Consider the following 57671-nt stretch of genomic DNA (forward strand, 5'->3'; position numbering starts at 1 on the left):
CTTCTATAGACGATGGCAGAAAGCAAAAGCCCTCATTGGGAAAAATATCATCACGGTTTCAGAAGGGATTGCCGATGAGCTGAGTAATACAGGCTGGCTAAAAGCTAAAAGCATTCAAGCTATTTATAACCCTTTTAGAATTGAAGATATCAAGCAAAAAGCGTTACAGGAAAATGCTGAAATCCCCAATGAGCCCTTTATGATCCACATAGGCAGGGTGACAAGGCAGAAACGTTTAGACATTCTATTTCAATCGCTTGCATTGATGCCCTCAGCGCCCAAATTAGTTCTGCTAACCAATCGCCCCGAAAGAGCTCGTAAACTAGCGAAAAAGTATAATGTTGAAGATCGCATTATCACACCTGGCTTTCAATCCAACCCCTACGCTTGGATAGCACGAGCACAATTGATGCTGTTGAGCTCGGATTTTGAAGGCTTTGGATTGGTGCTAGCTGAATCTCTCATCTGTGGTACCCCAGTCGTGAGCACCGACTGTCCATACGGTCCCAATGAGATTTTAACTGGAGAGCTTGCTAAATACTTAGTTCCTCGTAGAAACCCAAAGGCATTAGCCGAGCGTGCGCTTGCATGCCTTGCACAACCTCCCCAATTAGAAAATATCGATATTCTAAATAAAGTGGACAGTCACTATATTGCACAAAAATACATTGAGTTATGTGATCGATAATATTGCACTATAGCCTCCAGTAGCCAAGCTTGCGTCGCATCTTTATGTGGCGCAATAGATTCATCGGCTTAGGTTTAAGGTCTGTAATACCATTTTCAATCAGCTCATCTGTTGCAACCAGCACTCGCTCACTGGACAAGCCATCACGAAATGGATGAATATCATCGCAATAGTCTGCAATTTTAGCCATTAACTCAGGTGGTCGATTTAAGGCCTTTGTTAATGCTGGCTCTATTTCATCAAGCTCCTCAACATTAACGAGGTGCGACCAACTTGTGTTATTTTTAAATGTCACCACAGGTTTGCCCTGTAGTAAAAACATAATCAACACTGAAGATGTATCGCACAACATCACATCAGCTGTTTTCAATAATGGCAGCACATTGTCTGTTTCAATAAATGTCAGATTATCGCTTTCAAGCGCCTTATATTTATCAACAATATCTTGGCTCATCTTTGGGTGAAACTGTACCAACCAACGCCAGTTACCTTTCTCTGATAAGGCTTTAATCTTATCGTAAACGATAGGTGCGCAAGATAAACGGTGAGAAAAAGTAGAGCAGAAAAGTACAACAGGCCTATCATCTCCCTCTATCTCATAGGTACTCTCTAACTCCCCTTTATACATAGGGTCCAGTGTCGGCCAACCCGTTTCAACCACTTTAAAAGTGCCTAATTTGTCAGCCAGCGCTTCAAAAGGTAATGTCGTTGCAGGCCCCTGGGTACAATAGAGATCAAAGCAGTTACGTATTTGAAAGTGGCCTCTTTGATTTCTTTTTCCAGAGTTAAAACCATGGAAAACACCAACTTTTACCCCTGGAATAAAATCAGGAACAACATTGCCAGGCACAAATACAGCGTCAGGTTTCCAAGCTCTTACCTCTTCGATAGTTAGGAGTCGTTTCTCTTCCATTTTTAAGAAATCAGGATTAACTTCATCACCCTCCAAGAACCAACAAGCCTCGTCTCCCCTCGCTTGTATTGCTTGCTGTAACGGCCGCAAAATAGCGTACGAATAGTTCTGTGCAATATAAAGTAGATAACGTTTGTTGTTTGTACTCACAACAATTCCCCTCACAAACTCTTCAATGTTTATTTAACCAATGCCAAATATTCTTGAGCAATCCGCGCTGCCTGTACTTTTGCCAAAATATCAACGTCCTCCATTAATGGAGGTGATTCAAGCATTTCATCTAGCTTACGCGCTAACGCAGCAGGATCACGGCGAGGCACCAAAAATCGAGCCAATTCACCGGTCATAATTTCACTCGGCCCATGGGGACAATCGGTACTCACCACTGGCGTTCCACAAGCTAAGGACTCAATCAAAACGGTCGGTAAGCCCTCAAAGTCAGAACTCAATACAAGCGCTTTAGCCCCTTTTATCCATGGAAATGGATTTGGCTGAAATCCTGGAATAATGACACGATGCTCTACCCCATACTTCTTCGCAGCCTTCTGAGCTTTTTTAGGATTATGGCAAAGAAGTACTACAGGGATCTGGCTTTCCATTTTTGCGATAGCTTGAAACAGAATGTCATGACGTTTCTGTTTTACGTAACGACCAATATGAATGAGATATTCTGTATCCGGAATTCCTTTAGCAGGCTGCTGAGACAAAGTATCAATGTCAACAAATTCAAATGGATTATAGATGCATCGCATTGACGCAGGCCTTATCCGCTTAGTTTGTCGAATCTCATCGGCAATCCCCTCAGAGACAGTCACAAGATGATGCCCATTTAGTGCTTTCTTTGCCTGTAGCTTCTTCAAATACGCAAAGGGTCCGAGTTTAGCGTGCCTTGTAAGCTCCTCTTCAACCGAAGCATGCACCACTACAAATAGCGGCGAGACCTTGGTTTTTACCATTAAGCGATTGGTTTTATCTAAATTGGATAAAAATAGATCAAACTTACCCACCTCTTGCTCGATACTATGGATCTTCTCAGTAAGCTTCTTTACCGCAGGAGTTAAGTTCCAGAAACGGTTAAAATCTCTATCTTTCTTAGCAAAACAGACATGCACGGGCAGGTTTTCAGGAATATCGAATGCGACATTATCTGTCATCACCAAGAAATGAGGTTCATGTCCCATCTCGGTAAACTCTTTGGCGAGTGTCAGCATTACTTTCTGCGCCCCGCCCCCACCTAAGCTATCTAAAGCAATTGCAATTCTCATTGCTGAACTCCAAATTTATTACGGTATAAATCATCAAGAATATTCATACCAATACCTAGCCCATTAACACACTCACACAGAGCTAAGGCTGCCTCTAATCTAGCTAGATTTTCAGCCTTCATTAATTCTATCAGCCGATCCGACATCTGCCTCGCGTCGCTGTTACTACCAACAGTTAACCCGCTCTCTTCACAAACCTTGAGGCGATAATTTTGATCTTTTGACACAGCTACCGACAGGGTTGGTTTCTTTAGTGCAATAGCCTGCAATAATGTATCACCACCACTCAATACGGCAATTTTGGCCGCATCGAGTAGGTCGATAAGCTCGCCATGCTCCAACTCTTTAATCGCTGTAACCCCTTCAGCAGAAAACATAGCGTTTGGATAATTGGGTCCATAAACGATAACACAGGGAATCTGAGTCGCTTGATAGATATTAGCTGCTGCCTGGGCAAACTCTTCTACAATATAGCCTCGACTATTCGTATGCCCACCCGAGCCCGCATTTAACAAAATAAACCCACCCACGCTTAAACCATACTTGCTTAAAAGAGTTACTTGGCTATCAAGGTTCGGGTTAACAAATATTGGACCTGTAATTGTAGGCTCGGGCTTATCGATTAATCGCAACTTAAATCTATCTAGCCAGCTAATTGGCCCAATGACAAACTCTGGCTGTACCACCCAGTGACTATCTGTCACTCTGGCACGCAATATCTTCATTCCACGCCTACGCTTACGCTTATGCTGACTCAGAAAAATGACTTTTGCACCTAACTTGTTAGCGTGAGTCAGTTGAGAGCGCCGTCCTGACGCATCGAAGATGACAAAATCAGGCAGAAAGAAAGAGATAAAGTCATTCACCGCCTTGATGTTCTTAGTTGGCGTATCATCCAAAAGTGCTGCAGGATAGGGGCAAGTCAAGGCGTAGGGAGCCTGACGACTTAAAATAAATTGAATCGTTGCATTAGGCCAGCGACGTTTAACCTCATCAGCAATAATCAGCGAGCGCATATACTCACCAACCCCTTCAGCAGAAGATACAGGTACAAACAGGAACTTAGGGGAGCCTAGGGTCATTAATTCAACTCATCAAAAACGAAAATACATCATGCTAATGGGCATACTAACAAACATTTATACTTGAGAGTGACATAACAAAGGATCTAACTTAGCAATGACCTTGTCTACATCAATCAATGCCATCAATTCTTCCCCCTTCGCACGTGTGCCCCAAGGGATATCACCTTGCTTCTGCTGCACAATCACTTCATTGTAAACACTCACAACCGAGTCTAAGCTAGTGTAAGGCCCTGTCCGTCCAGGGTTTGAGTGAGCATATAAGCCGATCACAGGCGTCCCTTGAGTCACCGCCATATGTGCAGGACCAGTATCAGGCGCCACGACTACAGCCGCCTGCTTAAGTATCGCCAACAGTTGTAGTAGTGAGGTTTTACCTACTTGGTTTTCTAATTCTGATTTAGCAGCAGCTTGTATATTCTCAGCAAGCTCTCGCTCAAGTGCTGTTGGGCCGCCACACAGGATGACGCGATAGCCTTTCTCAACCGCATAATCAGCAACGGCAGCATAGCGCTCTGGCAACCAGTTGCGCTCTGCTTTACTGGCAGCGGCGCAGATAACCATTACCGAGCTAACATCGGGAATAAGCGCCTTAGCAAACTCGGTATCGGCGGCGGGAACGGGAATGTTCCAGCTAGGAGTCAGATCCGTCACCCCTACGGCCTTGGCAAAGCCCATAAAGCCTTCTAACACGTGTGGCGTCGCTTGAGGTTCAATATGGTGATTTGTCACCAACCACTGACCCTCTTTTGCTCTAAAGCGATCGAAGCCGATACGCACCTTAGCTGAGATAGCTAACGAGGCAATAGTTGCACGCAGGGCTACCTGCATATGCAATAACACATCAAACTTGCGCCCCTTGAGTGCTCGCTTGAGATTAAAGTAACTGCGCCAACCTTGCGATTTATCGAAAATCACAAATTCAACACCCTCAAGGTGCTTTAATAATTGATACTCCACCTTCCCCAAAATCCAAGTGATCTTAAGCTGTGGATAGCGACGTTGAATAGCCTGAACCATGGCCACGGCATGGCAAACATCACCAATAGCAGACAGCCTTAATAGGCATAGCGACTCGGCGTTACTTAAGTCGATATGGTTTGATTTAACGTTCTGGGTGTCACTTGAAGTCGATAAGCTCATTAGTGCTCGAAGGTTATTTGGCGCAATCTGCCGATCTTAATGTAGAATGCCTATAGGTTCCACGCTTTAGCTTACAAATCTATCTATGAAGTTTAAAAAAACAGCCAAAGGCAGCATCGCTTATTGCCAGCATACACCGTCAAGCATCGAGCCTAGCTGGTTTGGAGCGGACTTTTGGCGTCAGCACTCTGCCATTACCGGTTCATCTAAAGGACGCTATACCACCTGGTTTGTCGATGCCAGCCGCATTGCTAGCGAGCAAAACCAATGGGTGCTTCGCCACTATTATCGTGGTGGTTTGATAGAAAAGATTAGCCGTGACCAATATCTGTTTACCGGTTTAGAAAAAACCCGTGCGGTAGCGGAATTAGCGTTGTTGGAAACCTTATTTGAGCAAGGGTTTGCCGTGCCTAAGCCGATTGCCGCCAATGTTGAACGCTCAGGTCTATTCTATCGAGCTGACTTAATCATAGAGCGGGTAGAAGGCGCCGAAGACTTAGTTGCCAGATTAAGCAAGTCAGCCATGTCTGATGAGCAGTGGCAAACACTGGGGGAAACCATCGCCCAGTTCCACAACCACGGCGTTTACCACGCGGATCTCAATGCGAAGAATATTCTTATCTGCGCAGACAAGTTTTATCTTATTGATTTTGATCGTGGCGAGCTAAGGCAAACCAACTCACAGTGGCAACAAGCCAATATGAGCCGTTTACTGCGCTCCTTCAGAAAGGAGCTCGGTAAGCTATCTACCTTGGCATTTGACGAAGGTAATTGGCAGCAATTGCATCAGGCATATCAAGCCAAGCTCAATCAGTAATTTTTGCCAGTTTCAAAAAACAATAAAAAGGTCTGCGCGAATGCAGACCTTTTTTACTCAATTAAAAATATACTCACACTAACCGTTAATAAACGATTCCACCACAGCCAACTGCTTAGTGAGCGAACCCCGATTTTGCTCAACCACACCTTTTGCCGCAACACTCGCTTGATTATAGGCGCGCTTGTCTTCAAATAATTGGATCAAGTTTTTCGCAAGTGCTTCACCTGAATCAACAACTTTCAGCCCCCCCGCCGATGCAAGCAGTTCGGTGATCTCATTAAAGTCACGGTAATGTGGTCCCATCATCACAGGCAGACCCATAGCAGCAGGTTCGAGCGGGTTATGTCCGCCATGTACAATGAGCGAACCGCCAACAAAAGCTTGATCGGCAGCGCCGTAAAAAGTCAACAACTCGCCCATGGTGTCACCCAGTACTACTTGGGTTTCAAGCTGCACTGGCTCACCTTTGCTACGTCTTACAATCGTTAACCCTGCCGACTTAATTGCTAATGCAGCCGCATCAAACTGCTCAGGATGTCTCGGCACCATGACCATCAAGGCATTAGGGTATTTCGCTAGCAGTTGTTTATGAGCCGCAATTAACGCATCAAACTCCCCTGGATGCACCGAACCTGCGACCCAAACTGGTTTATCCATTGCCAGCCACTGAAGCCTTAAGGTTTTCGCAATATCGATTCGCTGCTTATCGATATTGATGTCGAACTTTAAGCTACCACAAACCGTAACTCGTTCCGTCGCAACGCCCAAGGCGACAAAACGCTCTGCCGCCTGTTGTGACTGCGCAGCAATACCATCGAGCAGCTTAAGCATGGGCGCAGTTAGCTTGTGATGCTTTCGATAAGAATCCGCCGACTTTTGTGATAAACGCGCATTTACCAATAGCACCTGAGTACTAGCCTGTTTAAGGTAATGGATGAAATTTGGCCAAAGCTCAGTTTCCATGATGATGCAGCACTTAGGTGAGACTTGCTTAACGAATCGCTGAGCACACCAAGCCAGATCGAAGGGTAAATAGCAATGCTGCACACTCGAGCCAAAAGCCCGAACAACCTCGGCCGAGCCGGTCGGGCTGGTTGTGGTAATGGTAATGCTTAGTTCTGGATGCTGAAGCTGAATCTGCTTAATCAAGGGAATAGCCGCTAAGGTTTCCCCCATTGATACCGAATGTACCAAGAGATCGGTTTGTTTTAATGGTATAAGGCCGAATCGCTCGCTCCAACGACCACGGTAGTCTTTGCTTTTAAAGGCGCGCATCGCAAGGTACACCAGCAACAGGGGGCTAATTAAATATAAAGCGATTGAATAGAGGCTACGATTCATGAAATTTGCTACTTTCTTGCGTTTTACTTGAACAATTGCGCTAATGCTAACATGATAGTCAAACCTTAACGTAATTACACATGTGTGATTCAAACAGGATAGGCATAAAAGAGACGATTAACGGTCAATTGTATGCCGAGTTAATTATACCGGATATTAATCATTTAGGATGAATATGAAGACCCGTGACAAAATCGTACAAGCCAGTTTAAAGTTGTTTAATGAACATGGCGAAAGAGCAATCACAACCAATCATATCGCCGCCCACCTCAATATCAGCCCCGGTAATCTCTACTACCATTTTCGTAATAAAGAAGACATCATCCGCTCAATTTTTGGTCTCTATGAGCAACACCTCGAGTCAGGCTTTCAGCCATATGTCGATAAAGAAGTCGATGTTGACCTGTTGATAGGCTACTTTGATGCGATGTTTTATACCCTTTGGCAGTTCCGCTTTATGTATGCCAACCTTGCGGATATTCTCAGCCGCGATGAGACACTAAAAAACCGCTACCTGAAGGCTCAACAAGATGTATTGGCCCGTTCGAGTAGCGTACTAGAAAAACTGACTCAAGATGGATTTCTAGCCATTAATCCCGAAGACCTAAAGCCGCTAGCCGATACCATTAAAATGCTGGTCAGCTTTTGGATTAGCTATAAGCTCACTCAAACTCAGTCAAACATAGGCTCAATCACCAAAGAGTCGCTATACGAAGGCTTATTGCGGGTGATCATGCTGTTTAAGTCCTACGCGACACCGAGCTCACAGGCCACTTTTTTGCGACTAGAGGAGCACTACCGCTCGCAAATGCTCTAAAGTTTTGTTTAAGCGCATGAACACGCTTTCATGCGCTAACTTCAGCTCCTTGCTACAGCAATTCTTTAATCACACCCCAAATCCCCCGAAAGTTAAACATTAGTTTAACTAATGTAAACTTTAACTATTCCCTAATCTAAATAATCCCAATTTCAGTCCTAAAAAAAGGCTGTAGAGCCGCGTCAATTAGGGTTAAAATGCCAGCACTCCAATACTCAAAATAATGCTAATTAAGGAGAATAAAGGTGCCAAAGACCTCATTCTACGACCAAATAAATCAACAGCTTGCCGACGTTAAAGCCGAAGGCCTGTATAAAAGTGAGCGGGTAATTGTTTCTCCTCAGCAAACTGCAATTGAAGTTAATGGCGACCAAGTTATTAATTTTTGTGCCAACAACTACCTAGGCTTAGCCAACCATCCTGAACTGATCAAAGCCGCTCAAGCAGGTTTAGATGCACACGGTTTCGGCATGGCATCGGTACGCTTTATCTGTGGTACCCAAGATATCCATAAGCAGTTAGAGGCTAGCCTTAGCGAATTCTTAGGCATGGAAGACACCATTCTTTACTCTTCATGCTTCGATGCTAACGCAGGCCTATTTGAAACTTTATTGAGCGCCGAAGATGCGATCATCTCTGACGCACTAAACCATGCATCTATTATCGATGGCGTGCGTCTATGTAAGGCAAAACGCTTCCGTTACGCTAACAACGACATGGCCGATCTTGAAGCCCAGCTTATTGCCGCTAAAGAAGCTGGCGCACGCAATATCATGATCGCTACCGATGGCGTGTTCTCGATGGATGGTGTTATCGCTAACCTAAAGGGCGTATGTGATCTTGCAGACAAGTATGGCGCACTCGTGATGGTCGATGACTCTCACGCCGTGGGTTTTGTTGGCCAAGAAGGTCGCGGTACTCACGAGTATTGTGAAGTAATGGATCGCGTAGACATCATCACAGGCACCCTAGGCAAGGCGCTTGGTGGTGCATCGGGTGGCTTTACCTCTGGCAAGAAAGAGGTGATCGACTGGTTACGTCAGCGTTCTCGCCCTTACCTATTCTCAAACTCGTTGGCACCGTCAATCGTGACGGCATCAATCCATGTTCTTGAAATGCTAAAATCTGGCCAAGCGCTACGAGAAGCAGTTTGGGAGAACAGCCGCTACTTCCGTGAGAAGATGTCTGCAGCAGGCTTCACCCTTGGTGGCGCCGATCATGCAATCATTCCAGTGATGATTGGCGATGCAAAACTGGCTAGCGATTTTGCTAACCGTCTATTAGCCGAAAACATCTACGTCATCGGTTTCTCTTTCCCTGTGGTACCAAAAGGTCAAGCACGTATTCGTACGCAAATGTCTGCGGCTCACACTAAAGAGCAAATCGACAAAGCGATTGAAGCCTTTACCCGCATCGCGAAAGAGATGGGGATTATCGGCTAAGCTAAAGCAACAAGGGCTACATATGTAGCCCTTATTGAATGACATTCAGCAAGCAGCAAACATAAGCTTGTAATAGGTTATAAGATGAAAGCACTAAGCAAATTAAAGCCTGAAGAAGGCATCTGGATGGTCGATGCACCTAAGCCAGAGGTGGGCCATAACGATCTACTAATTAAAATCCGCAAGACCGCTATCTGTGGCACAGACGTTCATATCTACAACTGGGATGAATGGTCACAAAACACCATTCCCGTGCCTATGGTTGTCGGTCATGAGTATGTGGGTGAAGTCGTTGGCATGGGCCAAGAAGTACGTGGTTTCTCTGTGGGCGATCGCGTTTCGGGTGAAGGCCATATCACTTGCGGTCACTGCCGTAATTGCCGCGGCGGACGTACCCACCTGTGCCGTAATACCTCAGGTGTAGGTGTAAACCGCGAAGGTGCTTTTGCCGAATACCTCGTTATTCCAGCCTTCAACGCTTTTAAAATCCCAGATGATATCTCTGATGATTTAGCTTCTATCTTCGATCCATTCGGTAACGCCGTTCATACCGCTCTATCGTTTGACCTAGTGGGCGAAGACGTATTGATCACAGGCGCGGGTCCTATCGGTATCATGGCCGCTGCCGTATGCCGTCACGTTGGCGCACGCCACGTGGTGATCACCGACGTGAATGAATACCGTCTAGAGTTAGCACAGAAGATGGGCGCGACCCGTGCTGTTAACGTTGCCAAAGAGAAATTGGAAGATGTAATGCAGGAACTGGGCATGACAGAGGGCTTCGATGTTGGCCTAGAGATGTCTGGCGTGCCTTCAGCGTTCCACTCTATGCTTGATACTATGAATCACGGTGGCAAAATCGCCATGCTAGGTATTCCAGGTGGTGATATGGCTATCGACTGGAGCAAGGTGATCTTCAAAGGATTAATCATCAAAGGGATCTACGGTCGCGAGATGTTCGAAACTTGGTACAAGATGGCCAGCCTTATCCAATCAGGCCTAGATATCTCTCCAATCATCACTCATCACTACAGTATCGATGAGTTTCAGCAAGGCTTCGATGCAATGCGTTCAGGCCAGTCTGGTAAAGTTATCCTGAACTGGGACTAAACTTTAGCTGGCTAAAGCTTAACCTTTAATAGTGGCTGTAATACACTTTCGTATTGCAGCCCTTTTTATCACTACACAATTTGTCATTACATCATGAACTCGGGATTATTATGTCAGCGTTTCAACACCTAAGCGTAAGCCAACTCATGCAGATGCAGCAAACATCACCAGAGTTGCAGATTGTCGATATTAGAGATGCCGCTAGCTATGAATCGGGTCATATCGATGGCTCCTTTAACCTCAATAATGAAAACCTAGCGCACTATATTGCCGATGCCGATATGGATCTGCCGATTGTTGTAGTTTGCTATCATGGGATAAGTAGCCAAAGTGCGGCGACCTATCTTAATGAACAGGGCTTCGATGAAGTCTTCAGTTTAGATGGCGGTTACAGTGCTTGGCATTTAGCGCATCAATAAATGAGCATGAGGGTAACTGAATGATTGAGATTGGCAGGCTTCCTAATAGCCGAGCAGCACAGGCTCTCATTGACTACCTCAAGGGGCTTAATATCGACTGTGAGCTGGTGCCCACCGAACAAGGGGTGGCACTAATGATCCATGATCAAAGCCAATTCGACCGCGCCCATCGCGAATTCCAAGCCTTTATTCACAACCCTTACGATGAAAAGTATCTCGCTGCATCATGGGAAAATGGTGATACTCACACCAAATTAGATTACGGAAATCCGAGTTTACAACTCATCAGTCAATTTATAACGGGTGCAGGCCCATTGACCTTACTAGTATTTTTTACTTGTGTCGTCATCTACGCCGCGATGAATCTTGGCTTCGCCAACCCGATCTTCGAGCAACTGTCATTTTTTGGGGCGACACAATCTGCAACACTGAGTGAGTTCTGGCGGATCTTTACTCCCAGCCTACTGCACTTCTCAGCAATGCATATCATCTTCAACCTGCTTTGGTGGTGGTATTTGGGCGGCAAGATTGAGAATAAACTGGGTTTCACTCCATTATTCATTCTATTAATCGTTGGCGGCACGCTGCCCAATATCTTGCAGTACTATATGGCAGGCCCAGGCTTTGGTGGTCTGTCTGGCGTGGTTTATGCCGTCGTCGGCTATACATGGGTTATGGGGGTAAAACGTCCCGAGTCAGGAATCGGCCTACCGCCTGCTTATATCGGTTTCATGTTGTTATGGTTAGTCTTTGGTTTCACCGATATGTTTGGTCTATCTATCGCTAACGGTGCCCACTTAGGTGGCCTGCTGGTCGGCCTGATCCAAGGTTTCGTCGACAGTAAAACCCGCAAAATTTAAATCTCTTGAATCGATAGTGCTATTCAGCCCTGTATTCATCGCTTTGCTAGATAGCCCGCATACCGCGGGCTAAATCTTATAGGCTATTTAATGCTAAAAGTATTAAGCCATCTCTAGCACTTTCGCTACTAACTTGCTGATCCCTGAATGCGCTTCAAGGATATCCCCAGCCAACATATAAGCAGGAGTACTAACCACCTTATGCTCCTCATCGACAACAACCTCATCCACAAGCGCAGCCTTATGTTGGCCACCTTGCTGCTCAAAAGCGGCAGCGGTGCCCACATCACTGCCTATGGTTCCCTTAACGCCTAAAGGATAAAACTGAGGGATCATCACAGGAGAAATACAGATAAAACCGACAGGTTTAGCAGCCTCACTAAACTGCGATATAAACTGCTTAATACTCGGCTCGACGACATGCTCGGCACCGGCAATGGCAAAGTCACATAGATTCTTCGCCGCACCGAAACCGCCAGGGATCACCAAAGCGTCGAACTCGGCAATATCAAGTTCATCTACCGCCTTAATATCGCCACGGGCTATCCTTGCGGACTCAACCAAGACATTGCGCGTTTCGTTCTCCTGTACCTCACCTGTGAAGTGGTTAATCACATGGAACTGTGGAATATTCGGAGCAAAACATTGGTAACTTGCACCAGCCCTAGTGATCTCCAATAGGGCCAAAACAGACTCATGTAACTCCGTGCCATCGTAAACGCCACAGCCACTTAAAAGTACCGCGATTTTTTTCATTAAAAAGCCCCTTTATATATCATATTGTTTTAACAAAATTGCAATAAACAGCTTGATCAGATTATTTATCGTGCTAAGTTAGGTCAACACTTTAGCAGGCGAGCAATATTTAATCAGAAAATGGACTTTAAATATGCATAAAAATAAAAAGTCCACATATTTAGTTTAAATAGCTGAAATAAAACCCACTTCACACATTTAATTTAACTAGCCAATTATCAATAACTTAGGCTTACCCCACTTTATTGCATTTTTTAGTCAAGATCGAGTTCTCCTGTTTCATTCACAGAGTTATCCACAGGCTGTGATTTATTTTTACGTGGCCGAAATAGCCCTAATATGGCATGCTAGCGCCATCATCGAACTCCGATATATAAATACTTAACTATGCCTAAAATTGCCGATAACCCTTTAATTCTTGTGGATGGTTCTTCATACCTCTACCGCGCCTACTATGCTCCACCTCACCTAACGAATTCTAAGGGAGAAGCCACTGGCGCCGTATATGGCGTTATCAACATGCTTCGCAGCCTATTAAACCAATATAAGCCATCACAGATGGCGGTGGTTTTTGACGCAAAAGGTAAAACCTTCCGTAACGAGATGTATTCGGAATATAAGGCGCAGCGACCACCTATGCCTGACGATCTGCGCACACAAATTGAGCCTCTGCACAGAATCATCAAGGCACTCGGTCTTCCACTTGTCTGCATTCCAGGTGTCGAGGCCGATGACGTCATCGGTACCATTGCCACCCAAGCCAGTAAAGAGGGTCGCGCGGTATTGATCAGCACCGGCGATAAAGATATGGCTCAATTGGTAGATGACAATATTACCTTAATCAATACCATGACCAATACCATCATGGGACCTGCCGAGGTAAATGAAAAATTTGGTGTTGGCCCCGAGCTAATTATCGATCTACTGGCCTTACAAGGCGATAAAGCCGATAACATTCCTGGTTTACCCGGCGTAGGTGAAAAAACCGCGCTAGCCATGCTCATTGGTGTGGGCGGTGTAGAGCAGATCCTTGCTGCACCAGAAAAGATGCCTGAGCTTGGCTTCCGTGGCTCTAAAACCATGCCGGCTAAAATTATTGAGCATGCCGATATGCTTAAGCTCAGTTATGAGCTGGCAACAATCAAGTTAGATGTAGATCTTGATCAAGACTGGCATCAACTTTCGATTTCACCAGCCGACAAAGATGAGCTCATTAAGTGTTACGGCGAGATGGAGTTTAAGCGTTGGCTAGCCGAAGTCCTCGATAACAAGAGCGACAAAACCACTGCCACCGAGTCAGAAGATGATGCACCAGCAGCCAAGCTTGATCTCGAAATAGAGTACGACACCATCCTGACGCTAGAGCAGCTCGACAGCTGGATTGAAAAATTAAAAGCCGCCGAGCTTATCGCCATCGATACCGAAACCACTAGCCTCAATTATATGGAAGCTAAGTTAGTCGGCATCTCTTTCGCTGTAGAAGCGGGTAAAGCAGCCTACCTGCCATTAGGCCATGACTATGTCGATGCTCCAGAGCAGTTAGATAGAGATGTTGTATTTGAAAAACTACAACCGCTACTTGAAGACGAAAACCTTAAGAAGGTTGGCCAAAACCTAAAGTACGACATCAGCATCTTTGCTAACGCAGGCATCACACTACGTGGTGTACAGTTTGATACCATGCTTGAATCTTATGTGTTTAACTCAGTCGCTTCTAAGCACAACATGGACGACTTGGCATTAAAGTACCTTGGCCATAAGAACATCAGTTTCGAGGAAATTGCAGGTAAAGGCGTAAAACAGCTAACTTTCAATCAAATTCCATTAGAAACTGCCGCACCTTATGCAGCGGAAGATGCCGATATTACTCTGCGTCTGCACCAACACTTATGGCCACGGCTCAGCAAGCACAGCGAACTGGCAAGTGTGTTTAGCGATATCGAACTACCGCTAGTTAACATTTTGTCTGATATCGAACGCCAAGGTGTGTTGATCGATAGCATGTTGCTAGGGCAGCAGAGCGAAGAGCTCGCTCGCAAGATTGATGAACTAGAGCACAAAGCACACGAAATTGCAGGTGAACCATTTAACTTAAGCTCTCCTAAGCAGTTGCAGGCACTATTCTTCGAAAAACTGGGTTACCCAGTCATTAAGAAGACACCTAAAGGTGCTCCCTCAACAGCTGAAGAAGTGTTAGTAGAGCTTGCTCTGGATTACCCTCTGCCTAAGATAATTCTTGAGCACCGTAGTCTGGCTAAGCTAAAAAGCACCTACACAGATAAGCTACCGTTGATGGTTGATGCCAAGACTGGTCGTGTACATACCAGTTATCATCAGGCCAATGCTGCAACAGGGCGTTTATCCTCGAGTGAGCCAAACTTGCAGAATATCCCGATCCGTACCGAAGAGGGGCGTCGTATTCGCCACGCGTTTATCGCACCAGCGGGTAAGAAGATCCTCGCAGCCGACTATTCGCAAATTGAACTTAGGATCATGGCGCACTTGTCGCAAGATGCAGGCTTGCTGAAAGCCTTTGCCGAAGGCAAAGATATTCATAAGGCGACAGCAGCAGAAGTGTTCGATGTCGACTTTAGCGAAGTCACCTCTGACCAACGTCGCCGCGCCAAAGCCGTTAACTTCGGCTTGATCTATGGCATGTCGGCATTTGGCTTGGCCAAGCAGCTTGATATTCCAAGAGCCGAAGCACAAAGCTATATCGATACTTACTTTAAACGCTACCCTGGCGTATTAAAGTATATGGAAGAAACTCGCGCAATCGCAGCCGATCTTGGTTACGTATCAACCCTATTTGGCCGTCGCTTGTATCTACCGGCCATTAAAGATAGAAATGCCATGCGTAGGCAAGCTGCCGAACGCGCAGCGATCAACGCACCGATGCAAGGTACTGCCGCCGATATCATTAAGAAGGCGATGATCGATATTGCTCAGTGGATCGCAACTGAAACTCAGGGCGAAATTACCATGATCATGCAGGTACACGATGAATTGGTGTTTGAAGTTGATGAAGCTAAGGCCGATAGCTTGCAGGCAAAAGTATGCGAATTGATGGCCGCTTCGGCTAAGCTTGATGTTGAGTTACTGGCTGAAGCCGGCATTGGTGACAACTGGGAACAAGCACACTAAATTCTCTTAAGTCATGGCTGGCGGAACACTCTGCCAGCCACTTTTGTTCCAAATCTGAAGCTTCCTTTCCATATCGTTCGAATTCACGCAACCGCCGTTCAATTAATCACAAAATTAGCTCTGCCAACAGAATCAATGTAAACAATTGATAAGTAGTCATTAAAGTGAAATTTAACGATCATTTACTGTATCTTTATTGCACAAACATTGGGATATCCATCACATTATTGTGTGTTTTTTACAAAAACAGTTTTTCATATTACGATTAATGGAGTAATATTCTCTGCGTAGGGTACAGAGGTTAAGATGTTCTATCTTTCAGACCTTTTTTTTACGTTCGCTATTTAATAGTGAATGGCCAAATTATGGCGCCCCAGCAAATCTAATTTGCTGGGGCTTTTTTTCGTCTGAAATAAAATTTAGAGTAATTACTTTAAATTGAACAAAATTCGAGTTATGCTGTGTTCATTGAGCGATATCAACCTAGTTTGATTGAACTTGAGTCTTGTTGAATTTAGCTTCTCCCCAAAAGAGCTAATTTATACCGATGGTTTATTGCCGTCGGTTTTTTTTGCCTATTTCTCCCTTAATGTTCCTGCCTTTACGATAAATAAGCCAAAAAAAACGCCCCTTTTAAAGGAGCGTATTCATCTATCTGCGTGCCACAGCTATGACATTAAAAGCGTTACTCTTTGCCAACTTCTGCTTGAGCGGCAATCGCATCTGCTTCTAGTTGTTGCATTAGCCATTCAGGCTTGCACCAACTATCTAGAATACCTAGCACTTTGCCTTTACCAATACCTTTTAATGAAGAGAAAGGCTCAACTTTTACGCCATCTTTAAAATGACTTAGCTTCTTGCGTACCTCGTTCACCATCTTCATTCTGGCACTTTGACCAAGCTTATCGGCTTTGGTTAACAGTGCTAAAACTGGAATATGACTCTCAACCGCCCACTCGATCATCTGCATATCGAGATCTTTAAGTGGGTGACGGATATCCATCAGTACCACAACACCACTCAAACAATCGCGTTTCAATAGGTATTCACCCAGTGACTCTTGCCACTTAAGCTTCAGTGCCAAAGGAACCTGAGCAAAACCATAGCCTGGTAGATCCACCAAGCGACGATGCTTATCCAACCTAAAAACGTTAATTAACTGAGTACGCCCAGGCGTTTTACTGGTTCGAGCAATCTTTTGCTCCGTTAGTAAGTTCAAAGCACTCGACTTACCCGCGTTAGAACGGCCCGCAAATGCGATCTCAACCCCAACATCGCCAGGGAGATATTCATTCAAGTGTGCAATATCAGGTGCACTAATTAAAAACTCCGCTTTACGGAAATCGATACGAGATTCACTCACAATTAACTCCAAAACTTTACTAACAAACCTTTATAAATATCGAAGAGTTGCTTACATTTTCACAATTTCGTGTAAAATATTACCCCGATCACATAAAATACATTTTATCACGCTTGCGGGTCTTCCTAGTAAGCTCAGGACAAATATTTTAATAAGAAGTTGGAACGCCATGAAAAAGTTAGCTCTTGCGCTGTCTGTTTTAGCCACAATCTCTTCACCTGCTATGGCCGAAGGAAATGCCGAAGCCGGAAAAACTAAAGCCATTGTTTGTTCTGCATGTCACGGTGTTGACGGTAACAGCATGATAGACATGTATCCTAAACTTGCAGGTCAACATAGTACCTACCTTGAAAAACAGCTACATGATTTCCGCAGTGCAGCACAGACTGGCGGAAAAGAAGGTCGTATGGACCCAATCATGGGCGGTATGTCTGTAGCCCTAAGCGATCAAGACATCGCTGACTTGGCGGCATTTTATGCTAGCCAAGAAAATAAAGATATCGAAGTTAAAGATATTCCAGAGTTAGGCGCACAGCTTTATAAAACTGGTGACTCAGCCCGTGGCATCACAGCATGTATTGCTTGTCATGGACCAGAAGGTAAAGGAAGCGAGCTTGCTGGCTTCCCTGCAATCAACAGCCAACATGCAAATTATATCAAGATCCAGCTAAATAAGTTCCACGATACAAATCGTAACAACGACTTAAATGGCATGATGCAAGATGTTGCTAAAAAATTGAATGCTGCCGATATCGAGGCATTATCTAAATATATATCAAGCCTTAAGTAAACATTAGCGATAACTTAAAAGGACGGGGTTACCGTCCTTTTTCATATCATCCCGTTTACGTTTACGTAAACTTCAAGCAAAACCCTCTTGACAGAGATCACAGTTCTAGGTTTAAATAAGCCCCGTACCGAGATGAACCCAACTGTTAGTACAAAAATTATTTAATAATAACTTTCAGATTTCGGTATTTGTACATTTAAGATATAAGAATAAAGTAACAAAAAAATAATAATAATATTGAGACCACTCACTAAAAATAATAAGAGTCGAGATTTCAGTTTGAAGTCCAGGTCGCAAGAACATTAGTAAGGATTTGGTTAGGAAGGCCAAAACGCTGTTTAGCATTAAACCTTACATTCAGAGAAACATCTACCAATAGGAAAGTGTTTGTAGGATACAGACATAGCATAGGAAGCTGATGCTTTGGATGCACTTGCGGGAAGCTTGTTATCACTGGAAGATACTTAAAAAAATAGACAGGGATGGTTACTTAGGCGTCATTGGATGGACGAATAAAAATTGTGATGTGTCTTTAGAGACCATCTACGGAAACTGTTGTCGGGAAGACGACAGGTCTAAAAATAAAGTGTCTGGAAGACCATAAACTAAAAGACATGCATGGAAAGCTGACAAAAAAATAAGACGGATATTGACCGGGATAGTCACATAGCAAGTATGGATACTTGAAATCAGAATTGGTGTCGATTGACACTTTATAGAGGCGACAGATTAATCTGTCGCCTTTTTTTATTTCTCACTCTAATACCAATCAGTATAAGAATTTGATCAACTCAGAACGATTTTTGGCAAACTAATTCTAGGCGAATAGCTGCAATAATGGTTATTCCCTTATAAATCTATTCAACGCAGAAGTAAGTAGCCAAAAACGTTCCAGAATGGCGAGTTTTAGCGATTCTGATGCAGTGTTAACGAACTTGAACGTAGAACAACTATGCTCTTCATTCGTTGCCTTGCCTCAAAACCGCTAAATTCTCGCTGAGTGACTAAATATTTATACTGATTGGTATAATATCTTCATTTATACTGAAATTAATTAAGTCATTGGTTTAGCGAACATATGCGCAGATGCCCTCTTTGTCATAGCGATAAAACAACTCGATTTTATACGAATAAAAAACGTTGCTTATATCATTGCCAGCTATGCCAATTGGTTTTTGCCGATGCCAATTCTCACCTGCCCCCAACGGCAGAACAGCAAAAATACCGCCTAGCCACGAGTAAGCACAAACCTTTAGCGCGATTTATGTTGGATCTCATCACACAGTGTGAAAACGGGCAAACTCCACTGCTCGGACTGAGCTTCGGCCGCACCATAGATACAGACACCCTGCAAAAAATCACAGCCAAGGGTCATCGGCTCAATCAATACGATCCAAGCATTGCCCCCTGGAGCCGTCAGCTCAAACAAGAATATGACTTTATCTGCTGCTATCGGGTATTCGAACACTTTCGTTTCCCCTACAGAGAATGGGCACTACTCTGCGAATTAATTAAGCCCGGTGGCTGGATTGCAATCTGTACCCCGCTGCTTAGCGAGCTCAGTGCATTTGATAAATGGCACCACAAGAATAACCTCACCCATGTCAGCTTTTACCAGCGGCAGACTTTTGAGTATCTAGTAAATAAAGTCGGTTTTAAGCTATTATTTGCAGCGAACGATCTCATTCTGGTGCAAAAACCATCAGAATCTGATATAACACGCGACCAAACTTCAGTTGTTGCAGGAGCCTAAGCGCCTTTTCAACAATAGAGTCATTTAAGTTATCGAGATAAGCGATCATGTCCCGTAGTAAGAAAACGCGTAAGAGCAACGAAAATGCTCCAAAATTAGCCCCAAGAACCAAGAAGAAAGATCGAGTTCTTTCAGGCAAGAAACAAGTTGCTGGCAACAAAGCGGGAAGCCGTCATAACGCTTCGATGATTGAAAGCCAGGCCAATGGCGGTAAGGCTAAGAGCGCAGACCCTCGTCACGGCAGCAAGAAGCCTGTTCAACTGCATATTAATACCGAAGCTAAGGTAGAGAAGAAGCCTAAAGGGCCGAAACTGACAGATGAGCAGAAACTACTGAAGCTTGAGGAAGATCCAAGACTCAACAACCTGCTGGATATGCTTGAAGAGGGTAAAAACCTCAACCACGAAGATCAGAAATGGTTAGACAAGCAGCTTAACCAGATTGAAGCACTAATGGAAAGACTCGGTATCACCGACGAAGAAGACGATGAGCCGCAAAACAGAAAAGCCGCCAGCGACGACGACCTATTTGATAAGTTTGAGTCTGGTGCCGATCTGTTAAAAGACTACTTCGACAAAGACTAACTCTTATGTGTAAAACCCTATGGCATCTTTATTGATGCCATATTTTTATCCATAATCGTCTCTTTCTCTCACTTACCGTTAGGGTTTTGCATGACTACAGCCGTTATTGTCCTCGCCATCATTATCGTCGTTGCACTTGCAGCCTATGCAGGCTATCTACTTACTCAGGTGCGTAAACAGGAACAACTCAAAGCCAAGCTTAAACAAGAACAAGCCGATGCAGCCAAGGCTAAAGCGAATGAACTACTCGACAATATTCGCTATATCGCCAATGCAATGGTTGAGGGACGCTGTGAGCTATCAGAAGGCGTGATGCGCATAGTGAAGCTGTCACAGTTAGTGGGGATCTCCGAGCTAGTCGCTAATCACTACCCAGCCACTTTTCAGCATTTTGAAGTCATTAAAGAACACCCGATTAAGGACGATCGCAAATCACTTGAGAAACAAACCCGCATGAAACTCGACTTTGCTCGTATGCGATCAGAAAGTGAGCTAGAGGTCAAAATTCTAGAAGAAGCCAAACGCCTTAGTGAACTAAACCCAAGCTCACTACACTAATAGTCGATACGATCCAAATATTAGGCGTTATCAAGAGCGAGATAAAAATCGCGGATATGAAATATTTTGCTTATATAGGGTGAGTCTGTGCACAAATTTTTCCCATGACCACAGACATACACCTCATTTTCAGCGATATTCAATCACACTTTGCTACCCATATTAAATTTTTACAACATGGATCAAGGTTATTCAACAAATAACCGTGCATACTTCACATGTTGCTAAACTACACGCCGGAGGACACGCCTTGAAACAGCCCACCCCAATTAGTTGGGATCAGTCAATGATCGAAAAGTACAATTATAGCGGTCCACGTTATACTTCTTATCCGACGGCCTTGGAATTCGATGACTCGTTTACCGAGGAAAAATTGCTGACTTCTATCAAGAACAGCAAGAGTGACAAGCTTTCTCTTTATATCCATATTCCTTTCTGCGCCAAGCTTTGTTACTACTGTGGCTGCAATAAAGTTATCACTCGTCACCACCATAAAGCCGATCAGTACATCGAGTACTTAGCAGCAGAAATCGTTAAGCGTGCACCACTGTTTAAAGATTATCTAGTAACCCAAATTCACTGGGGTGGCGGTACGCCGACATTCCTAACACCTGAGCAAATTCTTACTTTATCAGCACTGGTTAAAGCAAACTTTAACGTTGCCGAAGTCGGCGAATACTCAATCGAAGTCGATCCTCGTGAAATTGAGCTTTCTATGCTAGACACCCTAAAAGAAGCGGGCTTTAACCGCATCTCTATTGGTGTTCAAGACTTCAATAAAAAGGTTCAAGTTGCAGTCAACCGTGAGCAAGATGAGCAGTTTATCTTCGACCTGATGGCACGTGCTAAAGAGCTAGGCTTTGTTTCAACTAACATCGACCTAATCTACGGCTTGCCGCACCAGACACCAGAGACTTTTGCAGAAACGATGCAGCGCGTTCTAGAGTTAAATCCAGATCGTCTATCTGTATTTAACTACGCTCACCTGCCATCGCGTTTTGCAGCCCAGCGTAAGATTAAAGACGAAGATCTAGCATCACCACAGCAAAAGCTTGATATGTTGCACCAAACTATCGAGACCCTAACGGGTGCTGGTTACCAGTATATTGGTATGGACCACTTTGCTAAGCCAGACGATGAGCTTTCTATCCTACAGAACGAAGGTCGTCTGCACCGTAACTTCCAAGGTTACACCACTCAAGAAGAGTGTGATCTACTGGGTCTAGGTGTGTCTTCAATCAGCCAGATTGGCGATTGCTATGCACAGAACCAGAAAGATATTCGTCCATACTACGAAGCAATCGATGCCGATGGGCACGCGCTTTGGAAAGGTTGTAGCTTAAACCGTGACGACGAGATTCGCCGCGTAGTGATCAAGCAACTTATCTGTCATTTCGACTTAGATATGGCGAAGATCGAAGAGAAGCTAAACATCAACTTCGAAGAGTACTTCGCAGAAGACTTAAAACTACTGCAGACCTTCATCGATGATAAGCTAGTCGACATTACAGACCGTAAGATCACTATCAGCCCTACAGGCCGTCTGTTGATCCGTAACATCTGTATCTGCTTCGATGTTTACTACCGTGAGAAAGCAAGACAGCAACAGTTCTCTCGTGTTATCTAATTGGCTTAAACAGCGTAATTAGCTTCTCTTAAAAACCGGCTAAAGCCGGTTTTTTTATGCGTATCCGTTACCGCTCCACCAGCCCGCTCCCCTTTTCAGCAACAACCTTCATCTCAGATGGGTATCCTTTTGTCACATTTCGTTTAATTTTCATCCGTGACCTTTAGTTACCATAACGGTATATTCAAGCTGAAAATTACAACAATAATGGACAATTCATGCATAAGTACCTACTTCCCTCTGTGCTAATCTTAGGGCTCAGCGCCTGCCAAACAACCACATCAACGGCGCCGCAGCTAGGTGTTACCACCGAGCAAATCGCAACCAACACTCAACTGCAAACACTTATCGATGCAGCTTGGCAAGTATCCCTCGATGCCAGCCCAGGATTCGCCTATTCTCTCGGTGATAAAACGGCCGCAGGCAAGCTGCAAGACCTGTCGCCAACGGCACTCGCAGCGCTAAATCAACGTAAACTACTGCTACTCGAACAATTACAGAAAATCGATGTCAGTCGCTTAAATAAAGAGGATGCGATTAACGCCCAGATCTTGCGCGACCAGCTGCAAAATGATGTCGATCAGTACCACTACAAAGATCACTATATGCCCATCTCGGCCGAAGGAGGCTTTCACGCCTATATAGCCTCGATCGCCAAAGGGCGCTTTGCCAGCATCGAAGACTACCAAAACTACATCAAGCAGTTGCAAGCGCTGCCGACGTACTTCAATCAACAAACCTACTGGTTAAACCAAGGTCTAGCGACTGGTATCACCCCAGCTAAGGCCACACTTAAAGGGTTTGAAACCAGCATTACCGCCTTTATCGTGCCCGTAGAAGAGAGTGGCTATTTTAAACCTTTCACTCAATACCCATCGCATTTCAGTGACGCAGAGAAAGCGCAGCTAACCGAGCAAGGCCGTGCCTTAGTGCAAGACACGGTTTTGCCTCAATATCAGGCCTTCTTCGACTTTATCACCAAGGAATATATGCCCAATACCCGAGAGAGTATTGCGACCTACGACCTTCCCGATGGCAAAGCCTTTTATGAAAACCGCGTTCGCTACTACACCACATTGGATATGACCTCAGATGAAGTGCACCAGCTAGGCTTACAAGAAGTTAAGCGTATTCGTGGTGAGATGCAGCAGATCATCGAAGAGGTAGGATTCGAAGGCAGCTTCGCCGAGTTTCTACATTTTTTAAGAACCGATCCGCAGTTCTACCCAGAAACCGCAGAGGAACTACTAAAAGAGGCGGCCTATATCGCCAAGAAGGCCGATGCCATGCTACCTAAGTATTTCGGTAAGCTACCGCGTCAGCCTTATGGTATTGAACCCGTTCCTGCCGAAATTGCCCCCAAATACACCACAGGTCGTTACTCTGGCTCGAGTCGCGATGATGAAGCAGGCTATTACTGGGTTAACACCTATGCGCTCGATAAACGCCCACTATACGAGATGGAAGCATTAACCCTGCATGAAGCCGTACCCGGCCATCATCTGCAGATAGCACTCAACCAAGAGTTAACCGATCTACCTAACTTCCGCCGCTACAGCTATATTTCTGCGTTTGGCGAAGGCTGGGGACTCTACTCGGAATACCTTGGTTTAGAAGCTGGCTTCTACCAAGATCCATACAGTAACTTTGGTCGCCTCACCTACGAGATGTGGCGCGCAGCACGTTTAGTGGTCGATACGGGCATGCACGCCAAAGGTTGGTCTCGCCAGCAAGCAATCGACTTTATGGCGAGCAACACCGCGCTGTCTATGCATAACGTCACCACAGAGATTGATCGTTACATTAACTGGCCAGGACAAGCCTTGTCATACAAGATTGGTGAACTAACGATTAAACGTTTACGCGCTCAAGCCGAAGCCGAGCTTGGAGAGCACTTCGATATTCGCGCCTTCCATGACGCCATCTTAGCCAACGGCTCTGTACCAATGTCGGTGCTGGAGCAGCAGGTAAACGATTTCATTACCTCTCAGAAAGCCGCTATCTAATCAATAATACTGTCATCGAGTACACATTAAGGCCGCATTAGCGGCCTTTTTAATAGACTTATGTTTCGCTAGAGTCTGGCTGAACAAGTTTGCTACACTGCATCCAAGATCACTAAATAGAACCACTCCATGTCGATTGCTACTGAGCCCTATATGAACACCAATGCCGCTGTAAGCTTTTCATCAGAACATCACCTTAATAGTCCTGAGCAGAAAGTCTTCTGGCAGCAAGTAACGCAATCGAGCTTTAAGACTCGTGACGACATCACCCTAGCCTACGCCCGCATCACTCACCCAGAGAGTATCGGTACTATCGTTATTAGCAGTGGTCGGGTTGAGTCCTATCTGAAATATAAAGAACTGATGTTCGATCTCTATCAGCAAGGCTACAGCCTGTTTGCAATCGATCATCGTGGCCAAGGTTTATCGGCGCGTACAACCGCGAACCCGCATCAGGGGCATATCGATAAGTTCCAGCGATATGTCGATGACTTCGCCGAATTTGTCACTAAAGTCGTCAAGCCGCAGGCCCAAGAAAATTACTACTTAGTGGGCCACTCGATGGGGGGAGCTATCGGGACCCTGTATCTCAGCCAGTACCCAGCAACCTTTAAGGCTGCGGCGTTTTCGGCCCCCATGTATGGCATCAAACTGCCGCTTCCCAAAGTCTTTATCCGCGGCCTAGCCGCTTTGCTCGATAATGCTAAACAGCCCAACTATATATTGGGCGGTAAAGACTACCATGCGGATCCGTTCGATAAGAATGACCTCACCCACAGCAAGCTTCGCTATGAGGATTATCGCGAACTCTACCGCCAGCATCCAGAGCTACAACTAGGCTCACCCACCAACCATTGGTTAGTCGAGTCTATCGACGGTGCCGAGCAAGCTGTAAATGCCGCTCGAAATAGCGTTATCCCACTGCTTATCCTGCAAGCCGAAGAGGACACTATCGTCGATAATGCAGCACAAAACCGCGCCGTAAACGGTCTGTGTAAGCTGATAAAAATCCCTTACGCCCGTCATGAGATCTTCATGGAGCGCGATAAGCCACGCAATCTGGCCCTCAACGCATTGTGCAGCTTCTTAAAGTCGAGTTAACCGACTTGCAGGCAATAAAAAGGGATAGCTAGCTATCCCTTTTTGTATTCGACGACTTGTTTTCAACTAGCCTAACTGCCCCGCCACCATCAGCTCCCGCGTCTCGGGGATCTCATTGTAAGACAACACATGCAGACCGCGGGCAAATGCCAAGGCATAGCGCGCCAAAATCGGTCGCAGCTGCGGCGAGACCAACAACAGTGGACTATGGCCATGCTCCTTCGCCTGTGCTAACAGTTGCGGCATACGTTGCTGCAGTTGTGCCAATAGCTGCGGATCCACAGGGAAGCTATCGAGCGACCCCTTGCCCTGCTGCTGGGACTGATTCAAAGCCGACATCAAGGTTTGCTCAAGTTCAGGAGCCAAGGTCATCACATTAAGCTTAGGATCGGCCCCCACGATAGAGTGCAAGATAGAGTGGCGCAGGGCGCAGCGCACATCGGCTGCAAGCAGTACAGGATCTTTACTGTTTTCACTGCAATCGAGCAAAGTGGTGCCAATGGTGCGAATATCCTTTAGCGATACCTGCTCCTTAAGCAATAATCGATACACCTTGAGCTGCAAGATAGGGGTTAATGCGCTATTGAGTGACTCGGCCAGCTTAGGACTCTGTTTAGCGAGACGATCACTAAGCGCCAATACATCATCATGCTGCAGCATATCCGGAAGCGATTCACGAATGAGTTTACTCACATGGGTAGCGATAACCGTGGCGTTATCCACCACCGAATACCCCAGGTTCAGCGCCTTGGCCTTATGATCTTGCTCAATCCAGATAGCATCCATCTGGTAGGCAGGCTCTTTTGTGATCACCCCATCGATATCACCAAAAACTGGGCCACTCTTAATCGCCATCAGACGATCTGGCTCTAATTCTGCGGTCACCACTGGGTTACCCATCAAGTTAATCTGATACGCATTGGGAGCCAGCGACAGATTATCGCGCACCCTCACCTCAGACAGTAAGAAACCAGCCTGTTCAGATAGGGTTCGACGAATACCTGTTAATCGCTTTTGCAGCTCAGCCCCTTTGCTGCGCTCAACCAGATGCACCAAGCGGTAACCTAAACGCACCTCGATAAGATCGGTATAAGGTAAGGCGTCCCAGCTCGGCGCAGAAGGCTCACTAAAGCTGCTCTCCCTTAGCTCCTCGACCTTAGACTCGGTCACCTTAGGCTGAACCTGACTCTGCTTCCACGCAACAAATGCCAATAGCGCCGCAAATGACAAAAATACAAATGTCGGCATCCCCGGCACTATGCCCAAGATCAGCATCACCAATGCCGAGGTGATCAAAGTTTTTGGGTTGGCGAGTAGCTGCTGACGCAACTGCTCAGGCATCTCTTCAGCATCGGAAACCCGCGTGACGATAATCGCCGCCGCAGTCGCAAGTAATAGCGACGGGATCTGGGCCACTAGACCATCACCAATAGTCAGCAAAGCATAAGTCTTAAACGCTTCACCGGCACTCAAATCATGCATGAAGATACCGATCGCCAAACCACCCAACATGTTGATAGCTAGAATCAGTATACTGGCAATCGCATCACCACGGACAAATTTAGAGGCACCATCCATCGAACCATAGAAGTCGGCTTCGCGCGCAACCTCTTGGCGTCTCACTCTCGCCTGCTCTTGGGTCAACACTCCGGCATTTAAGTCGGCATCAATTGCCATCTGCTTACCGGGCAGCGCATCTAGGGTGAAACGTGCCGATACCTCAGATATTCGCTCGCCACCTTTAGTGATCACCACAAAGTTAATGATCATCAAGATAAGGAAGATCACCGCACCGACAACATAGTTACCGCCGATCACCACCTCACCAAAGGCTTGAATCACCTTACCTGCGGCATCCCCCCCTTCATGGCCCTCAATAAGTACCACACGGGTCGAGGCCACGTTCAAGGTTAAGCGTAGCAAGGTTGCGAGTAATAATACGGTTGGGAATACCGAAAACTCCAACGGTCTGCGGATCGATACCCCGACCAATAGCACCATCACGGCGAGCACTATGTTAAAAGTGAACAAAATATCTAATAGCCATGGCGGCAAAGGCAAGATAACCATAGCCAACACGGCAAGTAGCATGATTGGAATCCCGATATAGCCTGGGCTACCAGCAAAAGTACGCTTAAACCAGTTCATTAATGCAAATAACCTTTAATCATGTTGTAAATTTTTAGGAATATAGAAATGGGGCAAAGGATCAGGCTTCGCCTGCTGACCCTGACGCGCCGCTCTAAGCTGCATCACATAGGTGAGCACATGTGCGATGGCGACAAACAGACCCGAGGGGATCTGCTGCTCCACCTGAGTCGAATAGTAAATAGCGCGCGTTAGTGGCGGCAGCTCTAGCACCTCCACATCATTTCGTTTAGCGATGTCACGCATATAGAGCGCCAACTCATCGGTGCCTTTCGCTATCACGTAGGGGGCATCCGCCTTATTCATGTCATATTTTAGTGCCACCGCATAGTGACTAGGGTTCACCAGTAGCACATCAGCCTTAGGCACTGAGACGTCGGCCCTAGATCGACTAATACGTTGTTGCATCTGGCGGATTTTCGCCTTCACTTCAGGTTTACCGTCCTGCTGCTTATGTTCGTCTTTCACCTCTTGCAGCGACATTCTCAGTTCCTTATGGTGATGCCAATACTGGTAAGGTACATCGATAAAGGTGATCAGCAGCAAGCCTAGGCCCAGATAGAGCATCGCCAAGCTCAGCATATCGATGCCACGCATAACCGCTTCATCGATTGGCAGCTGACTAACCGCCATCAATGCTTGAAAGTTTTTCTGTAGAAAAAGCAGCATGATGCCTACTAGAAGCACGATCTTAAGAATCGATTTAACCAGCTCTACTAGTGACTTTACGGACGCCATTCTGCCGAGCCCGGCAATAGGGTCGATACGACTATATTTAAAGCCTGCGTTTTTAAAGTTAAACACCGGGCCGCCAGGCATGGCCCCGGCAATGATGGCTATCAACGCGACCGTTATAATGAGAGGTCCTAGAATATTCAGCACTTCCAGTAGAGACTGCGCCAGATGACGAGTCATCATCCCCGGCTCATCTAGCTGTGCCTTGGTAAATAACATATTGGTCCTTGTCAGCGCTGCGACTTTAGCTGAGATCCAATCAGCCATAGTAGTCAGCAACACCGAGCAGCCAATAATTAGCGCCGAGGCAGCCAAGTCTTTCGAGCGTGGTACTTGCCCTTGCTCTCTTGCCTTCTTTAATTTTTGCGGGGTCGCTTTTTCGGTTTTACTCTGCCCCGAATCCTTATTACTCACGTTGCACCACCGATAAACTGATACATAGCGCTTAAGGCATCTAAACAGAGGTCGCTATAACGAGTCGGCAAACCGCTAAAAGAGAAAAATACACACAGCAGACCCATCAGCATCGACATAGGAAAGCCCAAGGCGAAAACGTTTAACGATGGTGCCGAGCGACTCAGTACACCGAAGGTGATGTTAACCACGAGCATGGCGAGAATTGCGGGCAGAGCCAGCATAAAGGAGGCCGCAAAAATCCAAGAGAGTCGGCCGATAAGCCCCATCAAGGGCAGATCAAATATTCCCATTCCTATGGGCCATAACCTAAAACTGTCCACTAAGATCCCAATCGCGACCAAGTGACCGTCTAACGCCAGAAACAGCAGGGTTCCGTAGAGCATAAACCACAATCCTAACAGCGGGTTAGCCCCACCACTAGAGGGGTCATTCATCACTGCCATCGACAAACCCATCTGCATCGACATCATGGCACCTAACATGGTCATCACATGGATCATTATCGACAGGAAGAGCGCCAACATAAAACCGATCAATAGCTGCTCTACGGCCAAGATCAGCGCATTAAACGAGATAGCATCGACTTCGGGAAATGGCGGCAGTATCGGCGCAATTAGAACCGATATACAGATGGCCAACAGGATACGTACGGTGGCAGGGATATAATTGTTCCCCAGAAAAGGCATCACCATAAAAGCCCCCATTATGCGGCAAAATGGCCACCAGAAAGTGCCGATAAAAGTGCTAATTTGGACTGAGGTAAGCGATAACAAGCTACTGTTCCTCAACCAATAATATGGGGGATATTCATAAACAAACGATTAAAGAAGTCGCCGATCTGCTGCAGCAACCATTCACCAGCAAAAACCACCATCAAGAGTGTCAAAATGAGTCGCGGTAAAAAACTCAATGTCTGTTCGTTCACCTGAGTGGCCGCCTGAAATACCGCGATCAGCAGGCCGACCAAGAGTCCAGGAACCACCAAGACTCCAACCATGGCAACCACGAGGAAAATAGCCTCGGAAAACATTGAGGTAAGTTCATTGACGTCCATAGACTACGCCCTTGCCCCCGTAAGTATCGAGATAACCGTCGGCCAGTCATTGAGGATCACTAACGCCGTCATCAACAGACCAAGAAAAAGGTAAATTAGATCCCAAACGGATAACTCATCGCTTTGGTTTGTCACCATCAAGGCACTCTCCTGTCCAGCAAACGGTTGCTCCTTAGTTCGTCTAACCATAACTGGCCACCAAGGTACTCACGGTCATCGACCAACCATCGACCAATACAAACACCATCAGTTTAAATGGCAAAGAGATAATCAGTGGCGACAGCATCATCATACCCATGGACATCAACACGCTCGCGACCACTAGATCGATCACCAAAAAAGGTAGGAAAAGTAGGAAACCTATCTGAAATGCGGTCTTTAACTCACTCAATACGAAGGCAGGCATTAGCACAAAGAAAGGGATCTCATCGGCGGTTAAGGTGATCGGCTCATCGGCAATCTTGAGCATCTGCTCCAGATCCGTCTCTCGAGTCTGCGCCAACATAAATTTGCGTAGCGGCACCTCACCTCGAGCAACGGCTTCCGTTAACTCTATCTGCCCCATATCGTAGGGGAGAAAAGCATCGTCATAGATAGCTTGCCCGACAGGGCGCATAATAAAAATGGTCATCACCAAGGCGATGCCTATCAATACTTTATTGGGTGGGCTTTGCTGCAAACCTAAGGCTTGACGCAAAATAGCCAAAACCACTATCACCCGAGTGAAGCTGGTTAACATCATTAGTAAGGCAGGCAAAAAGCTTAGCACCGTCATCAAGGCTAAGATTTCCAGTTTAACGTTCACCGCCTGAGTCTTATCACCGTCAGCCAGAGAAAACAGCGTTAAGCCATCACTCGCATAAGCCGTCGATGAAACGCTCAGCAATAGCACCAGCAACACTCGCCACATAGTTAGTCAACGGCTCCAGTTAAGCTGGTAGCTTCCACTTCGAGTAAACGCACACCATAACGACCGTTGACTTCTACCACTTCTCCGCGACCAAGCAATGCACCATTCACACGAATATCGAGTGGCTCACCGACCATACGGTCCAGCGCGACCACATCACCCTCTCCCATCTGTGCCAACTCACCAAGCGACATCTCAACACTGGCGAGCTCTAGAGTCACATGTACCGGAAGCTGATGGAAAAACGACATATCCTTTACAGGCTTCGCCTGAACCTTAGGCACACTAACAGGCTCTTCAGCAAAGAATTCGTCATCTAATAAAAAATCTTCATCTTGTAAAATATTATGTTCAGCCATTGGATTTTTCCTCCATTTGAAAGGCTTCTTGAGTCAATTTGGCCACCATCTGCCCCTCATGGGTATGAACTGTGGCGTAAAAAAGTGGTCGTTTTCCGACGGTAACGGGACAGCGAGAGTGTAGGTTCATCGGCAAAATATCACCGACGACCAAGCTCTGAAGCGAGGTAACTGGCATACTCTGATGCCCAAGCTCCAATAATGTTCTAAGTGGGATCTGTTTAAGTCGACCCGCTAACTTCTCGGCTAAAGCTGGATCGGCTTGATACTGGCTAGGCTGCTCAGCCATCAGCTCTAATAAATGTTCCGCCATATAGAAGCAAAGAGCAGGACCACAGTGAGCCGCAGGAAAGCTCAACTCACAACAGACTGGAGCCTTGATAGGTGCGCAGTTCATCACCAACTCCAACTCCAATTTGTCTTCATCGATATAGGTGATCGGAAATGTTTTAATCACGGCCATCATCAAGCGCTTAACCAAACGAAACTCAGACTGGCTCGGTGCTCTTAAGGGAGATTGCAATGCGCTGGAGCAACTCCCGTAATAACCACTGGCGAGTTGGTCTAATGTACACTTATCGATTCGCCACCAACCTAACTCGACGCGGTTATAGCTCAGTAAAAACCAGGCATGATGTAGTTGAGGGGTGACAGGCTGAGTCTTCGCCGCCAACGATACTTTTGACAGCGCAAAGTGTCCTTGACGAGTAATTGGCGTCAGTAACTCATTAACAGCATCTATCATTGGTCGCTGACATGACTCTAATTGCATCAATAACCGGCTTCGAGCCAACTTCTCTTTTATCAAGACTACAGGCCGAACTTCTATCCCTTGGCTAGATTTAATTAGATTGGCTTTAGCAGTTGTTTTCATCCTAAATCTCACAATAAAAATCCGTCAAATAACCGACATCAAATTTAAAAAAGCTATTTAAATGACAGCCGACAAAATAATGACTAAATAAATAAGCTGTGTAACACAAATAACAAAAAACATTATTAGAAAGAAAGTAAGGTTGTAGCAAAAATAAAAACTGTCGCGAACAAAAAATAAACCACCTATAAAGCGACAATATTTTAGAAAACTTTAATTTATTTTTAAACTTTCTCGACAAATAACAGCAAACCAAGCAAAAACAACAGTATGCGACATCAAGCGAATTACACCCCGAATCAAAAACACTCTATTTCGTATTAAAAACGAACAGCTGATGTTCTACAGGTAATAATCGCAAGCTTACATCACATCAAATACAAATACACTCAACTTTAGAATAAGTTTTAAAAACTTGATGGGAACATAAAATAAAAATAAAAAGTTTTACATGCTTTAATATTAAGTGTTTAATTGGCAACCTTAAAAACAAAACTAAAGTAATAAAGTTCCAGTCTCTACATTTAAGGGTTATGAACAATTGAAACTGTCAGTTTATATATTAATCTGTTTATTTTTTATTTGTATAAACATCACAAATAGCGCTCAGGCGACTCCAGTTAAGTATCAAACTCCCTTTGAGAAAGCCCAATGGCAATTTTCAGGAGACGAGTTTGGCTGTGAGATTACCCATAGAGTAGAGAGTTTCGGCACATTACAACTCAACGCGAACCCAGGCGAACCTCTCGCGCTGAGCCTTGAAGCCGACTGGCTAAATTTAAATAACACCCAAAGTCAGGCCTCGGTGGTCTCTGCAGCTTGGCAAGATACGTCACGCCAACCTATCGCAACCACATCGCTAAACTGGTTTGGCTCACAGGCGATAAGCCAACAAAATACCGCCCCATTTTTAGAAGCACTTGAGCAGGGGCACACGTGGCAAGTCGCGGTCACCAGCACAGACAATAGCCAATACTTAATTAATGCTAGCCCAGTTTCCACCCGTGCAGTAGCCAATCAATTTAGGCTCTGTCGTCAACACTTGTTACCTAAGCCATTCACCTATGTTCGTCGCCTAGAGCTGATGTTCGCTCCAAATTCAAGCCTAATAAGTGCTACTCACGAACAAGATCTGCAGGCGGTTTATCGCTATATTCAAGCCGACCCTAGCATTGTGGAAGTACTGATCGATGGCCATGCGGATGCATCAGGGGATCATCTCGCCAACTTAGTGCTCAGTAAAGAACGTGCCGATGAAGTGCTTTCAAGGCTGATAGAACTAGGGGTATCTCCAAAGATGATCCAGACCCGACATCACGGTACCCGCGCTCCAGTAGCCAGCAATAACAACACAGAGGGGAGAGAGCTTAATCGTCGAGTCACCTTGCGCTTAGTAAAGTCTGCCTCTCAGTCCTCTACCGCATCGGCATTAGGAGCAAGCAAATGAATCACACAAGTTTAAGATTCGTCGATGCTGAACTGCCGCAATCAAGTCTAGATAAGCTATCTCAGCAAGGCTTTACTCTGTGGCAGAACGATGACACAGTGCCTTGGCTTAGCCTTATCAACCTTTCTCGCAGCGCGAGCCAAGATGTTGCCGCAAAACTTCGTCAATCCCCAGGCAAACATCAAGTCGCCCTGCTCGATCCTGAGCAAACCGAACTAGCCAGTATTGCAATGCAATGCGGTGTTCAAGATTATCTATTACTGCCGATCGAAGAAGCGCAATTATGCTCATTGCTACAAAGGCTACGTAGATTAGAGCTCCCCAATAACGAACTTATTTGTGCCGCCCCTGTTAGCCGTCAGCTGCTAATGCTGGCACACCGCGCCGCCAACACAGAAGCAACCGTACTTCTAACTGGCGAAAGCGGCACGGGTAAAGAGCCTTTGGCGCGCTATATTCACCGCCACTCGAATCGTGCAGAGCAACCTTTTATCGCGATCAACTGCGCCGCCATTCCCGAAAGTATTTTAGAGTCGATTCTATTCGGCCATGTTAAAGGGGCTTTTACTGGAGCCACTACCGATCAACCCGGTAAATTTGAACTCGCCAACGGTGGAACCCTGCTGCTCGACGAGATCGGTGAGATGCCACAACTGCTGCAGGCAAAACTGCTACGAGTTCTGCAAGAACGAGAAGTTGAGCGTCTAGGTGGACACAAGTCTATCGCGCTCGATATCCGCGTCATTGCTGCCACCAATAAAGATCTGCGCCAAGCGGTACAAGACGGTGAGTTTAGAGAAGATCTCTTCTATCGCTTAGATGTGTTACCGATCAAGATCTTGCCTCTGCGTCAGCGAAAAGAAGACATCTTGCCCATCGCCGAGCACTTCTTACAGCGCTACAAAATCCTCGCAGCCAACCAGCAGTGCTACTTCAGCGAACAGGCTCGTAGCCTACTCATGAGCCACGACTGGCCAGGTAACGTGCGTGAATTAGAGAATACTATTCAGCGTGCCTTAGTGATGCGCCGCGGCCAAGCACTACAGGCCGAAGAACTGGGGCTAGTGAATCAAGATGGCTGCGCGCTAGTCGAGCAAAGTGAATTAGGACTTAAGGCGTCGAAGCGTCAGGCTGAATTCCAGTACATTATCGACACCCTGAAACGTCATAACGGTCATCGTAACAATACCGCCCAAGCGCTAGGCATGACAACGAGAGCCCTCAGATACAAGCTGGTGCAGATGCGTGAAGAAGGCATAGATATTGAGCAGATCCTGTCGCAATCAGGTCACGCTGCATAGTCGGCCTTCAAAATAAATAAGGAACAGATATGTCAAATGCCAACATCAATGCCAGCGCTATGATGCAACAACTCAGTATTCACTCAGAGATGGCCAAAGGTGGAATTAAAGTCGGCCCAAATCCTAAGGATTTTGGCGTTCAACCGGCTTCATTCACCGAGTTAATGAAGCAAAAAGTAGCCTCTATCAACGCAGACCAAAACGCATCATCGGCCTTAGTGAGTGCCGTCGACAGTGGTCAGAGTGATGATCTCGTTGGTGCCATGGTTGCCTCACAAAAGGCCAGCCTAGCATTTTCAGCCATGCTGCAGATCCGTAACCGCCTAGTACAAGCATTTGACGATGTCATGAAGATGCCGATCTAACCCCTACAACTGTCTATAACTATTGCAATAACGCCCAAAAACTTAATCAGCCTTTTTGAGCAAGGATAACAAAAGCATGTCAACCACATTGACTCAAACCAGCCCTGCCATGACAGATGTAAATGGCAAGAATGAACGTCTAAACTCGTTGAAGCAGAAATGGCAGCAGTTCAGTCGAGGAGACCGACATGCGGCGACTCTCGCCATTCTCGCGATCGTCGCAGCCTGCGTAATCGTGTTGATGCTTTGGAGCACTGGCCAAGGTTATAGCCCCTTATATGGTAATCAAGAGAACGTCGACACATCCCACATCATTGAAGTACTCGAAGCCGAGGGGATCAGCTATCGTCTCGACCCAACCTCAGGTTTAGTACTTGTTCCTGAAGATAAGCTCGGCAATGCACGCATGCTTCTCGCCGCTCGCGGCGTTAAGGCCAAAGTGCCTTCGGGTATGGAGTCTCTCGACGCATCAACTATCGGCACCAGCCAATTTATGGAGCAAGCTAAGTACCGTTATAGCTTAGAAGGTGAACTATCACGCACCATCATGGCACTAAAAGCAGTGAGAACCGCGCGAGTACACTTAGCCATCCCGAAGAAAACCCTATTTATCCGTCAACAACCTGAACTGCCTTCGGCCTCTGTAATGCTAGATCTCTATGCGGGGCAGCACCTGCAGCCACAGCAGATCACCTCTATCGCTAACTTAGTAGCGGGCAGCGTGACAGGTATGACGCCTGAGCGAGTACAAATTGTTGACCAAGAGGGCAATCACCTAAGCTCTGAGATCAATGCTAGTCAAGATATGAGCCAGTCACGTGACAAGCAGATAAAGTATACCCAAGAGCTAGAGCAAAGCCTTATTAGCCGCGCCTCAAGTATGCTGTTACCTATCCTAGGTAGGGATAACTTCCAAGTACAAGTCGCTGCGATGGTTAACTTTAATCAGGTGGAAGAGACGCGTGAGTCAGTGGATCCACAAACTGTTGTCAGCCAAGAGAAGCAAAGCACCAATCAGACCAGCGGTGATATGGCGCTTGGGATCCCAGGTGCTTTAAGCAACCAGCCACCGACAGCTGATCCTGCAGCAAATAACAGCAGCACTAACCTTAATCAGCAAGAGAGCCGTCAATTTGAAGTGGGTCGCTCAGTCACTCACACCCGCTATCAGCAGATGCAGCTAGAGAACCTATCAATCTCTGTGCTACTCAATAGCCAAGCGGCAGGCGAAAACGGCTGGACTCAACCGCAACTCGACCAGATGAGTAGCATGGTTCAGGATGCTATCGGTTATAGCGCCGCGCGTGGCGACCAATTTAGTATCAGTAGCTTTAATTTCGCCCCAGTAAAAGTGGTTGAGTTCGAACCGCTACCTTGGTGGCAGGGTGAAAGTTATCAAGCCTACCTACGTTACTTTATCGGTGCCATTTTAGGCCTAGGCATGATCTTCTTTGTACTGCGTCCTCTAGTCCAGCATCTGACACGCACCGTTGAATACAACATCAAGGACAGCGACTCGACCAATACCACGCCATTAATGCCGCCGCCAGAGGCAGCAGCGCTTACTGATTCGGCACAGCAGCAAGTGGATAATATACTGGCAGTCGAAAATGCCACCACAGATACTAGTTGGAGCAGCAACCTAAGCCTACCCGCTCCAGGCTCGCCGCTAACGGTTCAGATGGAGCACCTAAGTTTACTTGCTAACCAAGAACCAGCACGAGTCGCCGAGGTGATCTCTCACTGGATAAGTGACCGAGATAATGAGCAGAACGCTCAACAAGCCTAATGAAACCAAATGCATTCAGCGTTATATAGATAGGTAACCCAAACAGTGAATAACAGTGAACTCACAATTAAGATGGACAACCTAGAGCAAGCCGCCATGCTACTGCTTAGCATGGGAGAAAAAGGGGCTGCTCAGGTGATGGCCCATTTAGATCGCAACGATGTGCAGCACCTCAGCCACAAGATGGCGCGTCTATCTAGCATCACCCAGCATGAAGCTGAGGCCGTGCTCGGCCGCTTCTTCAAGCGTTACCAAGAGCAATCGGGTATCGCTCGCGCCTCACGAACCTATTTACAAAAAACGTTAGATCTTGCCCTAGGAGACAGGGTCGCTAAGAGCCTAATCGACAGCATCTATGGCGATGAAATAAAAATCCTCGTTAAGCGCCTCGAGTGGGTCGATCCACAACTACTCGCTCGCGAGATCGCCAACGAGCACAGCCAACTACAAGCCGTGCTATTAGGCCTATTGCCACCAGAGAGCGCCGCTCAAGTACTACAGAGCCTGCCGGCCAGCGGCCAAGACGAAGTGCTAGTGCGCATTGCCCAGCTCGGAGATTTAGACCGTGAAGTGGTCGATGAACTCAAGCAACTCGTCGAGCGTTGCATGCTAATTGCGATGGAAAAGAGCCACACCCAGATCAGCGGTGTTCGCCAAGTTGCCGACATCCTCAATCGCTTCGAAGGCGACAGAGAGCAGCTGATGGAGATGCTAAAACTGCATGATAAGCAGCTAGCCAACAATGTCGCCGACAACATGTTCGACTTCATCATCCTAGGCCGCCAAAAGCCAGAGACACTACGAGATATCATGGCTGCCGTACCTGCCGATGTATTGGCACTGGCGTTAAAAGGTATCGACAACGAACTTAAGATGACACTGCTCGGTGCGCTACCAAAGCGCATGTCTTCGGCAATCGAAACTCAGGTCGAAGCCATAGGCACAGTGCCATTGAGTCAGGCCATTGCCGCCCGTAAAGAGATCATGGAGCTAGCTAAGCAGATGATGGATGACGGAGAGATTGAACTGCAGTTATTTGAAGAGCAGGTAGTAGAATAATGAGCCAACGACTCAATAATACCGATCCACGCTGGCGCCTTGTGGGTCAACACCCTCGCCGTCACCGCTTCTCACCGTTAGTCGCGCCACAAACCGATGACAACTCCGAGGGATCAAACTGGCAAGACTTCCAGCAAGCCTTCGACAAGGGTTACGATGAAGGCGTTCAGAAAGGACATCAAGCGGGTTTTAGCTCCGGCGAAGAGGAAGGACGTCAATCGGGTTATGCCGCAGGCTTTAATCAAGGGCGCATCGAGGGGCAACAGAAAGGCAAAGACAATATCGACGAGCAGCTCAATAGCATTATTGCACCCTTAGGTGCATTAAAGTCACTGCTCGAAGAGGGCCATAATCAGCAGATTTTGCAACAGCAGTCGCTGATCCTTGATCTAGTGCGCCGGGTCTCGTTACAGGTTATCCGCTGCGAGCTGACTCTACAGCCGCAGCAGATCTTAAATTTAATTGAAGAGACTCTGGCCGCTCTGCCAGATGATCCGACTCAAGTTAAGATCCACCTTGAACCGAGCGCAGTAGACAAGCTTAAAGAACTAGCGGCCGATAAGATCCACTCTTGGACTTTAGTGGCTGACGCTAGCATCAGTGCTGGCGGCTGCAGAATTGTTAGCGAAACCTCCGATGCCGATGCGTCGGTCGAGACTCGTCTCAACCGCTGCATGGCCCAGATTGAAGCCCACCTGCAAGACTCCTCACCAGCAGACAGCGTAACAAACGAGGCAGACGTTGAAGCTTAATGCCGATATCTTGGATTGGCCGAAAGTCCCCGTTGCCCAAGTTTATGGCCGTTTAACTCGCGTTAACGGCCTACTGCTTGAGGCGGTGGGCTGCCAATTGGGCACAGGCGATCGCTGCTATGTTGAGTGCCGTGATAACCATTTAGTCGAAGCCGAAGTCGTCGGCTTCTACAAAGATACCCTCTGTCTGATGCCAATCGAGCCGACCAACGGTTTAATGCCTGGTGCGCGAGTGATGCCCATCGAAGGGCGCTGCCAAATACCGACGGGACTCGGCCTACTCGGGCGAGTACTCGACGGCTTAGGTCAACCATTGGACGACCTCGGCAGTATCAAACATATTCCCCATGTGCCACTGCAATTTAAGAGCACGAACCCACTATTACGTAAGCCGATCCGCGAGCCATTAGATGTGGGAATTCGCGCCATCAACGCCCTACTTCCCGTCGGCCGTGGTCAACGTCTCGGCCTGTTCGCGGGCTCAGGTGTGGGTAAGAGTGTGCTACTCGGCATGATGACCCGTTTTACCGAAGCTGACGTAGTCGTTGTTGGGCTCATTGGTGAGCGTGGCCGAGAAGTCAGAGAGTTTATCGAAGAGTCCTTGGGGGAAGAGGGGCGCAAGCGCGCCGTAGTGGTTGCCGCACCCGCCGACACCACGCCACTTATGCGCATGCGCGCTATGCGCCTATGCCATCATATTGCCGCTGCCTACCGTGATCAGGGTAAGCAAGTATTACTTCTGGTGGATTCGCTGACTCGCTATGCGCAAGCTCAACGGGAAATCGCCTTGAGTTTAGGTGAGCCGCCGGCCACCAAAGGCTACCCGCCTTCGGCATTCGCCCAACTGCCTAGCCTAGTGGAGATGGCCGGTAACAGCCAACATCCAACGGGTACCCTCACTGCCTTTTATACGGTATTAACCGAGGGTGATGATCAGCAAGATCCGATTGCCGACTCGGCAAGAGCGATTCTCGATGGCCATATTGTGCTTAACCGCAAACTGGCCGAACAGGGGCACTTTCCAGCCATCGATATTGGCGCCTCCGTCAGCCGCCTCGCCACACAGGTTGCCAGCGAAAGCAGCCTAAAACAGGGGCAGTGGTTCCGCCACCTCAATAGTCGCTATAACGAGGTCAAAGAGCTATTGCCACTAGGCGGCTATCAAGTTGGTCATGATGCAGAGATGGACATGGCTGTGAGTAGCTATCCACAGATGGCAGCGTTCTTGCGCCAAGCAACCCATACACAAGCCGACCTCAAGCAGAGCCTTAGCGCCCTAGAGCAGCTGGTCAGCCAGATGGGCTTCACCCTTAACGAGCCACGATAAACGCAATAGCAGCAAGCAGAGCTGTAGTTATTAAGATGATGTCTGCGAAAAAGCAGCTTAAGTCACTATTTAGGTTATCCCGGTGGGAAATACAAGATGAAGCAATTACTCAGGTTATGTCAGCAGGAAGAGAAAAAACTTAGCCAACTTGGGCAGCAGCGTAATGCCGCCCAGAGTAAGATTGATACCATAGAGCAGCAAAAGCTTCAGCTCGGGCAGATGGTAACCGATTACACCCAGATAAACCTCACCAATGCCTCTGCAATGATGTTGCAAAATAGCGCGCAGATGATCCAAGTCATCGAGCCGATGATAAAGCAACTGACCCGCAAACAGCTGCTGCTACAACAGGAGCAGCAGAGAATGCATCAACTTTGGCATAAACAGTTGGGTCGTCAGCAAGGTATACAGTGGTTATATAAAGAAAGACTAGAGCAGCAACATCAGTTACAGCAGAAGCAGGAACAGAAACAGTTAGATGATCTAGCCGCGCGCTACGCGACAGCAACTAGAGCCTAACGCATTTCACCATAATCGATATGGCTATCACCACCTCGATTAAGCAGCTGATTAATCACCTCTTGCTGTGCCACCAGCAACTTACCGTTGGCCTCATTAACCTGCTGGCTCTCTTTCACCAACAACAGCAAGTTTTGCCAGAGAATTGAAACTTGGCTCGCCGATGATTGCGGAAGCCTAGCAATTAATGCATCCATACCACTGGCATCACCAGTAAAACCGAGCGCCAGCAACATTCTGCGGCGCTCGCCAGCTTTGTGCATCAGGCTGTCACACAGACTCGATTGGTGTTCGTTATGATGTTTAAGGCCACCGTTGTCACGACGTTGCATCAACTCTCGCTGACGCTTCAACAAGCTTTTAAGTTGCTTATAGCCCTCAATATCCTGACGGATCCCGCGCACTATGCCCTGCACTAACTCACGCTTGCTCACTGGCTCAGCCATGCTGTTGCACCATGGCATCGGTTAACTTCTCGAGATCGAGATCGAAACTACCGTCGATCAGCGACTGGCGGATTTCCGCGACTTTAGCCAAATCAAAGTCAGGCAACTGCTCTAATCGCTGCTGACTATACTCAATCAATCGGCAGTCTTCACTGACCTCCTGTTGAGGTTTTATCGCCGTAGTAACGGGAGTTTCTAAAGGCTGAACGGCGCTATGCGTCTTACTCTTGCTCGTGCCCATTTCAGCATTTATCGTGCTGTTTATTTTGTTTATTTCCATAATGGCTGCCTCAATTTCGTTACTAAAAGTAAAGCGACTCCATTAGGGCCATTCTGAAATAGCGCCGCAATTTATTTAATATCAATAAGCGACTAAAACTGCGTTGCCACCCGCCCCTTAGCGATTGGATAGGCGATAATCACTTTGCCAGAGCTAAGGTTTCTCACCCGGATCCCTTTACCCTCACCGCCACCTTCGAGGGCTTCTCCCGGCATATTGGCGTAAAAGCCATTACTGCGAGCCTCAATAATGACCCTGTCACCAATATTCACCCATTGAGGCGAACTCAGTTGCACCGCTCTAATCGGTTGATAACGCCGTACTTTGCGCACCACTTGATGACCAACTATCTCATCGAGTGTGGTTACTAAGTCTCGATCCGATGTCCCAAGTTTTATCACTTTCCAGTCGAGATCTGCAGCTAGGATATGCTCCCCACGCTTGAGTACTCGGTTAGCCACAGGAATTTTAACGCTCACGCCAACCTTAGCTCGAACGAAGAGGCTCCAGCCTAGTGGCTCACAATTCACCTTGCGTTGCACGTTGCCTAATGGGATCCCTGAGCCGGCATCTATGCTCACCGCAGCGGGGCAAAGCGCTAGTCTTTTCGCCCCCGATGGCACCTTGATCTCTATCTTAGATTCCAGCTGAGACAAAGCCGCTTGCTGGCGCCACAGCTCCAGTTCCTTCGTCAGTAATTGTGTCAACGCGCTATCAATCTGCTCCACCGTTTTCATCGAATCCTGCGCCAAACTCAACTGCGGAAGTAAACAGGAAACAGCGATGAGGAAGCAGGAAACACAGGTTCCGATCTTGCGCCCCAAAAACAGGTAAACCATTGATAAACCTCAATTAAGATTATTGGCACACTAATTGAATAGTCAAGCAGCAATTAAATTTGGACATACCATACTAGGAGTCGTAATGGCTATCAACCTTGATGCCGCATTAGGTATTCATCCGCACACATTAGATTTTAGGGTCGAACGCAGCAAGATGTTGGCTGGTAACTTAGCCAATGCAGAAACCCCCGGCTATAAGGCGAGAGATCTCGACTTCAAATCTGTGATGTTGCAGATCAATGCAGGCATGTCTCCCGACCGTAACTATCAGGCTAGCTATCGTGTGCCTTATCAAACATCGGCAGATCAGAACACGGTTGAGCTAGGCAAAGAGCAAGCCAGATACTCACAAAACGCCATGGACTATCAAACCAGCCTGACCTTCCTCAACATGAAGATCTCAGGTTTACGCACTGCTATCGAAGGTAAATAACCCCTATGTCATTTGCAGAAATTTACCAAATTGCCGGCGCGGGCATGAACGCCCAAACCATTCGACTTAACACAGTTGCCAGTAACTTAGCCAACGCAGGTGCTGCAGCAGAAAATCCAGATGAGGCATTTCGAGCGTTAAAGCCCGTATTCTCTACCATCTACAAACAGACTCAAGAGGGGCAAGTCGCTGGCGCTCACGTTGAAGTATCGGCGATAGTGCAATCTGATGCACCGCTAGATCTACGCTACGAGCCTGACCATCCCTACGCCGACGAACAGGGTTATGTCGCCTACTCCAACGTCAATACCGTTGAGGAGATGGCTGACATGATGGCAGCCAGCCGCTCATTCGAAACCAATGTTGAGATCATGAACCGTGCACGTTCGATGCAACAGGGTTTACTGCAGTTAGGAGCTAAGTAATGAACGTAACCAGTACTAGTAGTAATAATACCAACAGCAACAACGTGGTTAATTCCCCGGGTAACGATGCGGCGTCTATCAAGAACGAATTTATGACCTTGATGATTGCGCAAATTCAGAACCAAGATCCCACAAACCCGATTGATGGTACCGAATATGTCAGCCAGTTAGCCCAATTCTCTCAGGTCGAAAGCTTAGAGCAGATGCGTGCCAACCAGTCAACACAGATGGTGATCATGGAGAACCTAGGCATCGTTCAGTCGGCGCAGCTAGTAGGCAAAGATGCCATGGTACCAGCCTCTGAATTTAGCATCGAAGATACGCCTATCGACGGCAAGGTTTACCTAAGCAGCTCAGTTGAGAACTTAAGTATCGATATCGTCGATGACAACGGCGATGTGGTTCACACCCTAGAGATGGGTCCACAAGAGGCTGGAGATACAGGCTTCACGATCGATCCTGAAGCGCTGGAACTGCCGGCGGGAGATTACAGCATAGTGGCTAACACCACGGCGGGCGAAGTCACCGAGACAGCGGATACCTTCGTCAAAGCTGAAATCGAAAAAATACATTTTATCAGCGCATCAGGAATGATGATGGCTGAGCTAGGTAATGGTCTAGGCACTATTTCAGTGCTTGAAATTTCTGAAGTTTCATAACAGGTTAGCAAAGGATTAATTCATGTCTTTCAATATTGCGTTAAGTGGCCTACAAGCAACCACACAAGATCTAAACACTATCAGTAATAACATTGCCAACTCTTCAACAGTAGGATTTCGCAGTGGCCGCAGTGAATTTTCTGCGATCTATAACGGTGGTCAAGCAGGTGGTGTGAACGTGATGAACACCAGCCAAAACTTCTCTGCCGGTGGCAGCTTAACCTATACTGGTCGTCAGCTAGATATGGGCATTCAAGGCGAAGGTTTCTTCGTGTTAAAAGGCCAAGATGGCAACACCATGTATGCCAGAGCAGGTATGTATAATCAAGATGCCAACGGCTTTATCACCGATCCCGTTGGTAACCGTTTGCAGGGGTATTCTGTTGGTGCTGCAGGCAACTTACAGACGGGTAATGTGACCGACCTACAGGTACAAGCCGGTGCCCTGCCCGCTAAAGCAACGACAACAATCGGCCTAGTCTCTAACTTAGATGCTCGAGTTGAAACTATCGACCCTGTAGCAAATCCGTTTGATTCAGATGACGCTTCGACCTATCACTCATCGAGCACAGTGACCGCTTATGACTCTTTAGGTAAAGAACACGCCCTTACTCAGTATTACGTTAAAACTTCCGACAATACTTGGTCGGTGCACTACATGATGGGCGACACCGACGTGACTCCAGTAGGCGGCCACCAGCTCAGCTTCGACTCTGACGGCATGCTAACTGGCGGACAAGATCTTACCCTCAATATCACTGACCCCAATATTGTCGGCGGCGCATCGGACATGAACCTTGCTCTAAGCTATGACAAGAGCACCCAATACGCCTCTGACTATAACAACTCAAGCCTAAGCCAGAACGGTTACACCTCAGGTGAGCTTAACGGCATACGTCTAGATGACAGCGGTATGCTATATGGCACGTACACCAACGGCCAAGAGCAGCTTCAGGGCCAAGTGGTACTGGCTGACTTCAATAACCCTAACGGTTTAGAGCCTGTGAGCAACAACGCTTGGGCGGCAACCAATGCTGCGGGGCAGCCAATTATTGGCACGCCAACCACAGGCACCTTAGGCTCGATTGCAGGCGGTTATCTTGAAGGCTCAAACGTCGATCAAACAGCTGAAATGGTTAACTTGATGACGGCTCAGCGTAACTATCAGTCTAATGCCAAGGTGTTAGATACCAACTCAACCATGCAGCAAGCTTTGCTCAACGCTATCTAGGCCTGACTCATGGATAGAATGATATATACCGCCGCCAAGGGTGCTGCGAGGGTGATGGAGGCGCAAGCCATCCGCGCCAACAACCTAGCCAACGCCGATACCACTGGCTTTAAGGCAGATCTAGAGCGAGTCAACGCCATGGTAGTTAACCCGACCGGTAATAGCTTGCAGACTCGTGTACTGGCTCAGACTCAAAGCAGCGGCTTTAGCCAACAAACCGGCGCAATGAACCCAACGGGTAGAACCTTAGATCTGGCCATCAATGATGCGGGTCTGTTCGCGGTGATGACGGCTGATGGTGAAGGCTATACCCGCTCAGGTGCGATACAGCCTGATGCCGACGGTCAGCTGACCTTAGATGGTCGCCCTGTTGCCGGTATCGATGGTCCTATCGTACTACCAGAATATCGCGAACTGTTCGTTGGTGATGACGGCAGACTCAGCATCATCGCCGATGAAGGCGGCATTATCGAAGAGGTTGGCCAGCTCAAGCTGGTTAACCCAGATATCAATACTCTAAGTAAAGGCTTAGATGGTTTGCTCTATCCCGCAGACCGTCAGCCGCTGCCCGCCAGTGAGCAAGTAACCGTGAGCAGCGGCTTCCTAGAGGCCAGTAACGTACAAGCCGTAGGCGAGCTAATCGCCGCCATGGATTTAAGTCGTCAATTTGAGGTGCAGGTCAAACTGATGAAGAGCGCCGAAAAACTCGCAGAAGCAGGCAATCGCTTGTTACGTGACGCTTAGACTAATTTTTAAAGCCTAGACTTTAAAGGAAATACAGATGCAATCAGCTTTATGGGTCAGTAAGACTGGCTTAACCGCCCAAGATACGAAGATGACCACCATTGCCAACAACTTGGCAAACGTTAACACCACAGGGTTTAAGCGCGATCGTGTCGCCTTTAACGACCTGTTTTATCAAGTGCAGCGCCAACCAGGTGGCCAAGTAGACGAGCAAAATGAGCTGCCATCGGGGCTTCAGCTCGGTACGGGTACCCGTGTCGTTGGCACTCAAAAGGTGTTTACTCTAGGTGATCTACTTACCACCAACCAACAGTTGGACATGGCGATTGAGGGACAAGGCTTTTTCCAAATTGAAGAGGCCAATGGCGAGCTAAGCTACTCCCGTGATGGACAGTTTTATCGCAATAGCGAAGGCCTAATGGTGACCTCACAAGGTTTACCACTGGTCCCGAATATTGAGATCCCAGAAGAGGCGCTCAATGTCACCATCGCGACCGATGGTATCGTGTCGGCGCAGATGGCTGGTCAGGCGGATGCTCAAGAGTTAGGACAGATCACTCTAGTTAACTTTACCAACCCAGCCGGACTCGAGGCGCGCGGTAATAACCTCTACCGTGAAACAGGCGCATCGGGCGCAGCAGTAGAAGGCATCGCAGGTGATCAGGCTCTGGGGCAAATTCGTCAAGGCGCACTTGAAGGCGCCAACGTCAACGTGGTTGAGGAGATGGTCGAGATGATTTCGACTCAACGCGCTTACGAGATGAACGCCAAGGTCGTATCGGCTTCTGACGACATGCTCAAGTTCCTAAACCAAGCGCTGTAAGCAGCGCTTTATCTACTGGCTCCACCATGGCTTATCAACCAACAAAACGCGAAAAGGGCTCCAGCATGCAATCACTTTGGATTGGCTTTGGCATAGGTTTAACCTTACTACTGTCTGGCTGTGTCGCACATATACCTGAACCAGACACAGCACCAGGTAAGCCTGAGTGGGCGCCACCAGAAATTGACTACAGCCTACCGACAGCCGAGAACGGCAGTGTTTATCGCCCAGGCTTTATGCTCACCCTATTTAAAGATAAGCGCGCATTTCGTGAAGGCGACATTCTTACGGTAGCACTGGACGAGAAAACCTATTCAAGTAAACGTGCCGATACCAAGACCAACAAGGTAAGCGGTATGTCGATTGATGGCCAAGGTACCACAGGCAGTAACAGCATCAGCGGTAGCGGAGAGGCCAATATGGGGCGCTCCTTTAACGGCACAGGCTCCAGCACCCAACAGAACCAACTGTCGGGCTCGATCACAGTGACCGTGGCTAAGGTTTTGCCCAATGGCGCTTTACTGATCCGTGGTGAAAAATGGTTACGACTAAACCAAGGTGATGAATACCTTCGCCTGCTGGGTCTGATCCGCGCCGATGACATAGGTAATGACAACACCATCTCGTCGCAGCGTATCGCCGACGCACGGATAATCTACGGTGGCCAAGGTGCCATCTCAGATAGCAACCGCATGGGCTGGGCCGCCCGCTACTTCAATAGCCCTTGGTTCCCATTGTAAGCATCAGTTTGAGTATTCAAAAGTCAGGATTGTGTGAATGAAAAAAATAGCCATCTTTATGGTCAGTCTGTTGTTAGGGCTATCGCCTCTACTATCCGTTCAGGCGCAGCCTCAGCATCGCTATCTGATGGATATTGTCGATGTACAAGGGATCCGTGATAACCAACTGGTAGGTTACGGCTTAGTTGTCGGTCTAGATGGCACGGGTGACCGCACTCAAGTGCGCTTTACCAGCCAGTCTATCGTCAACATGCTAAAGCAGTTTGGGGTGCAAATTGATGATAAGACAGATCCTAAACTGAAGAACGTCGCAGCGGTTGCGGTCCACGCTACCGTACCACCACTGGCGAGCCCAGGACAGACTTTAGACATTACCGTGTCATCACTCGGCGATGCTAAAAGTCTGCGTGGCGGTACCCTATTGATGACCCCAATGCGTGCCGTTGATGGTGAGATCTATGCTGTTGCCCAAGGTAACTTGGTGGTTGGTGGTGTATCGGCTCAAGGCCGTAACGGCACCTCGGTCACCATAAACGTACCGACCGTGGGTAACATTCCTAATGGTGCGCTATTAGAAGCACCTATGCACAGTAACTTTAATGAAAACGAGCACATAGTACTAAATCTTATCGACCCAAGTTTTAAGACTGCCCGCAACATCGAGCGCGCGGTCAACGAGCTATTCGGCCCTGATGTCGCGCAAGCGGACAGCAGCGCCAAGGTGATTGTTCGTGCGCCAAGTTCTAATCGCGAGCGCGTTACCTTCATGTCTATGCTCGAAGAGTTGCAAATTGAGCAAGGGCGCAAATCTCCACGAGTAGTGTTCAATAGTCGCACCGGTACCGTTGTTATGGGCGGCGATGTCGTGGTACGTAAAGCCGCTGTCAGTCATGGCAACCTCACGGTGACCATCGTTGAGCAAGAGTTTGTTAGTCAACCTAATGGTGCCTATCTGGGGCAAGCGCAAGGTGAAACCGTTGTGACCACCGACAGTCAGGTCGATATCAATGAGGGCGACGGCCATATGTTTGTCTGGCCTGAAGGTATAGCCCTCAATGACATAGTCCGTGCCGTTAACAGTCTAGGCGCATCACCGATGGATCTAATGGCCATCTTGCAAGCCCTAAACGAAGCCGGAGCCCTAGAAGCTGAATTGGTGGTGATCTAATGAAACTCGACAATAATCACAGCTACCTTAATCAACTCGATGCCGGTGAGTTGATTAAATCCAATGGCGAGCAAGGTGCACTTAAGCTTGTGAGCCAACAGTTTGAAGCCCAGTTTCTGCAAACCGTTTTAAAACAGATGCGTAGCGCCTCCGATGTGATGGCAGATAAAGACAGCCCACTGTCATCGCAAAACGATGGCATGTACCGCGACTGGCACGATGCCGAGCTTGCAGGACGCCTAAGCCAGATGCAAAGCACAGGGCTTGCCGAGGTGATGACCAAACAATTATCGGCAGGACTTAAGTCTAAGCCGGAGACGGTCGCCTCTAATAATCAAACTAATGGCAATACCAATACCGTTGCAATGCAACCAGCCTTGATATTGCCTTTTATTACCAAGCCGCAAACCTAAATAGGCTGCGGTGCTGATTAGTCTTCGCCGTCATTTAAAACGCTAGAGATAAGGATTCAAGATGAGCATGCTCAACATAGGTATGTCAGGGCTTAATGCCAGCATGGCAGCCCTAACCGCCACTTCCAATAACGTCACCAACGCCATGGTGCCGGGATATTCTCGTCAACAAGTGATGCTTAGCTCTGTGGGAAATGGCATCTACGGCAGTGGCTCTGGCGTGATGGTCGATGGCGTACGCCGTATATCGGATCAATACGAAGTCGCTCAACTTTGGAATACCACCAGCAACCTCGGATTTGCTAAGACCCAGTCTAGCTATTTTGGCCAAGTCGAGCAGATTTTTGGTTCTGAAGGTAACAGTATCTCGGCTGGGCTGGATCTACTGTTTGCCTCACTAAACTCGGCTATGGAGCAACCTAACGAGATTGCCCATCGCCAAGGTGTGCTCAACGAAGCCAAGGCGCTGACCCAACGCTTTAACTCAATCAGCGAAGGGCTAAACTCGCAGGTGACCCAAGTTGAAGGCCAAATTAATGCCTCGGCAAAAGAGATCAACAGCCAACTAGAAACCATCGCCAGCTTTAATGCCGATATTCAAAAAGCTAACGCCAACGGTAACGTACCTTTAGCACTACTCGATGCACGAGACGCCGCTATCGATGATCTGTCAGAGATTATCGACGTCAATGTCGTTGAAGACTCTTCGGGTATGATCAACATCTCTTTAGCACAGGGACAACCTCTGCTATCGGGCACGATTGCATCTAAGGTTCAAGTTACCCCCGACCCAACCAACCCTAAATTTAGCCAGCTCAGCATTCAGTTCGGCCAATCGAGCTTTCCGCTAGATGAAAGTGCAGGCGGCAGTTTAGGTGCGCTGATCGACTACCGAGACAACAGCTTAGTGGACTCGATGGCGTTCATCGATGAACTCGCCATGACCATGGCCGATGAGTTCAATACTGTACTGGCTGGCGGCACAGACTTAAATGGCAATACACCGACTCAAGATCTATTTACCTATGATCCAACTAACCCTGCTGGCAGCCTAAAACTGACCTCTGGATTTAACGCCGACATGCTGGCGTTTGGTAAAGATGGCACCCCGGGCGACAACAGCAACTTGGTAGAACTGGTCGATATCGCCAACAAGAGCTTCACCTTTAGCTCTATGGGAGTCGACGCCACCATGGGTGATGCATTCGCCAGTAAGATTGGTGAACTAGGCTCGGCCTCTCGCCAGGCTCAAATGTCGAAAACAACAGCCGAAAATCTCCAACTGGAGGCCCAAAAACAGTGGGCGAGCACCAGTGGCGTCAACATGGATGAAGAGGGGGTCAACCTCATCATCTACCAACAGTCTTATCAGGCAAATGCCAAGGTTATCTCGACTGCAGATCAGCTATTTCAAACAATCCTAAACAGCATTTAAGGAGCTCTTCATGCGTGTAAGTATGCTTAATCTCTACAGCAATAATTTACAGAGTCTGCAGAACTCCACTGCCGATATCGCCAGACTCAATGAAATGATGTCTACGGGCACATCAATACTGCGCCCATCGGACGATCCTATCGGCTCGGTCAGGGTCATTGGTAATGAACGTGACATGGCCGCTACCAACCAATATATAAAAAATACCGAATCATTGAGTACCAGTTTTAGCCGCTCAGAAACCTATATGTCGAGCATGGTCGAGCTGCAAGGTCGTATGCGTGAAATTACCGTATCGGCAAACAATGGTAGCTTATCACCTGAAGACAGAGCGGCTTATGCGGCCGAAATGAACGAACTACTAGAGGCATTTGCCGATACCCTCAACGCTAAAGACGAATCAGGCAACTACCTTTTTTCAGGTAACAAAACCGACACTCCGCCCATTGGCAAAGATGCCGATGGCAACTATGTCTACCAAGGCGATACCAACACTCGTGAAGTACAGACTTCTGGTTCATCTTGGATGACGGCTAACAGTACCGCTGCAGACTTTATCTTTTCAAACGGTAGTACTGATATTCTCAATCAAACCAAAGAGTTTATTGCGGTTCTCGAAGACCCAACACTGGCTCCGGGTGATCCCGCATTTAGCCAAGCCGCCGATGATATGCAAGCCAGCTTAGATGATACCCTGACCAGTATTAGCTCGGCGATCACCGACATAGGTGGTAAACAAAACACCTTAAGCTTGGTACAGGCTTCCCATGAGGAGCGTGTGCTTTTTAACAAAGAAGTGATAGGTGAAACTGAAGGTTTAGACTATGCTCAGGCCACTGCAGAGTACAACTTAAAGCTAACCACCCTTAAAGTGACTCAACAGACCTTTGTGCAGGTATCACAGCTATCCCTGTTCAACCATATATAAGTTCAACCATATATAAGTTTAATCAAATATAAGTTCAATCTTGATCGAATCAGCTTAAGAGAAGTTAATGCTCAACGGGATTTCAGACTCACTCAATGTTCAACAGCGCAGCCAGACGGTTGCGCCGAGTGCAGGTATACAGCAACCGCCAAAAGAACAAACTAAGGCCAATGTTGCTAGCATTCCAAGCCATAGATTAGAGAGCTATAACCGCTGGGCTAAGGTCACGCAGGGACAGCACAAGATCAGTGCGTCCCAAGTGGCAGAGCAGGGTTTACTGCAGGTTCAAAGCCTGCTTAAGCAGTTGCAAGGCCAAAGCCAACAATCACTGTCATCTAGCCTAGGCTCTTCTAACCTAGACAGTGAGCAGATAAATCGCAGTCTGCAGATCCAGCAAAAACTGGCACAACTTGAGGTCAGCTATCAAGGTAAGCCTCTAGTCGATCATCAGCTCAATCTAATATCTAGTCAAAGACCCGCCGCCAAGTACAGTTTCAGCTTAAAGTCGGTAGATTTGGCCGCTGTAAAACCACGCGATGAACTGATCAATATGCAACTAGGCAATGAATCAGTAAGAGTGCTATTACCCGCAAATGCACAACCTGCAGAGCTGGTAAGCAGACTAAACAGTGCACTTAAGCCGCTGGATATGCAGGTGCTTCGCAGCAATGAAGGCCGAGTCATCTTCAAGAGCAATAAGCAGCAATGGCAACAACTGCAAGCAGGGTTATTGATGATCGGTCAAGGTCAACGTTTACCCGCCGGAGATGTCAGAACCATCAAGGTCAGCGAAGAGCTGAATTGGCAAGATCCCAGAGAATGGCGCTTCAATAGCCATGCGGATCTCAAACAGACCATGGCTAAAATAGCCAAGACACGCCACAAGGTTGAATCGCAGTTGCAAGAGTTGAATAGCGGCAAGCAACAACTTCAACAACAATTACACAGAGTAAACCAGCGCAAAGATACAGTATTAGAGCTGGAGTCGACTCTGACTCAAGTGACCAGCTTAATGCAGTCCTCTCCTTTTAGTCTGCAAGTTACCTCGTTAATGGCGCAGGCAAATCTGAGCCGCCCTCAGGTATCGGCTTTACTCTCTTAAGAATCGATTGGCTTGGGGGCTAGCAATATATAGCCCCACAAACCCAAGGGCGACATTAATACCGTTACGACAACAAGGTGAGTATCGAGGCTAAATCATCAAATTTAGCTTCATCCAAAAGGTTGATAGCATACTCACTGTAATTTGCCTTATGCTGCCGATTGGTGTGATACACCTGAAAACACATGATGATGTCATGCTCAGATAATCCCTCATTCTTAGCAGCTATCACGGCTAAATAGCAGCGCAGCATAAAGAAATCCAACAGCATCACTCTAAAGGCCTGCGATGGAGTGAGTTTATCAACTTGGGGGAAGTTCATATGGTAAAAGTAATAAAGTAGATAACGACTAAATAGCGCTTGCTGGTCTGCCAATGCAGGTATAGCGACCTCCTTCCAAGCTTGGTTAATACGGTTCATACTAATGTTTTTTTCATCATCCGCCATGGATAGAATAGCCTGATTAATTAGCTCAAACCGACTCCGTCCACGCCTGATTTTATTAGTATTTAGCCATAATTGAATCGAGGTGAACGCATGCATCTGGTGCGCATCCGTATCTTGATTAAAGCCCTCGAAATGCTGCTTTAACTGGCCGTTATCGCTTAAAATTATTAGCTGTTGAAACATATTGTCGATGGCATTACTTTCAAGTTCACCATTAGCCACCCGCTCGGTAGTTTTCATCAAAATACCAATAGCGGTAAGACCATGCTCTAATGGTTGTTCAGGCTTAAGTAATAGTTGAATCGAGTAGTCATAAGCCTTCTGCGCCCAGATCGGTGCTGCTTTGAATGTACGACTATGGGTGATCGTCGTGCGTTCAACGCGAAATGCATCGGGCCTTAGCAGAATATTTCTCGCCGCTTCAGGGCAAGATAAGGATAGGCTGTCATAACGATCCCCCCCTCTCATATGCGCCATTCTAGGGTAGGTCTTGCAAGTATTACTTAGCAGAGCCTCCCCAGCCTTTGCGTGGATCTGGCACAAGTTGTTTTCATCTAAAAAGCCACAGGCTCCCTCTTCATTCAATACAGCTTGCGCCCATATTTGCTCACTCTTTTTTACCTTCTTCAGCGCAGTTTTAGCCAAAGTCTTAAGCTCGCTATGGGCTAAGGTCTTCTTATAGCTTTGCTTATCAATATGAATACTCCATCCATAGCAACAGCTGTCCTCACATTCACCACCAATACAGCTGAAGTTAGTGACGAAACTGGGTCTAATGAGTGAATGTTTCATTCTCGCTCTCTTTTGTAATCAAGTTTTGGCTAAGCCTAAATATGTCTATAGAAGGCGACCCAAACAGCGATTAGCTAAAGTCTTTTTTTACTATTCACCCATGAAAAACAAAATATTTAAACCTTTAAATTCAAAGAATTAAATGCAATTCGACAAATAAAATCGACTATAGCTTTCAGTTTTCAATTCGCGTGTCGTTTTAAGGTTATAGAAACCAAACAATCTGTTAAAAACTCAAAGGAATATCCTATGTTATCTGTAATGACTAACAACGCGTCTAACATCGCTCAAAATGCCGTGACTAAAAATAACGACCTACTTAGCAACGCTATGGAGCGTCTATCTACAGGTCTTCGTATCAACAGTGCATCTGACGATGCTGCTGGTCTACAGATTGCGACTCGCCTAAACGCTAACGTAACGGGTATGGAAACTGCTGGCCGTAACGTATCTGACGCGACTTCAATGCTACAAACTGCCGATGGTGCATTAGACGAGCTAAACAACATCGCGACTCGCCAAAAAGAACTAGCAACTCAAGCAGCTAACGGTGTGAACTCGGCTGAAGATATTGCAGCACTAGATGCTGAATATAAAGAGCTTAACGCTGAAGCAATCCGTATTATCGATAGCACTGAATATAGTGGTAACAAACTATTCACCGAATTAGATGGTGCTGTAGACTTCCAAATCGGCGCATCTTCAGCTGAAAAACTAACAGTAACGACAAAAGTTGCTGACGTTAAAGCACTATTCGTTGGTGAACTAACTGACCAAGCAGCTGCTGTAGGCGAAATCGACAACGTAAACGCTATTATCGATGCCGTTGGTGCAGAGCGTTCTAACCTAGGTGCTAGCATCAACCGTTTAGGTCACACAGCATCTAACCTAACTAACGTTACCGAGAACACTAAAGCTGCAGCAGGTCGTATCATGGATACCGATTTCGCAGTAGAAACAGCTGCTATGACTAAGAACCAGTTATTAGTTCAAGCAGGTACTAACATCCTGTCTTCTTCAAACCAAAACACTGGTTTGGTTATGGGTCTATTGGGTTAATCTCCCCCCCCCTACTCCCAACTTTCTATCTAGGGCCTTCGGGCCCTTTTTTTTGGCAACAAATTCCCCTCAATACTTCAGTGGCCCTAGCTTGAGGTCGCCTTACTTATTACATGGTTGTAGCGAACGTAGCGCCCAGGCTTAAAGCGGAAGCAACACTTCCCTTCTCCTGTGACTAACGGAAAATCAATTTACCCGCCGCACATCCTAAGGTAAGCAAAAACACCATAAAACAGTTACTTAACTTTTGGCATGAAGATTGCCACTTGCATAACAAAGATTGGAGGATCAAATGATTTCAGGTATGGGTGGCGCCTCATTCGCCGAACAACTTATCGTCGCAGAACGTATGGGCAAAGATCAGATATTTGAAAGCAATATGACCAAATATGAGGCACAACTCGATGCCTATAAGATCCTTGAACGTAGCCTAGATAAGATGACCAGCAATCTTGAAAAGATTAATGGCGATGCCTTCGAAAGCAAAACCTCCTCAATCAGTGATGATAATGCCTCTATCATGGTCGAGAGCGGGGCACCAACTGGTAACTACGACCTGCATATCGAGCAACTAGCTCAGGCGCACCAATTAACTAAGAGCTTCGGCAGTGAAGACAGCCTGCTACCCGCCAGCGGCGTTATCGAGATCCAGCTTGGCTCAGATCCAGCTGACACCATTAGCCTTGATATGTCTGTACTAAACCCTGATGGGACCGCCACGGTCAAAGATCTCACCAGTATGATCAATAATCACTCCGATAACCCAGGAGTACAAGCTTCTCTTGTGCGGACTGGCGGTCAAGTTGAGCTAATGCTTTCCTCTACTGCCACAGGTGCAGAAAACAACATTAGCGTTAGCATGAATGGTGCCGATTGGGGTATGACAGAGCGACGCGCAGCACAAGATGCCAAGGTTAATCTAAACGGCATAGATATCACCAGTAGCAGTAACAACTTAGCCAATGTCATCGATGGCGTCTCTATCGAACTCAACAAAGTCCATGCAGCGGGAGAAAGCAGCAGCATCAGGATCACATCAGATACCGACGCCAGCGAACAGGCTGTTGAAGACTTCGTCGATATCTTCAATAACCTGATGGACGAAATCAATAAGCTAACTCGCTCTATGGGCAGTGAAGAGTTAGACAATATCAATAACGAAAATGACGATAAAGATGACAGCGATGAAGATAAAGATGATGAAGATGACGACTTCAATTCCTCTATCACCGAAGATCAGCTAGGCGTACTCAAAGGCGACTCAAGTATCAGAATGCTGCAACAGGGGATGCGTGATGCCATCTTCGATACAGCACCAAACGGTATGCGCCTTTCAGATATCGGCGTTGAGATGGGTCGAGACGGCAAACTATCTATCGACCAAGATAAGCTAACTAAAGCTCTCAAAGATGACCCTGACGCGATACAAGCCATGTTTACCGACGAAGGTAGCTATATCGACAGACTTGATACCCTCATCGACCCTTTCACTAAATTCCAAGGCTCTTTGGATCTTAAGCAAGAGAACCTAGAAAAACAGATCGAACGAGTCGAAACCAGCATGGAAAATCACGACAGACAGATGGAACAGAGGTATCAAATCTACCTAGCTCAATTTACCGCAATGGAAGCAACCATCAGCCAATTAAACTCAGCTAGCGCACTGTTTTATTAAGGAAAAAACCAAAAAATGTTAAACGAGCACGATCCCTTTAATGCTTATAAGCAAACCTCTCTAGACGCGAGAGCCGCAGCAGCAAACCCTCATGAGATGGTGCGCATGCTGCTTGATGGCCTATTAGAGGAGATCCAACGCGCTGCGGGATTTATGCAGCGCCGCAGCTATGAAGATAAAGGCCAGAGTATCAATAAGTGCCTCAATATCGTCCATGGACTCGACTCCATGCTCGATATTGAAAATGGAGGCGAAGTCGCCGCAGGCCTTAACCGCCTCTATGACTATTGCAGTCGACAACTGGTAACCGCAAGCGTTGAAAATAGCGTTGCCGCCCTAGAACCCATCACTAAGGTAATTACCGATGTCAGAGCCGGTTGGGCAAATCTCAATTGAGCAGTGGCAGCAGTTTGAAAAAGCGCTGCGATTTCATGCTCAAGCTCAAAACTGGGACAAATTGGTCTTAGTAAACCAAAAAATGACTGATGCCCTTAAAAGAGCGGGAAAACCAAACTCCCGCTCGCAGTTGCTTGCGCGCCAATCTTTAGCCCGTGCTCATCAGCAAGTGTTGCAGCAGTTACACCAAGCTAAAGATCAACTTAAGCAAGAGATGACTCAGTTTAAACAGCAACAAGATGGCCTAGCCGCTTATCAACTAACCTGTGTCAGTGGCGGAGTAGATAATGACTAGCCCAGTATTGCCAAGTACATCAGTCACTTCGGCGACAACAAACTCAACAACATCTAGCCCAATAAAACAAGCAAGCAGCCAAGAGCCAGCAAACTGCGTTGACTGTGGCTTAGCTGAACATGACTCGTTTGAGCAATACGCTCAAGCGCTGGCTTCTTTTTCGTTAATAACACCACATCAAGCCTCCCCAGAGTCGCTACCACATACAGTGGCGGCTTTCTCTACGAGAGGGGAGACTCAGCCATTTGCAACAACACTGCAACTGGCTCGCCATAACAACTCCCAATTAGCGCTCGAGCCTCAGCTTGCAGCCACGGCTTACCAAACCGCAGAGGGGCGAAACCAAAATCCACTATTTCAATCATTTAGCCAGCAGCCTTTAAACCAAACTCAATTGGCTACACGAGCAGCTACAACTCAAGTACAAACTCTAGATACTCGAGCGCAGAGCTTACCCTTAGCCATGACCAATTCACTGGGGACAGAGCTAGGTAGTACTGCCGCGACCAGCAGCCTTCCATTAGTGTCTGGTGCAATCAAGCCTGATAGCCTTGTTGGTTTTAGCCCCTTTCAAGGCGTAAACAGTCCATTTTCACCCGCAGTCTCTACAAGTCTGGCTGAAAGTGGTGCCAGCAGTGCCATCGATTCGGTAAACCAAATTTTAGCAAGCAGTTCACGCACTCAAAGCAATGTTGCTCA

At 47.0% G+C, this 57671-nt stretch carries 59 protein-coding genes (1 of these 59 running past the window's edge); 40 read left to right on the top strand and 19 right to left on the bottom strand.

The features are described 5' to 3' along the window. Window positions 1-688 (top strand): glycosyltransferase (locus K5Q92_RS12975; RefSeq protein ID WP_220769424.1); only part of this gene is annotated, 688 nt, incomplete at its 5' end. Window positions 689-695: 7 nt separating this feature from the next. Here the strand turns inward: K5Q92_RS12975 and K5Q92_RS12980 are convergent. From K5Q92_RS12980 to K5Q92_RS12995, 4 genes are read right to left on the bottom strand one after another with little or no spacing between them, the layout of a single operon-like run. Further along, window positions 696-1751, bottom strand: a complete 1056-nt coding sequence (locus K5Q92_RS12980) for a CDP-glycerol glycerophosphotransferase family protein (protein ID WP_220769425.1) — start codon at window positions 1749-1751, stop codon at window positions 696-698. A 29-nt stretch (window positions 1752-1780) separates the two neighbouring features. After that, window positions 1781-2866, bottom strand: coding sequence for a glycosyltransferase (locus tag K5Q92_RS12985; protein ID WP_220769426.1), 1086 nt, complete (start codon window positions 2864-2866; stop codon window positions 1781-1783). Continuing rightward, window positions 2863-3948, bottom strand: a complete 1086-nt coding sequence (locus tag K5Q92_RS12990) for a hypothetical protein (protein WP_220769427.1) — start codon at window positions 3946-3948, stop codon at window positions 2863-2865. The genes K5Q92_RS12985 and K5Q92_RS12990 overlap by 4 nt, the downstream gene beginning before the upstream one ends. Before the next feature lie 57 nt (window positions 3949-4005). Then, window positions 4006-5091, bottom strand: coding sequence for a glycosyltransferase family 9 protein (locus tag K5Q92_RS12995; protein ID WP_220769428.1), 1086 nt, complete (start codon window positions 5089-5091; stop codon window positions 4006-4008). An 85-nt stretch (window positions 5092-5176) separates the two neighbouring features. On the opposite strand from K5Q92_RS12995, the gene K5Q92_RS13000 reads away from it, so the two are divergent. Next, window positions 5177-5908 carry a 3-deoxy-D-manno-octulosonic acid kinase gene (locus tag K5Q92_RS13000; protein ID WP_220769429.1) on the top strand — a complete coding sequence of 244 codons (732 nt, stop codon included), beginning with the start codon at window positions 5177-5179 and terminating at the stop codon, window positions 5906-5908. 78 nt (window positions 5909-5986) lie between these two features. Here the strand turns inward: K5Q92_RS13000 and waaA are convergent, their stop codons facing one another. Then, window positions 5987-7252 (bottom strand): lipid IV(A) 3-deoxy-D-manno-octulosonic acid transferase, encoded by a 1266-nt coding sequence (gene waaA, locus K5Q92_RS13005; RefSeq protein ID WP_220769430.1) that lies wholly within the window; start codon window positions 7250-7252, stop codon window positions 5987-5989. A 175-nt stretch (window positions 7253-7427) separates the two neighbouring features. Between waaA and K5Q92_RS13010 the strand changes: the two genes are divergently transcribed. From K5Q92_RS13010 to glpG, 5 genes are all read left to right on the top strand, one after another. Then, the gene (locus tag K5Q92_RS13010; RefSeq protein WP_220769431.1) at window positions 7428-8069 is read left to right on the top strand and encodes a TetR/AcrR family transcriptional regulator; all 642 of its coding nucleotides are present in this window, start codon (window positions 7428-7430) and stop codon (window positions 8067-8069) included. 245 nt (window positions 8070-8314) lie between these two features. Next, on the top strand, window positions 8315-9511 hold the full coding sequence (locus tag K5Q92_RS13015; RefSeq protein ID WP_220769432.1) for a glycine C-acetyltransferase: 1197 nt from the start codon (window positions 8315-8317) through the stop codon (window positions 9509-9511). A gap of 84 nt (window positions 9512-9595) precedes the next feature. Beyond that, window positions 9596-10621, top strand: a complete 1026-nt coding sequence (gene tdh, locus K5Q92_RS13020; RefSeq protein ID WP_220769433.1) for an L-threonine 3-dehydrogenase — start codon at window positions 9596-9598, stop codon at window positions 10619-10621. Between the two features lie 110 nt (window positions 10622-10731). Further along, window positions 10732-11040: a thiosulfate sulfurtransferase GlpE gene (gene glpE / locus K5Q92_RS13025; protein WP_220769434.1), complete on the top strand. Its 309-nt coding sequence runs from the start codon at window positions 10732-10734 to the stop codon at window positions 11038-11040. A 20-nt stretch (window positions 11041-11060) separates the two neighbouring features. After that, complete coding sequence (gene glpG, locus K5Q92_RS13030) at window positions 11061-11900, top strand: rhomboid family intramembrane serine protease GlpG (RefSeq protein WP_220769435.1); 840 nt, start codon at window positions 11061-11063, stop codon at window positions 11898-11900. Window positions 11901-12002: 102 nt separating this feature from the next. Here glpG and elbB read toward each other — a convergent pair whose 3' ends face one another. After that, complete coding sequence (elbB, locus tag K5Q92_RS13035; protein WP_220769436.1) at window positions 12003-12656, bottom strand: isoprenoid biosynthesis glyoxalase ElbB; 654 nt, start codon at window positions 12654-12656, stop codon at window positions 12003-12005. A 387-nt stretch (window positions 12657-13043) separates the two neighbouring features. On the opposite strand from elbB, the gene polA reads away from it, so the two are divergent. Beyond that, window positions 13044-15800, top strand: a complete 2757-nt coding sequence (polA, locus tag K5Q92_RS13040; RefSeq protein ID WP_220769437.1) for a DNA polymerase I — start codon at window positions 13044-13046, stop codon at window positions 15798-15800. Window positions 15801-16485: 685 nt separating this feature from the next. Here polA and yihA read toward each other — a convergent pair. Further along, on the bottom strand, window positions 16486-17163 hold the full coding sequence (yihA, locus tag K5Q92_RS13045; protein WP_220769438.1) for a ribosome biogenesis GTP-binding protein YihA/YsxC: 678 nt from the start codon (window positions 17161-17163) through the stop codon (window positions 16486-16488). A 169-nt stretch (window positions 17164-17332) separates the two neighbouring features. Between yihA and K5Q92_RS13050 the strand changes: the two genes are divergently transcribed. The 7 genes from K5Q92_RS13050 (at window position 17333) to K5Q92_RS13080 (ending at window position 25582) form a co-directional block, all read left to right on the top strand. Further along, window positions 17333-17953 (top strand): cytochrome c4, encoded by a 621-nt coding sequence (locus tag K5Q92_RS13050; RefSeq protein WP_220769439.1) that lies wholly within the window; start codon window positions 17333-17335, stop codon window positions 17951-17953. A 1078-nt stretch (window positions 17954-19031) separates the two neighbouring features. After that, window positions 19032-19706, top strand: coding sequence for a class I SAM-dependent methyltransferase (locus K5Q92_RS13055; RefSeq protein WP_220769440.1), 675 nt, complete (start codon window positions 19032-19034; stop codon window positions 19704-19706). A 47-nt stretch (window positions 19707-19753) separates the two neighbouring features. Beyond that, window positions 19754-20290, top strand: coding sequence for a Der GTPase-activating protein YihI (gene yihI / locus K5Q92_RS13060; RefSeq protein ID WP_220769441.1), 537 nt, complete (start codon window positions 19754-19756; stop codon window positions 20288-20290). A gap of 90 nt (window positions 20291-20380) precedes the next feature. Further along, window positions 20381-20848 carry a DUF2489 domain-containing protein gene (locus tag K5Q92_RS13065; protein WP_220769442.1) on the top strand — a complete coding sequence of 156 codons (468 nt, stop codon included), beginning with the start codon at window positions 20381-20383 and terminating at the stop codon, window positions 20846-20848. A gap of 250 nt (window positions 20849-21098) precedes the next feature. Beyond that, on the top strand, window positions 21099-22475 hold the full coding sequence (gene hemN, locus K5Q92_RS13070) for an oxygen-independent coproporphyrinogen III oxidase (protein WP_259649570.1): 1377 nt from the start codon (window positions 21099-21101) through the stop codon (window positions 22473-22475). A 218-nt stretch (window positions 22476-22693) separates the two neighbouring features. Beyond that, window positions 22694-24481, top strand: coding sequence for a DUF885 family protein (locus K5Q92_RS13075; protein ID WP_220769443.1), 1788 nt, complete (start codon window positions 22694-22696; stop codon window positions 24479-24481). A gap of 129 nt (window positions 24482-24610) precedes the next feature. Further along, the gene (locus K5Q92_RS13080) at window positions 24611-25582 is read left to right on the top strand and encodes an alpha/beta fold hydrolase (protein WP_220769444.1); all 972 of its coding nucleotides are present in this window, start codon (window positions 24611-24613) and stop codon (window positions 25580-25582) included. A 66-nt stretch (window positions 25583-25648) separates the two neighbouring features. On the opposite strand, the gene flhA is transcribed toward K5Q92_RS13080, so the two are convergent. Genes flhA through K5Q92_RS13120 form a run of 8 tightly spaced genes read right to left on the bottom strand, consistent with a single transcriptional unit; the run spans window position 25649 to window position 32079 of the window. Next, window positions 25649-27730 (bottom strand): flagellar biosynthesis protein FlhA, encoded by a 2082-nt coding sequence (flhA, locus tag K5Q92_RS13085; protein ID WP_220769445.1) that lies wholly within the window; start codon window positions 27728-27730, stop codon window positions 25649-25651. A gap of 15 nt (window positions 27731-27745) precedes the next feature. Beyond that, window positions 27746-28879, bottom strand: coding sequence for a flagellar biosynthesis protein FlhB (gene flhB, locus K5Q92_RS13090; protein ID WP_220769446.1), 1134 nt, complete (start codon window positions 28877-28879; stop codon window positions 27746-27748). Next, window positions 28876-29655, bottom strand: coding sequence for a flagellar biosynthetic protein FliR (gene fliR, locus K5Q92_RS13095; RefSeq protein WP_220769447.1), 780 nt, complete (start codon window positions 29653-29655; stop codon window positions 28876-28878). Before fliR ends, flhB begins: the two co-directional genes overlap by 4 nt. Before the next feature lie 11 nt (window positions 29656-29666). Then, complete coding sequence (gene fliQ / locus K5Q92_RS13100; protein WP_202723511.1) at window positions 29667-29936, bottom strand: flagellar biosynthesis protein FliQ; 270 nt, start codon at window positions 29934-29936, stop codon at window positions 29667-29669. A 3-nt stretch (window positions 29937-29939) separates the two neighbouring features. Beyond that, complete coding sequence (locus K5Q92_RS13105; protein ID WP_220769448.1) at window positions 29940-30125, bottom strand: hypothetical protein; 186 nt, start codon at window positions 30123-30125, stop codon at window positions 29940-29942. After that, on the bottom strand, window positions 30118-30846 hold the full coding sequence (gene fliP / locus K5Q92_RS13110) for a flagellar type III secretion system pore protein FliP (RefSeq protein WP_220769449.1): 729 nt from the start codon (window positions 30844-30846) through the stop codon (window positions 30118-30120). Before fliP ends, K5Q92_RS13105 begins: the two co-directional genes overlap by 8 nt. Window positions 30847-30848: 2 nt before the next feature. Next, on the bottom strand, window positions 30849-31205 hold the full coding sequence (gene fliN, locus K5Q92_RS13115; RefSeq protein ID WP_220769450.1) for a flagellar motor switch protein FliN: 357 nt from the start codon (window positions 31203-31205) through the stop codon (window positions 30849-30851). Continuing rightward, the gene (locus K5Q92_RS13120) at window positions 31198-32079 is read right to left on the bottom strand and encodes a FliM/FliN family flagellar motor switch protein (protein ID WP_220769451.1); all 882 of its coding nucleotides are present in this window, start codon (window positions 32077-32079) and stop codon (window positions 31198-31200) included. The genes fliN and K5Q92_RS13120 overlap by 8 nt, the downstream gene beginning before the upstream one ends. Window positions 32080-32620: 541 nt before the next feature. Here K5Q92_RS13120 and K5Q92_RS13125 point away from each other — a divergent pair. The 8 genes from K5Q92_RS13125 (at window position 32621) to K5Q92_RS13160 (ending at window position 40638) form a co-directional block, all read left to right on the top strand. Further along, complete coding sequence (locus K5Q92_RS13125) at window positions 32621-33526, top strand: OmpA family protein (protein ID WP_220769452.1); 906 nt, start codon at window positions 32621-32623, stop codon at window positions 33524-33526. Next, on the top strand, window positions 33523-34827 hold the full coding sequence (locus K5Q92_RS13130; RefSeq protein WP_220769453.1) for a sigma-54-dependent Fis family transcriptional regulator: 1305 nt from the start codon (window positions 33523-33525) through the stop codon (window positions 34825-34827). Before K5Q92_RS13125 ends, K5Q92_RS13130 begins: the two co-directional genes overlap by 4 nt. Window positions 34828-34856: 29 nt before the next feature. Then, complete coding sequence (gene fliE / locus K5Q92_RS13135) at window positions 34857-35192, top strand: flagellar hook-basal body complex protein FliE (RefSeq protein ID WP_220769454.1); 336 nt, start codon at window positions 34857-34859, stop codon at window positions 35190-35192. A gap of 76 nt (window positions 35193-35268) precedes the next feature. Next, a complete protein-coding gene (fliF, locus tag K5Q92_RS13140; RefSeq protein ID WP_220769455.1) occupies window positions 35269-36981 on the top strand; it encodes a flagellar basal-body MS-ring/collar protein FliF in 1713 nt (570 codons plus the stop codon). A gap of 72 nt (window positions 36982-37053) precedes the next feature. After that, a complete protein-coding gene (locus K5Q92_RS13145; RefSeq protein ID WP_239892983.1) occupies window positions 37054-38040 on the top strand; it encodes a flagellar motor switch protein FliG in 987 nt (328 codons plus the stop codon). Continuing rightward, window positions 38040-38792 (top strand): flagellar assembly protein FliH, encoded by a 753-nt coding sequence (gene fliH, locus K5Q92_RS13150; RefSeq protein ID WP_220769457.1) that lies wholly within the window; start codon window positions 38040-38042, stop codon window positions 38790-38792. The genes K5Q92_RS13145 and fliH overlap by 1 nt, the downstream gene beginning before the upstream one ends. Next, window positions 38782-40119, top strand: a complete 1338-nt coding sequence (locus K5Q92_RS13155) for a FliI/YscN family ATPase (protein WP_220769458.1) — start codon at window positions 38782-38784, stop codon at window positions 40117-40119. Before fliH ends, K5Q92_RS13155 begins: the two co-directional genes overlap by 11 nt. Before the next feature lie 96 nt (window positions 40120-40215). Continuing rightward, the gene (locus tag K5Q92_RS13160; RefSeq protein WP_220769459.1) at window positions 40216-40638 is read left to right on the top strand and encodes a hypothetical protein; all 423 of its coding nucleotides are present in this window, start codon (window positions 40216-40218) and stop codon (window positions 40636-40638) included. Here the strand turns inward: K5Q92_RS13160 and flgN are convergent. From flgN to flgA, 3 genes are all read right to left on the bottom strand, one after another. Continuing rightward, entirely contained in the window at window positions 40635-41084 is a 450-nt protein-coding gene (gene flgN / locus K5Q92_RS13165; RefSeq protein WP_220769460.1) for a flagellar protein FlgN, read from the bottom strand. The two genes, K5Q92_RS13160 and flgN, sit on opposite strands and share 4 nt — an antisense overlap. Then, complete coding sequence (gene flgM, locus K5Q92_RS13170) at window positions 41077-41364, bottom strand: flagellar biosynthesis anti-sigma factor FlgM (protein WP_220769461.1); 288 nt, start codon at window positions 41362-41364, stop codon at window positions 41077-41079. The genes flgN and flgM overlap by 8 nt, the downstream gene beginning before the upstream one ends. Window positions 41365-41456: 92 nt before the next feature. Further along, window positions 41457-42101 (bottom strand): flagellar basal body P-ring formation chaperone FlgA, encoded by a 645-nt coding sequence (flgA, locus tag K5Q92_RS13175; protein WP_259649571.1) that lies wholly within the window; start codon window positions 42099-42101, stop codon window positions 41457-41459. A gap of 187 nt (window positions 42102-42288) precedes the next feature. Here flgA and K5Q92_RS13180 point away from each other — a divergent pair, with 187 nt between their 5' ends. The 12 genes from K5Q92_RS13180 (at window position 42289) to K5Q92_RS13235 (ending at window position 52307) form a co-directional block, all read left to right on the top strand. After that, on the top strand, window positions 42289-42639 hold the full coding sequence (locus tag K5Q92_RS13180) for a flagellar basal body rod protein FlgB (RefSeq protein ID WP_202723496.1): 351 nt from the start codon (window positions 42289-42291) through the stop codon (window positions 42637-42639). A 5-nt stretch (window positions 42640-42644) separates the two neighbouring features. Then, window positions 42645-43064: a flagellar basal body rod protein FlgC gene (gene flgC, locus K5Q92_RS13185; protein WP_220769463.1), complete on the top strand. Its 420-nt coding sequence runs from the start codon at window positions 42645-42647 to the stop codon at window positions 43062-43064. Next, a complete protein-coding gene (locus K5Q92_RS13190; RefSeq protein WP_220769464.1) occupies window positions 43064-43723 on the top strand; it encodes a flagellar hook capping FlgD N-terminal domain-containing protein in 660 nt (219 codons plus the stop codon). The genes flgC and K5Q92_RS13190 overlap by 1 nt, the downstream gene beginning before the upstream one ends. Window positions 43724-43745: 22 nt before the next feature. Beyond that, window positions 43746-44954 (top strand): flagellar hook protein FlgE, encoded by a 1209-nt coding sequence (gene flgE, locus K5Q92_RS13195; protein WP_220769465.1) that lies wholly within the window; start codon window positions 43746-43748, stop codon window positions 44952-44954. Window positions 44955-44963: 9 nt separating this feature from the next. Further along, a complete protein-coding gene (locus K5Q92_RS13200) occupies window positions 44964-45698 on the top strand; it encodes a flagellar basal body rod protein FlgF (protein ID WP_220769466.1) in 735 nt (244 codons plus the stop codon). A gap of 37 nt (window positions 45699-45735) precedes the next feature. After that, complete coding sequence (gene flgG, locus K5Q92_RS13205; RefSeq protein ID WP_220769467.1) at window positions 45736-46521, top strand: flagellar basal-body rod protein FlgG; 786 nt, start codon at window positions 45736-45738, stop codon at window positions 46519-46521. Between the two features lie 65 nt (window positions 46522-46586). After that, a complete protein-coding gene (gene flgH, locus K5Q92_RS13210; RefSeq protein WP_220769468.1) occupies window positions 46587-47261 on the top strand; it encodes a flagellar basal body L-ring protein FlgH in 675 nt (224 codons plus the stop codon). A 37-nt stretch (window positions 47262-47298) separates the two neighbouring features. Next, complete coding sequence (locus tag K5Q92_RS13215) at window positions 47299-48429, top strand: flagellar basal body P-ring protein FlgI (protein ID WP_220769469.1); 1131 nt, start codon at window positions 47299-47301, stop codon at window positions 48427-48429. Beyond that, entirely contained in the window at window positions 48429-48842 is a 414-nt protein-coding gene (locus K5Q92_RS13220) for a rod-binding protein (protein ID WP_220769470.1), read from the top strand. Before K5Q92_RS13215 ends, K5Q92_RS13220 begins: the two co-directional genes overlap by 1 nt. Window positions 48843-48903: 61 nt before the next feature. Then, a complete protein-coding gene (gene flgK / locus K5Q92_RS13225; RefSeq protein WP_220769471.1) occupies window positions 48904-50277 on the top strand; it encodes a flagellar hook-associated protein FlgK in 1374 nt (457 codons plus the stop codon). 10 nt (window positions 50278-50287) lie between these two features. Next, the gene (flgL, locus tag K5Q92_RS13230; RefSeq protein ID WP_220769472.1) at window positions 50288-51205 is read left to right on the top strand and encodes a flagellar hook-associated protein FlgL; all 918 of its coding nucleotides are present in this window, start codon (window positions 50288-50290) and stop codon (window positions 51203-51205) included. Between the two features lie 67 nt (window positions 51206-51272). Beyond that, window positions 51273-52307 carry a hypothetical protein gene (locus K5Q92_RS13235; RefSeq protein WP_220769473.1) on the top strand — a complete coding sequence of 345 codons (1035 nt, stop codon included), beginning with the start codon at window positions 51273-51275 and terminating at the stop codon, window positions 52305-52307. A gap of 64 nt (window positions 52308-52371) precedes the next feature. On the opposite strand, the gene fliB is transcribed toward K5Q92_RS13235, so the two are convergent. Then, the gene (fliB, locus tag K5Q92_RS13240; protein WP_220769474.1) at window positions 52372-53547 is read right to left on the bottom strand and encodes a flagellin lysine-N-methylase; all 1176 of its coding nucleotides are present in this window, start codon (window positions 53545-53547) and stop codon (window positions 52372-52374) included. Window positions 53548-53796: 249 nt separating this feature from the next. Between fliB and K5Q92_RS13245 the strand changes: the two genes are divergently transcribed. The 5 genes from K5Q92_RS13245 to K5Q92_RS13265 all read left to right on the top strand — a co-directional run. Beyond that, window positions 53797-54606 carry a flagellin gene (locus K5Q92_RS13245; RefSeq protein ID WP_220769475.1) on the top strand — a complete coding sequence of 270 codons (810 nt, stop codon included), beginning with the start codon at window positions 53797-53799 and terminating at the stop codon, window positions 54604-54606. A 292-nt stretch (window positions 54607-54898) separates the two neighbouring features. Next, on the top strand, window positions 54899-56281 hold the full coding sequence (fliD, locus tag K5Q92_RS13250) for a flagellar filament capping protein FliD (protein WP_220769476.1): 1383 nt from the start codon (window positions 54899-54901) through the stop codon (window positions 56279-56281). A 15-nt stretch (window positions 56282-56296) separates the two neighbouring features. Then, complete coding sequence (fliS, locus tag K5Q92_RS13255; RefSeq protein WP_202723481.1) at window positions 56297-56677, top strand: flagellar export chaperone FliS; 381 nt, start codon at window positions 56297-56299, stop codon at window positions 56675-56677. After that, window positions 56646-56972, top strand: coding sequence for a hypothetical protein (locus K5Q92_RS13260; protein WP_220769477.1), 327 nt, complete (start codon window positions 56646-56648; stop codon window positions 56970-56972). Before fliS ends, K5Q92_RS13260 begins: the two co-directional genes overlap by 32 nt. Further along, window positions 56965-57671, top strand: the 5' portion of a protein-coding gene (locus K5Q92_RS13265) for a flagellar hook-length control protein FliK (protein ID WP_220769478.1). Its footprint extends 427 nt past the window's final position; the window shows 707 of its 1134 coding nt (coding positions 1-707); it begins with the start codon at window positions 56965-56967; the stop codon falls past the right edge of the window. The genes K5Q92_RS13260 and K5Q92_RS13265 overlap by 8 nt, the downstream gene beginning before the upstream one ends.

This window comes from Shewanella sp. MBTL60-007 (assembly GCF_019654915.1).
Classification (GTDB): domain Bacteria; phylum Pseudomonadota; class Gammaproteobacteria; order Enterobacterales; family Shewanellaceae; genus Shewanella.

Coding starts and splice junctions, on each gene's coding strand:
- K5Q92_RS12985 (WP_220769426.1), bottom strand. CDS start 2,866: ATGAGAATTGCAATTGCTTTAGATAGCTTAGGTGGGGGCGGGGCGCAG.
- K5Q92_RS12990 (WP_220769427.1), bottom strand. CDS start 3,948: ATGACCCTAGGCTCCCCTAAGTTCCTGTTTGTACCTGTATCTTCTGCT.
- K5Q92_RS12995 (WP_220769428.1), bottom strand. CDS start 5,091: ATGAGCTTATCGACTTCAAGTGACACCCAGAACGTTAAATCAAACCAT.
- K5Q92_RS13000 (WP_220769429.1), top strand. CDS start 5,177: ATGAAGTTTAAAAAAACAGCCAAAGGCAGCATCGCTTATTGCCAGCAT.
- waaA (WP_220769430.1), bottom strand. CDS start 7,252: ATGAATCGTAGCCTCTATTCAATCGCTTTATATTTAATTAGCCCCCTG.
- K5Q92_RS13010 (WP_220769431.1), top strand. CDS start 7,428: ATGAAGACCCGTGACAAAATCGTACAAGCCAGTTTAAAGTTGTTTAAT.
- tdh (WP_220769433.1), top strand. CDS start 9,596: ATGAAAGCACTAAGCAAATTAAAGCCTGAAGAAGGCATCTGGATGGTC.
- glpE (WP_220769434.1), top strand. CDS start 10,732: ATGTCAGCGTTTCAACACCTAAGCGTAAGCCAACTCATGCAGATGCAG.
- glpG (WP_220769435.1), top strand. CDS start 11,061: ATGATTGAGATTGGCAGGCTTCCTAATAGCCGAGCAGCACAGGCTCTC.
- elbB (WP_220769436.1), bottom strand. CDS start 12,656: ATGAAAAAAATCGCGGTACTTTTAAGTGGCTGTGGCGTTTACGATGGC.
- polA (WP_220769437.1), top strand. CDS start 13,044: ATGCCTAAAATTGCCGATAACCCTTTAATTCTTGTGGATGGTTCTTCA.
- K5Q92_RS13050 (WP_220769439.1), top strand. CDS start 17,333: ATGAAAAAGTTAGCTCTTGCGCTGTCTGTTTTAGCCACAATCTCTTCA.
- K5Q92_RS13055 (WP_220769440.1), top strand. CDS start 19,032: ATGCGCAGATGCCCTCTTTGTCATAGCGATAAAACAACTCGATTTTAT.
- yihI (WP_220769441.1), top strand. CDS start 19,754: ATGTCCCGTAGTAAGAAAACGCGTAAGAGCAACGAAAATGCTCCAAAA.
- K5Q92_RS13065 (WP_220769442.1), top strand. CDS start 20,381: ATGACTACAGCCGTTATTGTCCTCGCCATCATTATCGTCGTTGCACTT.
- K5Q92_RS13075 (WP_220769443.1), top strand. CDS start 22,694: ATGCATAAGTACCTACTTCCCTCTGTGCTAATCTTAGGGCTCAGCGCC.
- K5Q92_RS13080 (WP_220769444.1), top strand. CDS start 24,611: ATGTCGATTGCTACTGAGCCCTATATGAACACCAATGCCGCTGTAAGC.
- flhA (WP_220769445.1), bottom strand. CDS start 27,730: ATGAACTGGTTTAAGCGTACTTTTGCTGGTAGCCCAGGCTATATCGGG.
- fliQ (WP_202723511.1), bottom strand. CDS start 29,936: ATGGACGTCAATGAACTTACCTCAATGTTTTCCGAGGCTATTTTCCTC.
- K5Q92_RS13105 (WP_220769448.1), bottom strand. CDS start 30,125: ATGGTTAGACGAACTAAGGAGCAACCGTTTGCTGGACAGGAGAGTGCC.
- fliP (WP_220769449.1), bottom strand. CDS start 30,846: ATGTGGCGAGTGTTGCTGGTGCTATTGCTGAGCGTTTCATCGACGGCT.
- fliN (WP_220769450.1), bottom strand. CDS start 31,205: ATGGCTGAACATAATATTTTACAAGATGAAGATTTTTTATTAGATGAC.
- K5Q92_RS13120 (WP_220769451.1), bottom strand. CDS start 32,079: ATGAAAACAACTGCTAAAGCCAATCTAATTAAATCTAGCCAAGGGATA.
- K5Q92_RS13130 (WP_220769453.1), top strand. CDS start 33,523: ATGAATCACACAAGTTTAAGATTCGTCGATGCTGAACTGCCGCAATCA.
- fliE (WP_220769454.1), top strand. CDS start 34,857: ATGTCAAATGCCAACATCAATGCCAGCGCTATGATGCAACAACTCAGT.
- fliF (WP_220769455.1), top strand. CDS start 35,269: ATGTCAACCACATTGACTCAAACCAGCCCTGCCATGACAGATGTAAAT.
- K5Q92_RS13145 (WP_239892983.1), top strand. CDS start 37,054: ATGGACAACCTAGAGCAAGCCGCCATGCTACTGCTTAGCATGGGAGAA.
- fliH (WP_220769457.1), top strand. CDS start 38,040: ATGAGCCAACGACTCAATAATACCGATCCACGCTGGCGCCTTGTGGGT.
- K5Q92_RS13160 (WP_220769459.1), top strand. CDS start 40,216: ATGAAGCAATTACTCAGGTTATGTCAGCAGGAAGAGAAAAAACTTAGC.
- flgN (WP_220769460.1), bottom strand. CDS start 41,084: ATGGCTGAGCCAGTGAGCAAGCGTGAGTTAGTGCAGGGCATAGTGCGC.
- flgM (WP_220769461.1), bottom strand. CDS start 41,364: ATGGAAATAAACAAAATAAACAGCACGATAAATGCTGAAATGGGCACG.
- flgA (WP_259649571.1), bottom strand. CDS start 42,101: ATGAAAACGGTGGAGCAGATTGATAGCGCGTTGACACAATTACTGACG.
- K5Q92_RS13180 (WP_202723496.1), top strand. CDS start 42,289: ATGGCTATCAACCTTGATGCCGCATTAGGTATTCATCCGCACACATTA.
- flgC (WP_220769463.1), top strand. CDS start 42,645: ATGTCATTTGCAGAAATTTACCAAATTGCCGGCGCGGGCATGAACGCC.
- K5Q92_RS13190 (WP_220769464.1), top strand. CDS start 43,064: ATGAACGTAACCAGTACTAGTAGTAATAATACCAACAGCAACAACGTG.
- flgE (WP_220769465.1), top strand. CDS start 43,746: ATGTCTTTCAATATTGCGTTAAGTGGCCTACAAGCAACCACACAAGAT.
- K5Q92_RS13200 (WP_220769466.1), top strand. CDS start 44,964: ATGGATAGAATGATATATACCGCCGCCAAGGGTGCTGCGAGGGTGATG.
- flgG (WP_220769467.1), top strand. CDS start 45,736: ATGCAATCAGCTTTATGGGTCAGTAAGACTGGCTTAACCGCCCAAGAT.
- flgH (WP_220769468.1), top strand. CDS start 46,587: ATGCAATCACTTTGGATTGGCTTTGGCATAGGTTTAACCTTACTACTG.
- K5Q92_RS13215 (WP_220769469.1), top strand. CDS start 47,299: ATGAAAAAAATAGCCATCTTTATGGTCAGTCTGTTGTTAGGGCTATCG.
- K5Q92_RS13220 (WP_220769470.1), top strand. CDS start 48,429: ATGAAACTCGACAATAATCACAGCTACCTTAATCAACTCGATGCCGGT.
- flgK (WP_220769471.1), top strand. CDS start 48,904: ATGAGCATGCTCAACATAGGTATGTCAGGGCTTAATGCCAGCATGGCA.
- flgL (WP_220769472.1), top strand. CDS start 50,288: ATGCGTGTAAGTATGCTTAATCTCTACAGCAATAATTTACAGAGTCTG.
- K5Q92_RS13235 (WP_220769473.1), top strand. CDS start 51,273: ATGCTCAACGGGATTTCAGACTCACTCAATGTTCAACAGCGCAGCCAG.
- fliB (WP_220769474.1), bottom strand. CDS start 53,547: ATGAAACATTCACTCATTAGACCCAGTTTCGTCACTAACTTCAGCTGT.
- K5Q92_RS13245 (WP_220769475.1), top strand. CDS start 53,797: ATGTTATCTGTAATGACTAACAACGCGTCTAACATCGCTCAAAATGCC.
- fliD (WP_220769476.1), top strand. CDS start 54,899: ATGATTTCAGGTATGGGTGGCGCCTCATTCGCCGAACAACTTATCGTC.
- fliS (WP_202723481.1), top strand. CDS start 56,297: ATGTTAAACGAGCACGATCCCTTTAATGCTTATAAGCAAACCTCTCTA.
- K5Q92_RS13260 (WP_220769477.1), top strand. CDS start 56,646: ATGTCAGAGCCGGTTGGGCAAATCTCAATTGAGCAGTGGCAGCAGTTT.